This window comes from Streptosporangium sp. NPDC003464 (assembly GCF_053588315.1).
In genome coordinates, this window is the sequence record NZ_JBSFPS010000002.1 from 1 (window position 1) to 56,981 (window position 56,981).

Consider the following 56,981-nt stretch of genomic DNA (forward strand, 5'->3'; position numbering starts at 1 on the left):
CCGAAAGACCACCGGGCCGATGAGAGCGCTCCGTCCCAGAAGCGGCGCCCCCCCACCTGGCCAAGCTCGACGACTTCGGCCTGCTGCTCATCGAGCAGCCGCTGGCCAACGACGACATGGTCCAGCACGCCCGGCTCGCCGAGCGGCTGAAGACCCCGATCTGCCTCGACGAGTCCATCGAGTCGGCCGCCCACGCCGCCGCCGCCATCGCCCTGGGCGCCTGCTCGATCATCAACGTCAAGCCCGGCCGGATCGGCGGCTATCTGGAGGCCCGCCGGATCCACGACCTGGCCCGCGCCCACGGCGTCGCCCTGTGGTGCGGGGGCATGCTGGAGACCGGCGTCGGCCGCGCCGCCAACGTCGCCCTGGCCGCGCTGCCCGGCTTCACCCTGCCCGGCGACACCTCCGCCTCGCGCCGTTACTTCGCCACCGACATCACACCGCCGTTCGAGCTCCGCGACGGCCACCTGGACGTCCCGACCGGCCCCGGCATCGGCGTCGACCCCGTCCAGGACATCCTGGAGGAGGTCACCACCTCCACCGAGTGGATCACCACCTAGTGGCGGCGCCGGACGGCCCGGCCGCTAGCGGGACAGATACTCCTCCCGGACCCTGGTCCGGGAGAGCTTCCCGGTGGGGGTGCGGGGCAGCTCCTCACGGAACTCGATCACCCGGGGGTGCTTGAACCGGGCGATGCGCGGGCCGAGGTGCTCCAGCAGCTCCTGCGGGGAGGGCGGGGCGCCGGGCGCCGGCTGGACGAGCGCGACGACGGTGTGGCCCCATTCCTCGTCGGGCACGCCGATCACCGCGACGTCGGCGACCCCCGGGTGCTCCAGCAGCGCCGCCTCGATCTCGGCGGGGTAGATGTTCACCCCGCCCGAGACGATCAGGTCGGTACGGCGGTCGCACAGGAACAGGAAGCCGTCCTTGTCCATGAACCCGATGTCCCCGGGGGCGTACCACTCCCCCCGCATGCTGGCGGCGGTCTTGGCCGGGTCCTTGCGGTAGGCGAAGCCGCCGAGCCCCGACTTGACGTAGACCATGCCGGGCTCGCCGGCCGGGAGTTCCTCGCCCTCCGGGCCGAGGATCCGGGCCTCGAAGCCCGGCGCCGGGCGGCCGACCGTGCCGGGGCGCTCCAGCCAGTCGTGCGGCTTGACGGAGAAGGCGATGGTCGACTCGGTGGAGCCGTAGTACTCGTACAGGACCGGGCCCCACCAGTCCATGATCTGCTTCTTGACCGCCACCGGGCAGGCCGCGGCGGTGTGGACCACCTGCCGGAGCGACGACACGTCATAGGCGCGGCGGACCTCCGCCGGCAGCCGGAGCATCCGGTGGAACATCGTCGGGACCATCATCGCGTTGGTCACCCGGTACCGGTCGATCAGTTCGAGGATCCCGGCCGGCTCGAACCTGGGCGCGATCACCAGGGTGTGGCCCAGGTGCAGCGCGAACATCGTGTGGGCGCAGGGCGCGGAGTGGTACATCGGCGAGGTCACCAGGTGGATCCCGTCGCCCGGCCGCAGGTCGCAGACCTCGCCGAGGAACCAGGTGACGAGCGGGACCGTCGCCTCCGGCTCGGTGCCGGGCAGCGGCCGCTGCACGCCCTTGGGGAACCCGGTGGTGCCCGAGGTGTACCACATGACCGCGCCCGCCGATCTGCCCTCGGGGGCGGTCACCGGCTGCCCCTCGGCCAGGTCGGCGGTGCCGGTGAGCGCCCCTTCCACGGGGCGGGCCGGGCCGGCGACCACGATCTCGGCGTCGCAGTCGGCCAGGATGTAGGCGATCTCGGTGTCCGTCAGGTGCCAGTTGACCGGCACGTAGTACAGTCCGACCTGGCCGGTGGCCATCAGCATGACCACCGCGTCGAGGCCGTTGGGCAGCACGCCGGCGACCACGTCCCCCTCGGCGAGCCCCCGGGCCCGCAGCCCGTGCGAGACCTGGTTGACCCGGGCGAGCAGCTCGCCGTAGGTCGTCACCGCGCCGTCAGTGTCGATCACCGCCCGGCGGTCCGGGTCGGCCTGCGCGATCCGGTAGAAGCCGGGGAGCGTGCTGATGTCGGGCATGGGGTCCCTCCTCGGGCTCAGAGCTCCAGCAGATCGGCCAGACGTGCCCGGTGGATCCGCGGCGGGCCGAGGAGCACCTCGTCGGCCTTGGCCCGCTTGTAGTAGAGGTGCGCGTCGTGCTCCCAGGTGAAACCGATCCCGCCGTGCAGCAGCAGGCTGTCGCGGGCCACCTCGAAGCAGGCCCGGCCCACGTGGGCCTGGGCGAGCGCGGCGGCCAGAGGCAGCTCGCCGGGGGCCTCGTCGGCCGCCCAGGCGGCGTGCCGGACGATCGAGTCGGCCTGCTCCAGCTTGCAGTGCATGTCGGCGAGCCTGTGCTTGACCCCCTGGTAGGAGCCGATGAACCGGCCGAAGGCCACCCGGACCTTGGCGTAGGCCACGATCGCCTCCAGCGAGGCCCGCAGCACGCCGAGCTGCTCGGCGGCCACCGCCACCGCGAACAGGTCGCGGGCCCTGGCCAGCGCCGCCTCCGGGGCGGAGACGGCCTCGCCCTCCCGCAGGTCCACCCGCGCCTGCCTGCGCGTCGGGTCCAGGACGGTCAGCGGGGTGCGGGCGCCGCCCCGGACGGCCCGGACCCGCGTGCCGTCCACCGCGAGGACCACCTCGGCCTCCGCGCCGTTGAGCGCCCGGTCGCCGTCGAGTGCCACGGTCGCGACCGTGGTCCCGGCGGCGATGCCGGGCAGCGTCTCCTTGTCCTCCAGCTCGGTCAGCAGGATCGCAGCGAGGGTGGTGGCCAGGAACGGGCCGGGCAGCAGCGCCGCGCCGGTCTCCTCCAGGACGACGGCGAGCTCGGCGTATCCCGCGCCGGCCCCGCCGTGCTCCTGCGGGACGATGAGGCCGGCGAGCCCGAGCTCGCCGTTGAGACGCCGGTAGACGGCCGGGTCGTAACCGGTCTCCGAGTCGGCGGCCCGGCGGACCTCGGACAGGGGCGAGGCGGCGGCGAGGAAGGAGCGGACCGTGTCGCGCAGCTCCCGCTGCTCCTCGGTGAGGACGAGTTTCACTGCTGGGTTCCCGTCTTCAGGTCCTTGAACGGCACATTTTTGTCCACCCGCGGCTCGGGCGGCAGGTTCAGCACCCGGTCGCCGATGATGTTGCGCATGATCTCGTTGGTGCCGCCGCCGAGGGACAGCGCGGGGGCGAGCGCGATCGATCCGGCCAGCCGGCCGTCGTCCTCGTAGGCCACGGCCTCCGGGCCGGCCAGCGAGGTGGCCAGGTCGGCCTGGAACATGCTGAGCTCGGCCAGGAGCAGCTTGGCCGCGCTGCCCCGGGCGCCGGGGAAGACGCCCGCCTTGGTCTCCTGGGCGAGCCGCTGGTTGAACAGGGCGAGCGCGCGGGAGCGGATGTAGAGCTCGACGAGCTGGTCCCGCACGAGGGGGTCGCCGGTGTCGGCGGTCCGGCGCAGCGCCTCGAAGGCGGCCGGGTTGTCCTTCTGGCCGCTCATGCCGACACCGCCGGAGATCGACAGGCGCTCGTGCAGGAGGGTCGTGACCGCGCAGCTCCAGCCGTCGTTGACCTGGCCGACCAGGTTCTCGGCGGGAATGCGTACGTCGTCGAAGAAGATCTCGTTGAAGTGGGCGCGGCCGGTCATGTCCCGCAGCGGCCGGACGGTGACGCCGGGGGCCCGCATGTCCACGATGAACATCGTCAGGCCCCGGTGCTTGGGCACGTCCACGTCGGTGCGGGTGAGCAGCAGGCCGTGGGAGGCGTGCTGGGCCACCGAGGTCCAGACCTTCTGGCCGCTGACCACCCAGCCGTCCTCGGTCTCCGTCGCCCGGGTCTGCAGGGCGGCGACGTCGCTGCCCGCGCCGGGCTCGGAGAACAGCTGGCACCAGATCTCCTCCCCGCGCAGCAGCGGCCGGATGTGGCGGGCCTTCTGCTCGGGGGTGCCGAGGTCGAGCAGGGTCGGCCCGCACATGCCCAGTCCGATGGAGAACAGGTAGGTCGGCAGCGCGAAGTCTCTCGCCTCCTCGGCGAAGACCCGCTCCTCCGCCTGGCTCAGCCCCTGCCCGCCCCACTCCGCGGGCCAGGAGATCCCCGAATAGCCCGCGTCGTGGAGGCCGGCCATGAAGGTCTTCGCCGCGGCGACCCCGTCGGCGCCGGGAGCGCCCCCGGCCCCGGCCTCCGGGGCGTTGGCCGCCAGCCAGCTCCTGGCCCGCCGGCGGTAGTCCGCGAGGCCGGCGTCCTCGGGGCCGGCGTCCTCAAGATCGGTGTTCGCCGGGTCCGTGCCCGCAGCGTCCGCGTCCGCAAGGTTCATGTCCGCTCCAATCAGCGCTCACTTACTCTAACCAGCGCCGGATCAGCAGTACAGAGCAATGCTCTGCAGCGGAAGGCGGGGGGGATATTTGCCCTTTCTTGGCCATGAAGCACCAGGAATCGGTAATTAATTCATCCATGTGATCGTCTGATCTCCGGGGGGAGAGATTGGCGTGATCACACGGAACGGCTACTCCGTGCGGGCGCGGCTGACACTCATCGCCGTCACCGTCACCGTCCTGTGCGGCATCCTGGTCACCACCGTCCTGACGCTCGCCCTCTACGACATGGCGGAGTTCTCCCGGACCAACGAGGTGGCCGGATCCGCCCTGGAGGTCGTCAACCTCGCCCGGAGCGGGAGCGCGCGGCCCGCCGCCCTGCCGGTGGGGAACGCCGAGGGCGTCCAGGTCCTGAACCCGGAGGGTGAGGTCGTCGCCTCGTCCCCAGGCCTGGCCGGCGCCCCCCCGATAGCGGACTTCGCTCCCCCCGACGGGAAGGTGCGGGCCGACCGGCAGCTCTGCGACATCCCTCAGTTCCCCGACAGGTGCATGGTCGTCGTGGCCCTCCGCATCCACCGGCGGGAGGGCGACTGGCTCATCTACTCCGTCGACGACGTGACCCCCTGGTACGTCCACCCCGGCGTGTTCGCCGCGCTCGTCGGCTCCTCCCTGCTGCTCGTGGCGCTGGCCGGGCTCGGCGCTTACCACATGGTGACCAGGGCGCTGCACCCGGTGAACGACATCAGGAAGCGGCTGGCGGAGATCACCGCGACCGACCTCGGCCGGCGGGTCCCGGTGCCCGAGGCGCATGACGAGATCAGGCAGCTGGCCGAGACGATCAACCAGACTCTCGACCGCCTGGAGGCCGCGGTGGAACGGCAGCGCCGGTTCGTCTCCGACGCCTCCCACGACCTGCGCAGCCCGCTCACCGCCATGCGCGCCCAGGTGGAGGAGGCGCTGCTCTATCCCGACGACACCGACTGGACCGCGAAGGCCACCGCGATGCTCGCCAGTCTCGACCGGCTCCAGGCTCTCGCCTCCGACCTGCTGATGCTCGCCAGGATCGACGCCGGCACGCCCTCCGACAGGGAGCCGGTCGACCTGGGCGAGCTGTGCGGCGACGAGCTGGACCGCCGCAAGCGCGGCGTCACGGTGGTCCGGGAGCTGAAGCCCGGCCTCGTCGTGTCGGGCGACCGGCTCCGGCTGGCGCGGCTGCTGACGAACCTGCTGGACAACGCCGAGCGGCACGCCGCCTCGTGGGTCTCGGTGAGCGCGACGGAGCAGGACGGCACGGCCGTCGTCGAAGTGGTCGACGACGGCGCCGGCATCGCCCCCGAGCACCGGGAGGTGGTCTTCCACCGGTTCACCCGGCTGGACGCCTCGCGCAACAGGGACGCCGGGGGCACCGGGCTGGGGCTGGCCATCGCCAGGGAGATCGCCCAGGCGCACGGCGGACAGCTGACGCTCGAAGACAGCCCGCAAGGCGCACGTTTCGTCTTGCGTATCCCCCTGAACCGCTAGGGTTCCCCTGTGGCACGGGGATTTGGGCGACTACGCCGTGACGATCTACTCCGGACCGCCTGCGATGTCATAGCGGCCCAGGGGTTCGGGCACACCCGGACCGCCGACATCGCGCAGGCCGCCGGGGTCAGCCAGGCGCTGCTGTTCTACCACTTCGAGACCAAGGAGAAGCTGTTCGCCCAGGCCTTCGCCTATGCGGCGGAGCGCGACCTGGAGGCGCTCACCAAGCTGGAGGAGTCGGGCGGCTCCCCGCTGGAGCGGCTGCGCGGACTGCTCAGGCTCTACTCCCCCAGCGGCAGGTCCAAGTCGTGGACGCTGTGGATCGACGCCTGGGCCGAGTCGATACGCAATCCCGACCTGGAGGAGATGTCCCGCAGGATCGACCTGCGCTGGAAGCAGGCGCTGCGCGCGATCATCGACGAGGGCGCCGCGGCTGGGGCCTTCACCTGCGCCGACCCCGACGGTTCGACCTGGCGGATCATCTCGCTCGTCGACGGCCTGTCCACCCAGGTGACCGTGCACAAGCGTGTGCTGCCCCGGGCCCGCATGGCCCAGCTCGTCCGTACGGCTACCGCGGCGGAGCTGGGCCTGTCCGTCGACGCGCTGTCCTGAGCAGCCCGCCGGGCAGCACGACCAAGAGCATGGCCAGCGCGATCAGCCCTCCGCCGAGGAAGACGCTCCAGGTGAGCGGCTCGCCGTACAGCACGACGGCCAGGGCGGTCACCCAGAGCGGCTGGGCCGACAGGAGCACGGCGGCGGGCACCGGCGGGACGTGGAGCTGGCCGTAGGAGCGGGCCAGGAAGCCCAGCGCGCAGGCCACGACCGACAGGTGGCCGAGGATCAACCAGTCGCCCGGCGTCCGGGGCAGGGTGAGGCCGTCCGGCACCGCCAGGACGCCCGTCATGAGCGCGATGGTGCCGAGCTGGATCACCGCGACCGCGTAGGCGTCGCGCCGTGCCCTGGCGGAGCTTCCCAGCACCAGCGTGTGCGCCGAGTACAGGACCGCCGACAGCAGGGTGACGGCCAGGGCGGGCGGGGAGACGGCGGCGCCTCCGGCCTCCCGCAGCAGGGTGAAGACCGTCATCGCGGCCAGCGCGAGCGCCACCGCGACCCAGGTGCGCCCCTGGATCCTGGTGCCGAGCAGGACCAGCCCGAGGACCGGGGTGATCACCACGTAGGAGCCGACGGCGAAGCCCGACACCGATGACGGCAGGTCGTGCAGCGCGACGGCCTGGGCGGTCTGGCCCACGCCGAACAGCAGGCCGAGCAGGGCGCCGGTCAGCCAGGTGCCGTCCGGCAGTCCCCGCAGGCAGCCCGGACGGGCCGCGACCAGGACGAGCGCGGCGATGCCGTACCGCTCGGCGAGCAGGTCGGCCACCGGCATCCGGACGATGAGGTCTTTCATCAGCGGGAAGGCCGACCCCCAGGCCGCGCTGACGGACAACAGAAGTATGGCTCCCAGGAGGGGTCGAGAGGCGAACACCGCTGTCATACCGGAAGGATCGCATCACCGGGAGCTACCGGAAGGTCACGGCGAGGATCGGGAGTGGTCCGAATACAACGCTGAGTTGGTCCGAATACAACGCTGAGTTAAGGACGCCACACCGGCGTGAGGGAGCTCACACCCTATCGGGGACTTCCGCCGCTATTAGATGCTTCGTACAATTACGCGGCAGGACACCCGATGGGAGTGCAGCGATGACACCCGCTCCGAACACCACCGCGGACAGAGAGAACGACCAGACCGTCACGGAGAGGCGCGCCTACGAGGCCGTCATCGAGCGCCTGTCCAAGGCCTCGGTCGACAAGCACTGGGAGCCCTACGCCGACATCCCCTGGGACGACGAGGACTTCCTCGTCCGCCAGGACGACCCTCGCTGGGAGCTGCCCGGGGTCGACAGGCTCGGCGGGCACCCCTGGTACCGGGCGCAGCCGCCCGAGGTCCGCGCCAGGATCGGCCTGTGGCGGGTGGCGACCGCCATGAAGATCGGCCTGCAGTTCGAGAACCTGCTCAAGCGCGGCCTGCTGAACTACGCCTACCGGCTGCCGAACGGCTCCCCCGAGTTCCGCTACGTCTACCACGAGACCATCGAAGAGGGACATCACGGGATGATGTTCCAGGAGTTCGTCAACCGCACGGGGCTTCCGATCAGGGGCATGCCGGGCCCGCTGAGCCTGCTGGCCCAGATCACCCCCTGGATCCCGCTGATCTCCACCGAGCTGTTCTTCATCTTCGTGCTCGGCGGCGAGGACCCGATCGACCACGTGCAGCGCAAGACCCTCCGGGAGGGCCAGATCCGGCACCCCCTGGAGGAGACCATCATGCGGATCCACATCGCGGAGGAGGCCCGGCACATCTCCTTCGCCCGGCACTACCTGCGCCGCCGGGTCCCGCGGATGCCCCGCTACCGCCGCTTCACGCTGGGGATCGTCTCGCCCGTCGTCCTGGGCGTCATGGCCCGGATCATGCTGTCGCCCCCCGGGTCGATGATCAGGCGGTTCCGGATCCCCGAGCACGTCGTCAAGGAGGTCTACACCGACAGCCCCGAGACGGCCGGGCAGATCCGCGACTCGGTGGCCAAGACCCGGGAGCTCTGCGCCGAGCTGGGCATGACGAACCCCGTCCAGCGCGGGGTCTGGAAGGCGATGGGCATCTGGGCGGCGCCGGCCCGGGAGAGGGCCCGATGAGAACGGCGATCGTGACGGGCGGGGCCTCCGGCATCGGCCGGGCCCTCTGCCGCGAGCTCGGCCGGCGCGGCGCGCACGTCGTGGTCGCGGACCTGGACGGCGCCGGGGCCGAGCGGGTCGCCAAGGAGTGCGGCGGCGTGGGCGCGGCGCTGGACGTCACCGACCCGCAGGCCGTCCAGGACCTGGTGACGGCCGTCAGGGCCGAGCGGGGCCGGCTGGACTTCATGTTCAACAACGCCGGGATCGCGGTCGGCGGCACCACCGACGAGCTCACCCTCGACCACTGGGACCGCACCATCGACGTGAACCTGCGCGGCGTGGTCCACGGCGTCCACGCCGCCTATCCGGTCATGATCCGGCAGGGCCACGGCCACATCGTGAACACCGCGTCCCTGGCCGGCCTGGTCCCCGCCCCGCTGATGGCCCCCTACACGGCGACCAAGCACGCGGTGGTCGGGCTGTCGCTCGCGCTGCGGGCCGAGGCGGCGGCGCACGGCGTGCGGGTGAGCGTGGTCTGCCCGGGCTTCACCGACACCCCGCTGCTCGACCACGCCAACCCCGGCCTGCCGCAGACCGCGACCGGGGCGGGGGCCCGGCGGTCGGCGGTCAGGACCCAGGGCCGGCTCTACTCGGCCGACTCGCTGGCCGTCGACGTCATGAGGGGCCTGGCACGCGACCGGGCGCTCATCGTGGCCCCGGCGTCGGGGCGGATGGCCTGGCGCGGCACGCGGCTCTCGCCCGTGCTCGCCGTCCGCGCCGCCGCGCTCGCCGTCCGGCGTCTGGGCGGCGGCTGACGGGCCGCCCGGCGACGGGGCCGGGACCGGCCCGCAGGGCGGGGGCCGGTTGCGAGGCCGGTTGCGGGGCGGGACCGGGGCCGGGACCGGCGCGCTCGCCGCGCGGCCGGCGGGCCGGGGCCGGGACCGGGGTCACCCGGCGAGGTTGGCGGTGAGCAGCTCGATCAGCGGCTCGCGGCGGACGCACCGCGCCAGGGCGAAGGAGTCGGCCAGGGCCAGCACCTCCTCGTCGCCGAGGCCGCGGAACAGCCCGGCGTACTCGGGCAGCAGCGCCTGGGCGATGAGGACGTGCCGGATCAGGTCGTCGGTCTGGTAGCGGGCGCCCCACGGGTAGGGGTCCCAGCCGGGGAACTCGGTGGCCACGAGCGCGTGCAGCGGCGCCAGCAGATCGGCCGACTCCTCCATCGTGGAGCCCCACCGGTCGGCGCCGAGCCGCGCCTTCTTCTCGATGAACGGCCCGAACCGCTCCAGGTACGGCCCGGCCGCGCGCACCAGGCCCTGCAGCCCGACGTCCTTGTAGGTCCACAGCGACCAGCCCGCCCCGTGGGCGTCGTAGATGCCGAGCTGGTCGGAGAGGATCTGGTAGCGCTGCGCGTCGACGGCGGGGTCGCCGGTGTAGACCGGGCCGAACTCGCCCACCCACACCGGCGTGCCCGTCTCCCGCTGGAAGGTCGTGCGCCGCTCGAAGGCCCGCTCCAGCTCGGCGTGGTCCACCCACTCCCCCCGGGTGTATCCGGGATAGGGGCCGCCGTGCGCGAAACCGGCCAGGGCGTAGTCGTGGCAGACGAAGACGGTGTTCTCATAGACCTCTCGGAAGACCGAGAAGTCGGTGGAGTAGGTGTTGCCGTCCAGGAAGAGCACGTGGTCCGGATCGACCGCCCGCACCGCCTTGACCAGCCTGTCGTAGAACGGCCCGATCACCTTGCCCGTGGGATCGCCGGGCTCGTTGACCGGGTTGTAGCCCGCCACCCACGGCTGGTCCCGGTAGCGGTCGGCGATCGCCTCCCACAGGTGCACGGCCCGGTCCTGGAAGTGCCGGTGCCGCCAGAACGAGGCGACGTGGGTGGGGTTGTCGGAGTGCCAGTGCTGGTTCTGCGCCCCCGGCAGCGCGTGCAGGTCGAGCACGCTGTAGATGCCGTGCCCGGCGAGCAGGCCGACGACGCGGTCGAGGTGACGGAAGCCGGGTTCGATGATCTCGAACGGCCGCTCGTCGGACTCGAAGTGCCGGTAGTTCACCGGGATGCGCACGCAGTTGACGCCCACCGAGGCCAGCAGCGCCGCGTCCTCGGCGCCGAAGAAGGAGGTCAGCAGCCGGTCGAAGAACAGCTCGGCCCGCTCCTCGCCCAGCGCCTCGCGGACCGAGCGCCGCATCTCCGACTCGTTGGCCGGGTAGCCGGTGATGAAGTTCTCCATGTTCATCCAGCCCCCGAGGCCCACGCCGCGCAGCCGTACCGCGGCGCCCTCCGAGTCGACGAGACGGGATCCGGAGACGCGCAGGGTCATCAGTTCTCCTTTTTGCCGGAGCCACCGGATTCCGCCGGAGCCGTCCGATGCGCCGAGGCCACCGGTGGGCCCGGCGGGCTGTCTCCGGCGGCCGGGCAGGCGCCGGAGGCGGTTCGCTGAAACTTTCGAAGCTACACCGAATATTTCGCATCCGGAGGATAAATAAAATGCGCATAACACGTCAATAGAGCCTTGGCCGCACTTCTGGTCTGCAGCCAGGAGGGGTGGGAAATGTTCCGAAAGTTTTCGGCTATACTCCTCCGCATGCCAGCGAATAGGCGGGTGACCATCGCTCTGATAGCCGAAGAGGCCGGGGTCTCGGTCCCCACTGTGTCCAAGGTCATCAACGGCCGGCCCGAGGTCGCCCCGGGCACCCGCCAGCGGGTGGAGCGCCTGCTCCACAAGCACGGCTACCAGCGGCGCGTCAGCCAGAGCGACGGACCGGTGGGGCTGGTCGACCTGGTCTTCGCCGAGATCGAGAGCCCGTGGGCGATGGAGATCGTCCGGGGCGCCGAGACCGCCGCCCGCGAGGCCGACGCCAGCATCGTGATCTCCGTGCTCCACACGCACGCCGGGCCCGGCCGCGACTGGCTGGAGCGCATCGCGGCCCGCCGCACCGACGGAGTGGTGATCGTGGCGTCGCGGCTCTCGGCCGGGCTGCAGGGCCAGCTCAACGCCCGCTCCATGCCGTTCGTCGTCGTCGACCCGGAGGGGGAGCCCGCCGCCCACGTCGCCTCGGTCGGCGCCACCAACTGGAACGGCGGGCTGGCCGCCACCCGCCACCTCCTGGAGCTCGGGCACCGCAGGATCGGGATCATCGCCGGCCCGGCCGACATGCTGTGCAGCCGGGCCAGGATCGACGGCTACCGGGCGGCGCTGGAGACCGCGGGCGTCGCGGTGGCCCCCGAGCTGATCCGCAACGGCGACTTCCTCGTCGACTCCGGCCACGACCACGGCCACGGGCTGCTGTCCCTCGCCGACCCGCCCACCGCCATCTTCGCCGGCAGCGACCTGCAGGCGTTCGGCGTCTTCGAGGCCGCCCGCCAGCGTGGCCTGCGCGTCCCGGAGGACCTCAGCGTGGTCGGCTTCGACGACCTCCCGCTGGCCCGCTCCGCCTGGCCGCCCCTGACGACCGTCCGCCAGCCGCTGCAGGACATGGCCGCCCTGGCCACCCGCATGGTCCTGGCCCTCGGCCGGGGCGACCACTCCCAGGCCCGGCGCGTCGAACTCGCCACCGAGCTCGTCGTCCGCGAAAGCACGGCACCGCCCCACCCCTGACCGCCCGTCTCATCCCTTCGTCGCCCCCGCGGTGAGGCCCCCGACGAGCCGGCGCTCGGCCACGGCGTAGAACGCCAGCGCCGGCACCATCGCCAGGACGACGTAGGCCAGGATGCGCGCCCAGTCGGCGGAGTACTGGCCCTGGAACTGCTGGACCCCGAGCGGGACGGTCCACCAGCCGGGGTCGTTGAAGACGACCAGCGGCAGCATGAAGTTGTTCCAGCTGCCCACGATCGCGAGCACCGACACCGTGGCCAGCGCCGGCCGGGCCATCGGCAGCAGGATCCGCCAGAAGAAGCCGAGGGCGGTGCACCCGTCCAGCGTCGCGGCCTCCTCGATCTCGCCCGGGACGGTCCTGAAGAAGCCGCGCAGGACGATGATCGTCACCGGTAGCCCGGAGGCGGCCTGGGGCAGGACGACGCCCAGCGGGTTGTCCAGCAGCCCGAAGGTCCGCAGCAGGACGAACAGCGGCAGGATCGCCACCGCGAACGGGAACATCAGCCCGACCGTGAAGAGCGTGAACAGCGCCTCCCGCCCCCGGAAGGCGAAGCGGGCGAGGACGAAGGCCGCCGGCGCGGACACCCCGACGACCACCAGCGCCGTCGCGAGCGCGATGAACACGCTGTTGCCGAGCTGCCGCCAGAACGAGGAGGAGGCCAGGACGTCGGTGTAGTTGGAGACCACCCACGGCGAGGGCAGGCCGAAGGGGTTGGTGGACAGCTGGCCGGTGTCCTTGAACCCGCCCAGCAGGCCGAAGCCGAGCGGCACGACGACGAACGCCCCGACCACCCAGGCGATCGCGTGCAACGTGAGGGAGCGCACCCGGGCCCCGGCCCGGGTGGGGGAGCCGGACCGGCTCATCGGTGGCCCCGCATTACGGCGGCCTTCATCGGTGGTCCCGCATGACGGCGGCCTTCATCGGTGGTCCCGCATGACGGTGATCGCCCCTTCGGTGTCGCGGCGCATGACGTATCGCTGGTAGCCGAGCGCGAAGACCAGGCTGATGACGAACATCACGACGCTGATCGCGCTGGCGTAGCCGACCTGGTACCTCCTGAAGCCGAACTGGAACATCGTGACGGCCATGGTCTCGGAGGAGTGGGCGGGCCCGCCGCCGGTGAGAATCCAGACCAGGTCGAACAGCTGGATCGCGCCGATGACGGACAGGAAGACGCTGATCCGGATCGTCGGCCCGAGCAGCGGCAGGGTGACGTGGCGGAAGACCTCCCAGCCGGTGGCGCCGTCGATCTGGGCGGCCTCGGTGAGCTCGTGCGGGATGCCCTGCCGCCCGGCCAAGTACAGGATCATGTGGAAGCCGAAGTACTTCCACGTCATGACCAGGAACAGCGAGACCATGACGGTCGAGGGGTCCGACAGCCACGCCGACTCCATGCCGGCCACGGCCAGGATCCGGTTGGCCACGCCCTGGTCGGGCGAGAGGATCATCGTGAACAGCACACCGGTGATCACCTCGGACAGGACGTACGGAGCGAAGAACAGCAACCGGTAGACCGCCCGGCCGCGCAGCCGCTGGTTGAGCAGCATGGCGATGCCGAGCGCGAGCGGCAGCTGGACCGTCGTCGACAGGACGATCAGGACCAGGCCGCGCCGGAGGTCGCCGAGGAAGACCTCGTCGGAGAGCATCCGACTGAAGTTGGCGAGCCCGACGAAGTCGGTCGGCGCGCCGCCGAGGCCGTTCCACCTGAACACGCTGGTGTACATCGCGACCAGGATCGGGGCCAGGACCAGCAGGCCGAACAGCACCAGCGCCGGGAGCAGGAACAGCGCGATCGTCGTCCAGCCCCGGAGCCGGGCGCCCCTGGAGGGCCGCACCTACTCGGACTTCGCCGTCGCCGTGATGGCCTGCGCGACCTGCTCGGGGGTCTTCCTGCCCGCGATCAGCTCGGCCACGCTGTCGTTGACCTCCTGGCCGACGGCCGGGGGATACGCCTGGTCGAGATAGAGCTGGAACCCCGTCGTGGCCCCGAGGGCCCGAGCCACCGCCGCGAGGTTCGGATCCTTGACCGCGTCCTCGGCGCCCTTGACCACCGGCAGGACCGCCCCCGACTCCACCGCCTCGCGATGGTTGTCGACCTGGGAGAGGAACTTCAGGAAGTCGACCGCCTCGGCCGGCGCGTCCTGCCCGACGGCGTACCCGCCGCCGCCGCCGAGGGCGTCGGTGGCCCTGCCCCTGCCGCCCTCGACCATGGGGAAGGGGAAGAACCCGAGGTCCTCGCCGAGGTCCCCGCCCGCCTCCTTCTGCACGGTCGGCGCCCACTGGCCCATCAGCTCCATCGCCGCCTGCCCGTTGCCCACCGTCGCGGCCTGCCCGTCCGGGGTGTTGTAGCTCGCGCCGAGGAAGCCCTTCTGGAACGGGTCGAGGTCGACGAGCTCCTTGAGGTGCCGGCCCGCCGCCACGAAGTCGGGGCCGCCGAACTCGTGGTCGGTCGCGGCCCGGGCCAGGGCGTCCAGGCCCGCCACGCGCATGGCGAGGTAGGCCCAGTAGTAGTGGCCGGGCCACTTCTCCTTGCCGGCCAGGGCGATCGGGGTGACGCCGGCCGCCTTGAGCCTCCTGACGTCGTCGAGGAACTCCGTCCAGGTGGCCGGCGGCGCCGTGATGCCGGCCCTGGCGAACAGCGCCTTGTTGTACCAGAAGCCCACCATGCCGATGTCCATCGGGACCGCGTACGTCTTGCCGTCGAACTGGTAGGCCTGCAGGGAGGCCGGGGTCAGCGTGCCGATCCACGGGGCGACGTCGGCGGAGATGTCCTTGGCCAGCCCGGCGTCGACCTGCTGCCGCAGGACGCCGCCGCCCCAGGTGGTGAAGATGTCGGGCGTCCTGCCCGACTGGGTGAGCGTCGTCAGCCGGGCCTTGTACGCCTCGTTCTCGATGGGGACGTTCTTGATGACGACGTCGGGGTGGAGCGTCTGGTACTCCTTGACCCGCTCGGCCCAGAGGGACTTCAGCGGCTCGGTGGTCGAGATGTTCCACCACTCGACGGTGACCTTCGCGCCGGCTCCCGCGCTCGCCTCCGGCCCCTGGCCGCCTCCGCCGGCGCAGCCTCCGAGGAGGAGCACCGCCGCCAATGTCACCGCACTCCGCCGACCCAACGACATCACAGGGTTCCCTTCCTCATCTCCGAGGTCTTCCGGGGCTGCTCCGCACCGCCGGCGGCCGGTCGGACCCGGCGATCGGTCGGCCGGCGACCGGCCGGACCCGGCGCGCCCGTGCGCGGAGGCCCGGACGCGTATCACGCCGCACGCGGACTTCCTTAGAAACTTTCGGCATATAGCCGATAATTTCTATCGATGGCGCCGAGGTTACATCGGCTTTTCAGCCGGATCAACAGCCGCTGTCGAGACGTTACGGGGACCGACCGGACCGGATCCCCTCGACCATCCGAGAGAACCACTGACGGACCTGCTGAGAACATCTACGTCACGGGCGCGAAAGCTCTCGGGGGGCGTTATGAAACTTTCAGAAGGCGGCGGCCGTATGCCTCGACCTCGCACGGCACCGCTCGCCCCGGCACCGCCCCTCCTCCCACGGCGGCCCCGCCGCCGGGCCGCCGACCGGTCACCCGGAGACCATGTCGAACACGGTCTGGACGGTGTGACGGCGCCGGGCCGCGAGAGCGGACATGAACGGGGGCGCGTCGTCGAAGGGCACCATGTCGGTGATCAGGTGGCGGCGGATCCCGTCGCCGTGCGCGCGCAGGAGGTCGAGCGTCTCGGCCGAGAGCCGGTCCCGGCTCCAGACGTGGTCCAGCCCGCGCGGCACGCGGCCGATCTGCGAGCACCTGATCGACAGCGCGTTGTGGTGGAACTCCTCGCCGAGCCGCAGTCGCGCCGCGCCCTCCTGGTAGAAGGCCAGATCGACGACCGTGCCCTGGGGCCGCAGCAGCCGCAGCCCGAGGTGCAGGCTCTCCGGCCGGCCGCGGCACTGGAAGACCACGTCGGCGCCCCGGTCGTTGCGGGAGTGCCGCCAGCGGGCCTTCACCGCGAGCGCCGGGTCCTGGCCGTCCATCGCGACCGTGTCGAAGCCGAGCCGTCCGGCGCGCTCCAGCCGGTCCCGGGTCCGGTCCACCACCGTCACCGCCGCGGCGCCGTGATGCCGGGCGAACAGGGCGGTCATCAGCCCGACGACCCCCGCCCCGGTCACCGCGACGCACCGGCCCCGCACGCCGTCGCCGAGGGTGCGCACGTCCGCCCCGCAGATGTCGGCGGCCGCGTGCAGCAGGCCGTTCGCGCAGATGGGCCCCATGTGGGCGGCGTAGATGCCCAGCAGGGGATCCAGCCCGGCGGGCAGCGGGACGTAGCGGTCCTCGACGGAGTCGGCCGTGTAGCCGGTCCGGTGGCCGTACGCCATCGCCACGACCTGGCCGGGCGACAGCGCCGGGGTGCGGCTCTCGGCGACCTGGGCGACCTCCATGTAGCCCAGCCGCGTCACCGGGTACGCGGCGGCCGGCCGGTCGGCGCGGAACAGCCCGAACGCCGGATCCCAGCCCGCCGACAGGTAGGGGTTGGTCCCCTTGACGTAGGACAGCTCCGTGCCCGCCGACAGCCCGCTGTAGAGCGTCTCGACGCGGAAGCCGCCGTCCCCGACCGGCGCCTCCGGCTCCTCGGCGATGACGACCCGGCCCGCGCCGGCGACCTGCAGCACCCGCACGACCCGCTCACCCATCGGTGTCCTCCAACCTCACCGGGGCGCCGGAGGTGGCCGCGCGGGCGACCGCGCACGCCAGCCGGTGCGTGCGGAGCGCGTCGTCGTAGGGGGCCCGCACGTCCGTGCCGCGGCGCAGCACCGCGTCCACGAACGCCCGGTCCACGCGGCGCCTGGCGTCTCCGGCTTCGATGATGACCCGGCGTCCCGCCCCGGTGTCGACGACCAGCCGGTCCTCCGATATCCGCAGCGCGATGCCCTCGGCGTAGATCTCCAGCCCGGCCCGGTGCTTCCAGCCCAGCAGGCAGGTGGCGCCGAGGATCCCGGTGGCGCCGTCGCGGAAGCGCAGCAGGGCGCCGGTGGCCGCCCCGACCGCCCCTTCGGCCTGGTCGGGCGGGTGTCCCGATTCGTGGGCGCTCACCTCGGTGACCTCTCCGACGAGCAGCCGGGCCAGGTCGAGCACGTGCACCGCCTGCTCGATGACCTGCCCGCCCGAGCCGTCGCGGCGCGGCCACCAGGGCACCGGGGGCACCTTGTCCAGCCACACGCCCACCGCCAGCCGTACCGGCCGGTCGCCGAGCAGCCGCCGCGCCTGCTCGACGACGTCCAGATAGCGCCAGTGGTGCCCGACCGCGGTCACCGCCCCCCGCCGCCGCGCCGCGGCGGCCACCCGCCGGGCGGTCGCCTCGTCCAGTGCGAGCGGCTTCTCCACGAACAGCGACAGGCCGGCGTCCAGGACGGCGAGCTCGATCTGGCCGTGCGCGAAGGGCGGCACGCAGACGTAGACGGCGTCGAGCCGCTCGCTCCGCAGCAGGGCGGCGTGGTCACCGTAGGCGGCTGTCCCGTGCTCGCGGGCCAGCCCGGCGGCCCGGGCGGCGTCGGTGTCGGCTATCCCGGCGATACGGACGTCCGGGAAGCCCGACAGCACACGCGCGTGGCGCGCGGCGACGTTCCCCGCGCCCACGAAACCGATTCGACAGGTCACAGGACGAGCAATCCCACCATTACTCGACGCCAAACCCTCTGACACCGGATTTGAACTGCTCTGACCAGGGCAAACAGTAATAACACGGGTATACAGCCGGGGGGACACAGTCGATGACGACGCTTGGGTATCCGCCCTTGAGGGGCGATGTTCACTGAGGTCGGTCGCTGGCTGGACGCGCGCACCAGCCGGGCCGGCGACTGGCTCCCAGAGGCCGTGCTCGCCGCCAAGGGCGACCACAGGGTCAGCGTGGTCCTGCCGGCGCGCGACGAGGAACGCACCGTCGGGGAGATCGTCGGGCGGATCCGGCGGGACCTGCGGGAGCGTCTCCCCCTGATCGACGAGCTCGTGGTGATCGACTCCTGCTCGACCGACGCGACCGCCCGGGTGGCCGCCGACGCGGGCGCGCAGGTCGTCCACCAGAACGCCGTGCTGCGCGAGTACGGCCTCCTGCCCGGCAAAGGGGACGCGCTGTGGAAGGCGCTGGCCGTCACGACCGGTGACCTCGTCGTCTTCATCGACGCGGACCTGCGTAACTTCGGCACGCATTTCGTCACCGGACTGCTCGGGCCGCTGCTGTCCGACCCCTCCGTGGCCTACGTCAAGGGCTGCTACGACCGGCCGCTGGCCGACGGCACGGCCGCGCAGCCGCACGGCGGCGGAAGGGTGACCGAGCTGGTCGCCCGCCCGTTGATCAACCTGCACTGGCCCGCGCTGGCCGGCTTCATCCAGCCGCTGGCCGGCGAGTACGCCGGCCGCCGCGCCGTGCTGGAGGAGATCTCGTTCGTCACCGGGTACGGCGTCGAGCTGGGCCTGCTCGTCGACCTGCTCGGCCGGGTGGGCCTGGACTCCCTCGCGCAGGTCGATCTCGGCGTGCGGGTCCACTCCCACCAGCCGATCGAGGCGCTCGGCCGGATGGCCGGCCACATCATGCTCACCGCCTGGTCGCGGCTGGAGCGGGAGGGCCGGCTCGTCACCGCCGACCCGCCCAACGGGTGGATCGCGCAGGTCCGCCAGCTCGGGAACGGCCGGCGGCTGCACGTCAGCGACGTGGGCGTGCACGAGCGGCCGCCGCTGATCACCATTCCGGAGTACGCCTCGGGCGCTCGGCTGATGCCGGAACGGCGGCAGCCGTGAACATCACGGTGCTGATGAACGCCGGCCCCTGGCTGCCGGTCCCGCCCCACGGGTACGGGGGGATCGAGACGGTCGTGGCCACGCTCGTGCCCGAGCTGAGGGCACGCGGCACCCGCGTGGTCCTGGCCACGGTCGCCGCGAGCACCCTGGCGGCCGACGATCAGGTGTGCGTGTTCGACGAGGGACAGTTCGCGCAGCTGCAGCGCCCCTACAACCAGGTGATGGGGCTGGCCCACGCGCACATGCAGCGGGTCGTCGCGGAGCTGCGCCGGCGCGAGGACATCGACCTGGTCCACGACCACGTGGAGGCGGTCGGCCTCGGCGTCCTGAGCACCATGGGCCGCTCCGCCCCGCCCGTGCTGCACACCCTGCACTGGGACCTGCACAAGCATCCCGAGCTCTACGGCGGCTTCAGCGGCGACGGCAGGGTCTGGGTCAACGGCGTGTCCCGCTCCCAGGTCGCGCGGGCGCCGCGCAACCTGCGCGAGCACAGCCTCGGCTGGGCGTATCTGGCGACCCCGTTGGCCGGCGCGGACCGTACGGCCCCGCCCGAGGAGGGCCGGGCCCCGGACGGAGCGCGGCCGGCGGCCCCGTCCGACGGCGCGGGACGGGGCCACCGCGGCCCGGTGGTGATGCTGGGCCGCATCAGCCCGCTCAAGGGTCAGCACCTGGGCGCACGGCTGTGCCGGGAGCTGGGGCTGCCGCTCGTCCTGGCCGGCCCGGTCGGCGGGCTGCGCGGGCCCCGGGAGCTGGCCGCCGCGCTCGCCGATCCCGACCACGGCGCCCACGCCAACCCCGACGTGCGCTACCACCTCGACCGGCTGGCGCCGTACGTCGACGGCGAGCTCGTCCGCTGGGCCGGCTCGGTGAACGGCCCGGAGCGCGAGCGGCTGCTCCTCGACGCCCGCGCGGCGCTGTTCCCGGTGCAGTGGGAGGAGCCCGGCGGCACGGCCGTGATCGAGGCGCTGGCCTGCGGCGCCCCCGTCGTCGGCCTGCGGCGCGGCTGCCTGCCCGAGCTCGTCGAGCACGGGCGTACGGGCCTGCTCGCCGACACCGAAGACGAGCTGCGCGAGCACCTGAGGCGTGTCGAGGACATCGACCCCGAGGAGTGCCGCCGCAGCGCCGCGCTCCGGTTCTCCCCGCCGGTGATGGCCGAGCGGTATCTGGACTTCTACGGCCGGGTGCTGGACCTCGCCGCCCGGGCCCGCCGGAGGTAGCACGGCACCGCGCCCGGCCGTCACACCCGGAACCCCCGGCCCCGTCCGGGGTCCCGAGGTCGCGGGCCGGTCCGGAGCGGACGTCCCAAGATCACGTATGCGCCCGCCGCCCGGAGTACAGTGCGCTGATGCCCGACGACTACTGGAACCACAATGTCCACTACCACCCGCTGGTGCTCGACGCCGTGCCGGAGGGGTGTGGCGAGGCGCTGGACATCGGCTGCGGCGACGGCCTGCTCGCCCGCAAGCTGGCCGGCCGGGCCCGCCACGTGACAGGGGTGGACCGCTCGCCGGAGATGATCCGTCTCGCCCGCGAGCGCGACGTGCCCGGCGGCGAGGTGACCTTCGTGGCGGCGGACTTCCTCGACGACCCCCGGGGCCGTTTCCCCGCGGGGAGGTACGACTTCGTCAGCGCCGTCGCCGTCGTGCACCACATGGACTTCGGAGCCGCCGTCACCGGCATGGCCCGACTGCTCGCGCCGGGGGGCCGCCTGGTGATCGTCGGGCTGGCCCGCAACCGCACCGCGTCGGACTGGCTCATCAGCGGCGCCGGCGTCCCCGCCTCTCTCCTCCGGGCGCGGCGGCACGGCGGCAAGGGCCACCCGGCCGGCATGCCGATGGAGGACCCCGACATGTCCTGGGGCCAGGTCCGCGACGCGGCGCGCCGCCTGCTGCCCGGCTGCCGCTTCCGCCGCCATCTGCTGTGGCGCTACTCCATCGTGTGGCAGCGCCCCTGAAGCCGGGTGGCAGCGCCCCTGAAGCGCCGCGGGCCGTCGCCGCCCACCTCGCGCACCTTAACTATCAATAAAGTTTCTTAAAAGAGAGCATTGACGGACCTGGTGGGACCGCATAGTTTCCGGTTCAGACGACCCGTGGGGGGCGGGATCACGGCCATGTTCCCTCGGAGGTAGCTCTCCCATGTCCTCACGCCTACGCGCCGGCCTCGCGGCGGCCGGCGCGTCACTCGCCCTGATCGCAGGCGCGCTCGCCGGCACGGCCGGCGCCGCCGCCGGCGACGAGTCCTGCCGCCCGGACGGCCTCTACACCACACCCGGTCTCGACGTGCCCTTCTGCCAGGTCTACGACGAGGCCGGCCGCGAGAAGATGGGGGCCGACCACCCCCGCCGCATCATCGGCTACTTCACCGGATGGCGGACCGGCAAGAACGGCCAGCCCTCCTACCTGGCCAAGGACATCCCGTGGGGCAAGATCACCCACATCAACTACGCGTTCGCGCACGTCGGCCCGGACAACAGGATCTCGGTCGGCGCCGACGGCCCGGACAACGCGGCCACCGGCATGGAGTGGCCGGGGACCGACACCCTCGACCCCGCCCTGCCGTACAAGGGCCACTTCAACCTGCTGAACAAGTACAAGAAGGCCAACCCGGACGTCAAGACGCTGATCAGCGTCGGCGGCTGGGCCGAGACCGGCGGCTACCTCGACGGCTCCGGCAACCGCCAGCCCTCCGGCGGCTTCTACACGATGACGACGAACGCCGACGGCTCGGCCAACACCGCCGGGATCAACGCCTTCGCCGACTCCTCGGTGGCCTTCGTCAGGAAGTACGGCTTCAACGGCGTCGACCTCGACTACGAGTATCCGACCTCGATGAAGGACGCGGGCCACCCGCTGGACTGGCAGGTCGCCAACGCCCGCCGCGCGTCGCTGATGAAGAACTACGCGGTCCTGATGAAGGCCATGCGCGACAGGCTCAACGCCGCCTCGGCCGCCGACGGCAAGTACTACATGCTGACGGTCGCCGCCCCGTCGTCCGGCTATCTGCTGCGCGGCATGGAGACCTTCCAGGTCACCCAGTACCTGGACTACGTCAACATCATGTCCTACGACCTGCACGGCGCGTGGAACGAGTTCGTCGGCCCCAACGCCGCGCTCTACGACGACGGCAAGGACGCCGAACTGGCCAAGTGGAACGTCTACAACACCGAGGCGTACGGCGGGATCGGCTACCTCAACACCGACTGGGCCTACCACTACTTCCGCGGCGCGGTGCAGGCCGGCCGGATCAACATCGGCGTGCCGTACTACACCCGCGGCTGGCGCAACGTCACCGGCGGCGTCAACGGCCTGTGGGGCACGGCCAAGAGCACCAGCGGCTGTCCGACCGGCCTGACCACCTGCGGCGACGGCGCGCGCGGCATCGACAACCTCTGGCACGACGAGGAGAACAACACCGAGGTCAGCGGCGGCGGCAACCCGCTGTGGCACGCCAGGAACCTCCAGGACGGCCGCACCGGCTCCTACGGGCCCGCCTACGGCCTGGACCCCGCCGACCCCGAGGACAGGCTCACCGGCACCTACACCCGCAACTACGACTCCACCCTGGTGGCGCCGTGGCTGTGGAACTCCGCCAAGAAGGTCTTCCTGTCCACCGAGGACGAGCAGTCCATCGGCGTCAAGACCGGCTACGTCAAGGACCGGGGCATCGGCGGCCTGATGATCTGGGAGCTCGCCGGCGACTACGACTGGGACGCGGCCAAGGGCGAGTGGTTCATGGGCGACACCCTCACCAGCCAGGTGTACGAGGCGTTCAGGAGCGCCACGCCGTACGGCGCGACCCGCGCCAAGGTGAACGTGCCCGCCGAGAAGCTCGACGTGAGCGTGGAGATCGGCGGCTTCCCGGTCGGCGACAGCAACTACCCGATCACCGGCAAGCTGAAGATCACCAACAGGTCGGCGACGGCGATCCCCGGCGGCGCGGAGTTCCAGTGGGACTACGCCAGCTCGGCCCCGAGGAACGCCAAGGACCAGTCCGGCTACGGCGTCACCGTGATCAGCAGCGAGCACGGCGCGGGCAACAACGTCGGCGGCCTGAAGGGCGACTTCAACCGGATCTCCTTCAAGCTGCGCGCCAACGAGCCGCTGGCCCCCGGCGCCTCGCTGAACATGGACTACGTCTACTACCTGCCCGCCCCGGCGCCGGCGAACTTCACCGTGAGCTTCGGCGGCAGGACCTACGGCCTGACCGCCGACAACGCCCGCGGCGGCGTGATCGTCAACCCGACCCCGACGACCGGTCCGGGGGGCGACTGCACCGCCCCCGCGTGGTCGGCCACCCAGGTCTACGGCGGCGGCAACAAGGTCTCCCACAAGGGCAGGCAGTGGGAGGCCAGGTGGTGGACCCAGAACAACGAGCCGGGCACCAACGACGTCTGGAAGGACCTCGGGGCCTGCGCCGGCGCCACCCCCTCCCCCACGGTGACGCCGACGGTCACCCCCACCCCGACGGTCACCCCGACGCCGACGCCGACCGTCACCCCCACCGTGACGCCCACCCCGACGCCGACCGTCACCCCCACCGGGGCCTACCCCGCCTGGAAGGCGGGCACGGCCTACACCACCGGCAACCGGGTCTCCTATTCCGGCGCCGACTACGAGTGCCGCCAGCCCCACACGGCCTACGCCGGCTGGGAGCCCTCGAACGTCCCTGCCCTCTGGCTGCGCCTGAGCTGAGTCCCCCTGACCCCGCCGGACGTGCCGGCGCACGGCCGCGCCCCCAGTCCCGCGGCCGGGCGCCGGCGCCGGCTCCGAGCACGGCGAGGTCGAACACGCGCTGCACAGGGCCGACCGGGAGCGCCGGGAGACCGCCGAGCGGGCCCGCCGCCAGGACCGCGCCCGCCGCGCGGACGCGGGCCCGTCCGCTCCCCCGGGCCGCCCGACCGTCCCGGGCGGCTCGATTGTCCGGGCGGAAGGTAGTGATGGGACCATGTCCGGGTCATGAAGAACCCAACGGAAGGCCCTCATCGGTGAGGCGGCTACTCACGGTCCTGCTGTTCGCGGGCGCCGCGCTGCTCGGCGTGGTCACCCCGGCCCAGGCCCACAACGTGCTGATCGGCAGCGACCCCAAGGACGGCGCCCAGTTCGCCACCGGCCCGGAGAAGGTCACACTCACCTTCGACCAGCCGGTGCGGCAGGGCTTCGCGCAGATCAGCGTGACCGGCCCCGACGGGAGCCGCTGGGAGGACGGCAAGTCCGCCGTCGACAGCCAGAAGGTCAGCGTCGCGGTCAGACCCCTGGGCCCGGCCGGCCAGTACGTCGTGGGTTACCGCATCCTCTCCTCCGACGGCCACCCGGTGGCCGGCAAGGTGACCTTCACCCTGACCGCCGCGGGACCGGGCACCGCCGCCCAGCCCGCCCCCGTCCCCTCGGCCGCCGCGCCGCAGGCGACCGCCTCCCAGGCCCCCGATCTGAGCGCCCAGGCCGCCGAGGCCGCGCAGAACGGCGGGGCCGGGATGGCCGTGCTGTGGATCGCCGCCGCCCTCGTCCTGCTGGGCGGGGCCACCGTCGTGGCGCTGCGCCGTACGAGGGAGCAGGGGGCCGGGCGATGACCGCGACCGTCGAGAGCGCCCCGGAGGCGGGCACGGTCAGGAGGCTGGTGGTCGGGGGGCTCGTCTCGGGGGCCGTGCTGGCCGTGCTGGCCGCGACGGCCCTCAGCGCCCAGGAGGCGGTGCCGGGGATCGCGATGCCCGGCCCGCTGGTGGAGTACGGCCTGCCGGTGCTGCGGGTGCTGCTGGACCTGGCCGCGGTGGCCGTGGTCGGGCTGAGCCTGCTGCCCAGGCTGCTCGGCTTCGACGATCCGGAGCGGACCGAGCCGGTGATGCGCCGGGCCCGGCCGCTGGCGGTGACGTTCGCGTGGGCCTGGGCGGTGCTGGCACTGGTCATCATCGTCTTCCAGACCGCCCAGCTCAACCCCGGCCTGGTGCCGACCCCGGGGATGATCGCCGAATACGTCGACAGCGTCGGCGCGGGCCAGGGGATGCTCTTCAGCGCCGCCTGCGCGCTCGCCTACGCCGGGATCGGGCTGCTGGCGGTCCGCTTCGGCGAGAAGGTCCCGGCCGAGCTGCGGATCGTGATCGCCTTCTTCGGGCTGCTGCCGATCCCGGTCACCGGCCACGCGGTCGACTCGGTCTGGCACGACCCCATCATGATCTCGATGGAGCTGCACGTGATGGGCTCGGCCGCCTGGACCGGCGGGCTGCTCATGATCGTCACGCTGGCCGCCGGGGACCGCGAGCTGCTGGCACAGGTCCTGCCGAAGTTCTCCAGGCTGGCGACCCTGGCACTGCTCCTGGTCAGCGTCTCCGGCCTGGTGAACGGCCTGGCCACGATGGCCCTCACGCAGGGGGTGGAGCTGCCCGGCGCGGTGTTCACCAGCGACTACGGGCTGCTCGTGGTGGCCAAGACCGTGTGCGTGGCGCTGCTGATCCCCTTCGCCGCTCACATCCGCTTCCGCCTGCTGCCGCGCATCGCGCAGCGGCAGGGGACGGCGGTCGTCGCGTGGGCGGCGGCGGAGATCACCGTGATGGGCCTGGCCTACGGCATCGCGGTGGCGCTGACCACGGCCTCCATGTCCTGAGACCGGAGCCGGTGACGGGTGGAGGCCCATTCGAGGCCCAGCCACAGCGCGGCGAGCAGGAGACCGCCGATCAGCATGGTCATGGGAGACACCAGGGGCGGGGTGTAGTAGGCCCCGCTCTGGAGGCGGAGCGCCTGGTCGACGAGGACGGTGACGCCGAGCGAGCCGACCAGCGCCCGCACCGCCGGGATCCGGATCAGGAACGCCAGGTCGACGGCGAGCGCCCCGGCGATCAGGAAGACCGGCACCGACGAGCGCGGGAAGTCCGCGATCGCCAGGAGCGGCCAGATCAGGGCCCGGTAGGTGAGATAGACGCCGATCACGGCGGTGGCCGAGAACATCCGGCCGATCATCGCGCGGGCGGCGACCAGGACGACCATGGCGGCGACCGCGGCGTAGAGCGGATACACCTGGTCGGGCACCGGCAGCGAGAAGTTGACCACCATCTGCCGGTCCACCGCGCGGCCCATCTGGTCGGCGGCGAACTGCAGCAGGATGGGCTCGGCCTCCGGCTGCCCCCGGTCCCAGGCGGCGATGCCGAACACGCCGTACTCCTGGTGCTGCGCCGGGAACCAGACGTTCTCGAACAGGAACACGAAGAGCCCGCCGAGCACCATCGTCCGCATCCGCCCGGGGGCCGCGCCCATGAACCAGCCGCGGATCACCCCGCAGATCATCAGGAACGTGCCGATGTAGAGCATCATGTGGGACGGGCTCCACGAGGTGATGTCGAGCCCGTTGATCCGGTGGTTGATCAGGTCCAGCGGCACCGCCACCAGGAAGATCCCGGTGCCCCAGCCGACGAGGCGCTGCGCCGTCCTGTCCACGCCGTAGCCGGTGTAGAGGTGAATGATCGTGAGCACCAGCGCGATGGCCGTGCCGACGCTGTTGAGCAGGTGCGGCGGCGCCAGGTCGTCACGGAGCCACTTGAAGTGCCAGGAGACGTCCCACGAGGCGCCCAGCACCTTGAAGGAGAAGGCCACCAGCCATCCGAGATACAGCAGCCGGAACAGCTCCTCCGGCGTCTGGCGACCGGCCTTCCCCCTGGTCCACAGGGGCAGGGCCCACTCGACGGCCGGGGTGACTCTTCGTTTGAGGCTCTCGACTGACTTCACGCGTCGAAATGATGCCTGGCCTTTACCTTGGTCCGCAATCGGGGACATCCCTGAGGCATCGTCCGAGCATCGACGTGAGCGGACCTTCATGTCTGGATAATTGTCTGATATGGGAGCTTTTGTGCGGGACGGCGGGCCGGACGACGCCCTGGATGTCATGCGCATCAGGACCGAGACCTGGAAGACCGCCTACAAGGGACTGCTTCCGCAGGACTTCCTCGACGCGCTGCGGATCGAGCCCCGCGCGGTCGAGCTGCTGCGGGGCAGGCTCGCCGTCGGCGCCGAGCACCTCGTGATCGGCGAGGCGGGCGGCGAGACCGCCGGTTTCAGCCTGTTCGGGCCCGCGCGCGGCGAGGGGCTCACCGGCGGGGAGGTCTACGCGCTCTACGCGCTCAGCGGGCACTGGTCGACCGGACTGGGCCTGGCCATGATGGAACGGTCCGTGGCGCGGCTGCGGGGCATGGGCCACGCGGAGGCGGGGCTCTGGGTGCTGGAGGGCAACGTCCGCGCCCGCGGGTTCTACGAGCGCTTCGGGTTCACCCTCTCCGGGCGGGCCCAGGACGCGGCGGGCCTGCCGTTCTCCGCCCCCGAGGTGCACTACCGGCTCTCCCTCGCCCCCGCGGGAGCCTGATGCCGCGCCGACGGCCGCCGGGCCGTCTCAGGTCTCTCTCAGCTCCCCTCAGTAAGCTCGCGGCATGAAACTTGCGGGGAGAACGACCACCTGGGTCGCGGTGGTCGCCGTGCTGGCCGTCGGCGTCGCGGCCTGGCTGCTGTGGCCGTCCGCGCCGCCGGTGCGGGCCCAGGACCACAGGATCGAGGTGCTCGACGGCCCGCGGGACGACCAGCGGGTCACCCTCGACGCGAGTTTCTTCCCGCCCGCCGGCGGCGGCAAGGCTCCGGCGGTGCTGCTCGCGCACGGCTTCGGCGGCAGCAAGCGGAGCGTCCGTGACGCGGCGGTGCGGCTGGCCCAGGAGGGCTACGCCGTGCTGACCTGGTCGGCGCGGGGCTTCGGCCGCTCCACCGGGCAGATCGCGCTCAACTCCCCCGACTACGAGGTCAAGGACGTCCGCCAGCTCGTCGACTGGGTGGCCAGGCGGCCCGAGGTCCGGCTCGACGCGGCCGGCGATCCGCGGGTGGGGATCGCCGGCGGCTCGTACGGCGGGGCCATCGCGCTGATGGCCGCCGCGCACGACGGCAGGATCGACGCGATCGTCCCGCAGGTCACCTGGTACGACCTCGCCGACGCGCTGTTCCCGGACGCCACCGGACAGGGGCCGGCCAACGGCGTGTTCAAGCGGATGTGGGCGGGGCTGTTCTTCAGCCGGGGCGGTCCGGCGCCGGAGGCCGGGCAGGCGGTGCCGGGCGGCGCCGCCCGGCCCGCCCCGGCCCTGCCGGCCGGCCCGCCGCCGACCGCGCAGGAGGTCCGGTGCGGCCGGTTCCTGCCGGAGATCTGCGACATGTACCAGCAGGTGGCCGAGAGCGGCCGGGCGACCCGGACCGCGATCGACACCCTGCGCAGGTCCAGTCCGATCTCCGTGCCCGGCAAGATCAAGATCCCGACGCTGCTGCTGCAGGGGCAGCGCGACTCGCTGTTCCCCCTGGGTCAGGCGGACGCCAACGCCAGAGCCGTCGCCGCGACGGGCGCCCCGGTCGCCGTCGCCTGGTTCGACGGCGGTCACGACGGCGGCGACGGCGAGATCGACTGGCTCCACGAGCAGACCCTCGGCTGGTTCGACCGCTATCTGAGCGAGAGCGCCGGCGCGCAGGCGGCCGGCAGCCCGTTCACCGTCACCCGCGACGGCGGCCGGGACCCGGGCACCCGCCGCCCGGTCCAGCTGCACGCCACCGCGGACGCCTATCCCGGCCTGTCCGGCAGCGGCCGGACCTCGGTGCCGCTCAGCGGTCCCGAGCAGCGGGTGGCCAACCCGCCGGGCGGGTCCCCCGCCTCGATCTCCGCCGTCCCCGGCTTCGGCGGCCTCACCGGTGGTGTCGGCAACCTGAGCGTGTCCGTCGACATGGCCGGCCAGAGCGCCGGCTTCGACTCCGCCCCGCTCACCGCCCCGCTCCAGGTGACCGGCAGCTCCACGGTGCGGGTGAAGGTGGCCTCGGAGGCCGGGGAGAGCCCCGGCGGGGGCGCCGACCAGGAGGGGCGGCAGGCCGGCCGGGGTGAGGTGACGCTGTTCGCCAAGCTCTACGACGTGGCGGGGGACGCCCAGGCGCCGCTCCTGCCCGAGGGGCTCGCCGCCCCGATCAGGATCCCGCTGTCCGAGGGCGGCACCGGGGAGGCCACGGTCACCCTGCCCGCCATCGACCACCGCTTCGACGTCGGGCACCGGCTGCGCGTCGCCTTCACCACCACCGACCTCGGCTACAGCACGCCGGCCGCCCCGGCCGTCTACAGGGTCGGCCTGGCCGAGCCGTCGGTGACCGTCCCGACGGACACCGCGCTGCGGACCCCCTCCGCCGCTCCCGCCTGGTGGACCTGGGCGCTGCCGCTGGCCTCCCTCGTCGTCGCCGCGGCCCTGCTGCTGACCGGGCGCCGGCGCGGCCGGGACGAGCACGACCCGGCCCTGGCCGCCGTCCCGCTGCGGATCAGCGGCCTGACCAAGGCGTACAGCAACGGCGAGCTGGCCGTGAACGACCTGTCCTTCACGGTCGAGCACGGTCAGGTGCTCGGCCTGCTCGGGCCCAACGGCGCGGGCAAGACCACCACCATGCGGATGTTGATGGGCCTGATCCACCCCGACGCGGGCGAGATCCGGATCTTCGGCCACCGGGTCGTCCCCGGCGCCCCGGTCCTGTCCCGGCTGGGCTCCTTCGTCGAGGGCCCCGGCTTCCTGCCGCACCTGACCGGCCGGGCCAACCTGGAGCTCTACTGGAAGGCGACGGGCCGGCCCGCCGAGGACGCCCACTTCGCCGAGGCCCTGGAGATCGCCGGGCTCGGCGGCGCGCTGGAGCGCGCCGTACGGACCTACTCCCAGGGCATGCGCCAGCGCCTGGCCATCGCCCAGGCCATGCTGGGCCTGCCCGACCTGCTGGTCCTCGACGAGCCCACCAACGGTCTCGACCCGCCCCAGATCCGGGAGATGCGCGAGGTCCTGATCGCCTACGCCGCGCGGGGCCGCACCGTCATCGTCTCCAGCCACCTGCTCGCCGAGGTGGAGCAGACCTGCAGCCACGTGGTGGTCATGCACCGCGGGCGCCTCATCACGGCCGGCCCGGTGGGTGACCTGCTGCGCAGCCGTACCACGTCCAACGGCTCGGGCACCCGCCTGGAGGACGTGTTCCTGGACCTGATCGGAGAAAACGCATGAGCGGCGCCAACGGCTCCGGTACGGCTCTCGCCGGCGGTCCGGCGGCCACCGGCTCCCCGGGGAACGGCTCGGCCGGCGGATACCTGCCCCGGCACACCCTGCCGCTCGCGGTGGAGGTGGTCCGCCAGTTCAAACGGCGCCGCACGCTGGTCATGTTCGGCCTGCTGCTCGCGCTGCCGTGGGTCCTGGTGGTCGCGTTCAAGGTCGGCGCCGACTCCGGCCAGCCGGGCAACACCTTGCGCATCTCCGACCTGGCGACCGAGGGCGGCCTGAACTTCGCCGCGTTCGCGCTGTCGGTGTCGGCGAGCTTCCTGCTGGTCGTCGCGGTGGCGCTGTTCTGCGGCGACACGGTGGCCAGCGAGGCGAGCTGGTCCTCGCTGCGCTACCTGCTGGCCGCCCCGATCCCCCGCGACCGGCTGCTGCGGCAGAAGCTGGTCGTCGCGATGGGCTACTCGGCGGCGGCGGTGGTCTGCCTGCCGCTGATGGCGTTGCTGGCCGGGACCCTCGCCTTCGGCTGGAACGACGTCCGGGTGCCGGGCACCGGCGAGACCATCGCCGCGCTGGAGGTGCTGCCCCGCTTCGGCATCGTGATCGTCTACGCCCTGATCAGCCAGTTCGTGGTGGCGGCGGTGGCCTTCCTGCTGTCGGTCGGCACCGACTCCCCGCTCGGCGCGGTGGGCGGGGCGGTCGGCCTGGTGATCGTGAGCAACATCCTGCAGGCGGTGGAGGCGCTCGGCTGGCTGCGGGAGTTCCTGCCGACGTTCTGGAACACGGCCTGGACGGCCGCCCTCACGCCGCAGCCCGACTACAGCGGAATGATCAAGGGTGTGGCGATCTCGGTCACCTACTCGGCGATCCTGGTGGCGTTCGCCTTCCGCAGGTTCCGGCGGAAGGACGTCGTTTCTTAGCGCTCGCAACCTGCACGGTGCCCTCGTCTCCCTCGCCTGCGGCCTCATCTGCTGGAGACGCCTTGCGAAAGCCCAACCGTGATCGTGCGTGAGCTGTGACTGGTGAAGGCCGAGGACGGTTGGCCGTCCGCTGTGATCCGGTAGGTTGCCGCGGGAAACGCGATTCCCGCTGGAGGGAACAGGATTTGAGCATGTCGGAAGCGGTCGAGGTCCCGCAGTCCCTGGCGGTGTCGTACGCCAGAGGTTTCGGTGAGGAAGGGAGGGCCTGGATCGCCGGACTGCCGGCCCTCGCTGCGGAATTCCTGGACCGCTGGGAGCTGGAACGGGACGGCGCAGCCGGAGCCGGGGAAGCCTCGCTGGTGCTGCCGGTGCTGCGTAGGCACGGCACGCGCGCGGTGCTCAAACTGCAGATGCCCAGAGAGGAGACCACCGCCGCACTCATCGGGCTGCGCACCTGGAACGGCGCGGGGATGGTGCGGCTGCTCGACCACGACCCCGGAAGCAGCACCATGCTCCTGGAGCGGCTGGACGCCGCCCGCACGCTGACCTCGATCGAGGACGACGACGTCGCGATGGGCATCCTCGCTGAGCTTCAGGCCCGGCTGGTCCGCGTCCCTGCGCCGCCGGGACTGCGCAGCCTCGGCGACATCGCCACCGAGATGTTGGAGCAGGTTCCCGAGGCGGTCGCGGCTCTGGCCGACCCGGCGGACCGGCAGCTCCTGCGCGGCTGGGCGTCGGCGGTGGCCGAGCTGGTCGGCGAGCCCGGAGACCGGATGCTGCACTGGGATCTGCACTACGACAATGTTCTCGCCGCCCATCGTGAGCCGTGGCTCGCCATCGATCCCGAGCCGCTCGCCGGGGACCCCGGCTTCGACCTCTGGCCCGCCCTGGACAGCAGGTGGGACGACCTCGTCACGAAGGGCGATGCTCCGCGCGTAGTGCGGCGCCGCTTCGACCTGCTCACCGAGGTCCTCGGACTGGACCGCGCACGCGCGACCGGCTGGACGCTCGGTCGGCTGCTGCAGAACTCGCTGTGGGCCATCGACGACGGCGAGACCGCTCTCGACCCGGCCTCCGTCGCGATCGCGGAGTCGCTGCTCAACCGGTGACCCTGCCCCCTTTGCGGGATGAAGATCCGCCGCCCGGTATTCATCCCGCCAAAGGCCGAATCGTCACACCTGTCAGACACGGCCGGCAGGCCTCGACAAGATCGTGTTACGAACTCTTAGCGCTTCGGCGCCATTTCACGATTCCCGCGCATTCGCACCGAGCATTTGGTCACGGACCGGCTGCCGACATAGCGACCTGAGCATCTTTCCACAGGGTTAATTATGTCCGCTTTTTACCTATATGTGTTTCTTTATCACGTTCTAGGGTAGGAAACAGCCGATCCGGAAGCGAGACGCTTCCGCCACGTTCAAAGCGGCAGACGTCAGCGCTTCCGACGTCTTCCCTTCCGTCCGGCCGACCGGTCGAGCCCGTAGACGGACGGATCCCAAGGCGGAGTGATCGATTGGGGAGTGGTGATCGTGAAATGCGGACTGCAGATGGCTCTGGCCGTCGGCGCAGGCTATCTTCTCGGCCGGAGTCACAAGCTGCGGCTGGCGCTCGCACTGGCGGCGGCCGGCGCGACCGGGCGGATGGGCGTGAGCGGAGGCGACCTGCTGCAGCAGGGGCTGAAGACGCTCGGATCCTCTCCCGAGCTGAGCAAGCTCACCGACAGCGTCCGGGGTGAACTGCTGGAAGTCGGCAAGGCCGCCGTCCGGACCGCGGCGAGCAAGCAGATCGACTCGCTGACGTCCAGGCTCCACGAGCGCGCGGAGTTCCTGCGGGGGCAGGGCGAGGCCGCCGAGGAGGAGCCCGAGGAAGAGCGGGAACCCGCCCGCGGGCGCCGGGCCGCCGGCCGCCGTCCGGCCGGCAGATCCCGCGCCGCCCGCGAGGAGCCCGAGGACGAAGAGGAAGAGTACGAAGAGGAGCCCGAGGAGGAGGAAGAAGAGGAAGAGGAGGAACCGGCCCCCGCCCGCGGACGCCGGAGCGCCGGCAGGTCTCGCAGCGAGCGCGAGGAGCCCGAGGAGGAGGAAGAAGAAGAGGAAGAGGAGCCCGAGGAGGAGCCTCCGGCCAGGCGCCGAGCCGGCGCGCGACGCACCCAGACGGCCACCCGCGAGCGGCCGGTCCGCCGGGCCCGAGGGTGAGGCCCGATGACCGAGCAACCGAAGATCGCCCGGCCTGACCAGGACACCGGGCAGGTGCTGCCCATCGAGGAGCTCACCCAGGAGCTGCGCAACCTCGCCGAGGCGCTCGGGGAGCGGATCCTGTCGTCCGCGACCGAGAAGATCGGCGGGCTGACCGAGCGGCTGACCGACTACGCGCAGGGCGGAGGCGGGGGCGGCGGAGGCGGCGCGTTGAGCCTGCTGGGCTCGGTGGTCGGATCGAAGCACCCCGTGGCCGCCGGGCTCAAGGGCGCGGTGAAGATGGCGGCCGGCGGCCTGATGAGCAAGATCACCGGGGGCGGCAAGGGGGGCAAGGGCAAGAAGCTCAAGCTCACCAACATCGTCGAGACGCTCGACGTGGGCGCCTCGCGGCGACTCGTCTACGACCAGTGGACCCAGTTCCAGGACTTCCCCAGCTTCACGAAGAAAGTCGAGGGAGTGGATCAGCAGGACGACCAGAAGACGAACTGGAAGGCGCAGGTCTTCTGGTCTCACCGGACCTGGGAGTCGACGATCGTCGAGCAGGTGCCGGACCAGCGGATCGTCTGGCGTTCCAAGGGGGCCAAGGGCTACGTCGACGGCGCCGTGAGCTTCCACGCGCTCAGTCCCGACATGACCCGGATCCTGGTCGTGTTGGAGTATCACCCGCAGGGCCTGTTCGAGCGCACCGGCAACCTCTGGCGCGCGCAGGGCCGGCGGGCCCGCCTGGAGCTCAAGCACTTCCGGCGGCACGTCATGACGCAGACCGTGCTCCACCCCGACGACGTCGAGGGCTGGCGTGGCGAGATCCGCGACAGCAAGGTCGTCAAGGACCACGAGACCGCCCTCAGGGAGGAGCGGGAGCGGGAGGAAGCGGAGGAGCGGGAGGAAGAACCCGGAGCGGGCCAGGAGGCCGGCGAGGAACAGCCTCCGGAGGAAGAGGAACAGGCACCGGAGGAGGAAGGGCCGGAAGAAGAGGGGCCCGCGGAGGAAGGCGCAGCGGAGGAAGGCGCGGAAGAAGCAGCAGAGGAAGGCGCGGAAGAAGAGGGAGAAGGCGGAGAGGGAGAGGAGGAGCCGGAGGAGGAACCGGCCCCCAGGAGACGCCCCGCCCGCCGACGCGCCGCCGCCGCTGAAGAAGCGGAGAGCGGAGAGCAAGGAGAGCAAGAGGAGCCGGAGGAAGAACCGGCCCCCAGAAGGCGCCCCGCCCGCCGACGCGCCGCCGCCGCCGAAGAAGCGGAGAGCGGAGAGCAAGGAGAGCAAGAGGAGCCGGAGGAAGAGCCGGCCCCCAGGAGACGCCCCGCCCGCCGACGCGCCGCCGCCGAGACGGAGGAGAGACCTCCTCCGCGTCCCGCCCGCCGACGGACAGGCGCCCGGAGCACATGACCCGGGAGCCGGAAGCGAGCAGCGGACCGAGGAGATAACGGATGACCATCGTGCAGCCTTCAGGAGGCGGAGGAGCCGGCCGCGGGTCCTCGTCGGGACTCGCCGACGTCATCGACACGATCCTGGACAAGGGCCTCGTGATCGACGCGTTCGTCAGGGTCTCCCTCGTCGGCATCGAGATCCTGACGATCGACGCGCGCATCGTCGTGGCCAGCGTCGACACCTACCTACGTTTCGCCGAGGCCACGAACCGGCTGGATCTCACACAGACCGGAGGGAAGGGACTACCGGAAGTCGTGCAGGACATGACGCAGGGCGTGAGCAGCTCCAAGAGCAAGGGGGTCGCCCAGGGGATGCTGGAGGCGGCCTCGGAGAAACTCCAGGACTTCCTCGGCGAGCCCGAAGAGGAACCGGCGCCTCGCCGGCGGCGACGGCGAGAGGAGGGGTGAGATGGCCGGGCCTACCGAGAAGACAGGGACCGCCGGGTCCGAGGAGGCCGCCCGGCAGGGACGGGTCGGCAATTCCTACGTCTACGGCGTCGTGCCGGCGGACGTCGAGCTGGCCCCCGAGGCCCGCGGCGTGGGCGATCCACCCCAGCCGATCAAGCTGATACGGCACGGCGAGGTCGCCGCCCTGGTGAGCGACATCGTCCTGGACCGTCCGCTGGGCAGGCCCGACGACCTGGTGGCCCATCAGCGGCTGCTGGACGACACGGCGGCCGAGGTGCCCGTGCTCCCGTTCCGGTTCGGGGCGGTGGTGACCGGCCCGGAGGCGGTCGTCGAGGAGCTGCTGGGCCCCAACCACGACGCGTTCGTCACCGCGTTGAAGGAGCTTGAGGGGCGGGCGGAGTACGTCGTCAAGGGCCGCTACGTCGAACGGGTGGTGATCGGGGAGGTCCTCGCGGAGAACCCGGAGGCCGAGCGGCTGCGTGAGGAGATCCGCGGCCGTCCGGAGGAGGCGACCTGGGACGCGCGGATCCAGCTCGGGCAGATGATCGGTGAGGCGGTCGCGGCCAAGCGCGACGCCGACACGGCCGTGCTGGTCGAGGCCGTCGCCCCGCGGTGCGTCGCCGTCGCCGTGCGCGAGCCGACCCACGAGCAGGACGCCGCGCACGTGGCCGTCCTGGTGGAGACCGGCCGGCAGGCCGAGTTCGAGGAGGTCCTGGACGGGCTGGGCGAGCGGTGGGCGGGCCGGGTCGACCTGCGCCTGCTCGGCCCGATGGCACCGTACGACTTCGTCACGACGCGGGGACAGGGGGAATGACGGATGGACCTGTTCAGCCTGACATTCGGCCTGCCCTTCGCCCCGATCCGCGCGCTCATCAAGATCGGGGAGATGCTGCAGGAACAGGCCGAACTCGAAATGCGGCACCCGGCCGCGGTCCGGCGCAGGCTGGAGGAGGTCGAGGAGGCCAGGCTCTCCGGCCAGATCTCCGAGGAGGAGGCGGCCCAGGCGACGACGGAGATCCTCGAACGGATGGTGACCCAGCCGGACCTGCCCGGCATGACCATGCCGGGCCGAGGCGGAGAGGGGGAATGATCCCGTGCCTGTCAGGCGCAGTTCCCACGACAGGCGTGCGGACGCCTCCGACGACCTCTACGACGAGGAGGACGAGCGTCTCGACGAGGACGAGGATGACGACGCCTTCGACGACGAGGACTTCGACGAGGACGAGCCGGTGGAGGAGATTCCGGACACCCGCCGGCGGCCGCGCGGTCTCACCGCGGCGACCGCCGGCCGGGCCGGGCTGCGCCACATCGCCGACCTGACCGGGAAGGCTCCCGAAGGCGTCACCTTCGTGCAGCCGCAGGAGAACGGCTGGCGGGTCGGGGTCGAGGTCGTCGAGGACCGCCGCATCCCCTCCTCCGGCGACATCCTGGCGCTCTACGAGGCCGAGATGGACCAGGAAGGCGACCTGCTCTCCTACCGCAGGACGCGCCGCTACAAGCGCGGCAGAGGCGACGACGGTTAGGCGTGACTGAGATGACCGATCCGGCACGGTCCGGCTCCGTTTTCCCCCAGTCCTACGGTGGCAGGGCGCCCGCCCGGCACGAGTCCACCAACCTGGGCGACATCCTGGAGCGGGTGCTCGACAGAGGCGTGGTGATCGTGGGAGACATCCGCGTGAACCTGCTGGACATCGAACTGCTCACGATCAAACTGCGGCTGCTGATCGCCTCGGTGGACACGGCGCGGGAGCTGGGCATCGACTGGTGGGAGGACGATCCGTGGCTCAGCTCGGACAGCCGCCGGCTGGCCGAGGAGAACCGCCGGCTCCGCAGGCGGCTCGCCGCCGCGGAGGACGGCCTCGGGGCTATCGAGGACCTGGAGGACCAGGAGGAGCTGGAAGAGCGGGAGGACCGGCGGGAGGAACTGCGGGGCGACCGGCGGGAGCGCCGCTCCGTCGGGGCCCGGCGGAGAACCTCCGAGGGGCGTCCGCGCGGGACGGAGGAGCGCGGTGGCTGACACCGGCACGTACGTCTACGCGATCGCGCCTGAGGCGGGCTCTCCCCGGCCGGGGGTCCTGACGGGTGTGGCCGGAGCGCCCGTGCGGACGGTCGGGCGCGCCTCACTCGTCGCGTACGTGAGCACCGTGCCGCTGGACCGGTTCGGGGAGGAGGCGCTGCGGCACTCCCTGGAGGACCTGGAGTGGGTCGAGGAGACGGCCCGCGCCCACCACCGCGTCGTGGAGGCGGTCGCGGCGGCCGTCCCGACGGCCCCCGTCCGGCTCGTGACCGTCTACAGCGACGAGGAGCAGGTGGGCGACCTGCTCCAGCGGCGGCACGACGACTTCGTGGCGCTGCTCTCCCAGGTGGCCGGGCGGCGGGAATGGGGGGTGAAGGGCTACGCCGAGCGGGTCGGGCCGCCGGCCCCGGCCGGCGGCGACGTCTCCGGGACGGGCAGCCCCGGCACCGCCTACCTGAGACGCCGCCAGGCGGACCTGCGTGGCAGGGAGGACACGTGGCGGCACGCGGTGGCCGAGGCCGAGCGCGTCCATGCCCGCCTCTCGGCTGTCGCCGTCGCCGACCGGCTCCACCGGCCGCAGGATCCGAGCCTGTCCGGCCGCGAGGAGTGGATGGTGCTCAACGGGGCCTATCTCGTCGACGACGACCGCGGCGACGAGTTCGCCGCCGCCCTTGAGTCCCTCCGCGGCCACGGGATCGACCTGGAGCTCACCGGCCCCTGGGCGCCCTACTCCTTCACCGTCCTCGACACCGGCACGACGGGTCCGGAAGGCACGGCCGGCCCGGGAGACACGCCATGACGCCCCGCGCCTCGCGAGGCGCCGAGCTGGCCGCCGAGGGGCGCCTGCCGTCCCAGCGCGTGGCGCTCGTCGACCTGCTCGACCGGCTGCTGGCGGGCGGCGTCGTGGTGACCGGTGACCTCGTCCTGTCCATCGCCGACATCGACCTCGTGCGCGTCTCCCTGCGCGTGCTGATCACGTCCATCCTGGAGTCCGACCCGTCCGAACGGGAGAACCGGAATGACCTCGCCCGGAAGTGAACCCGCCTCGACAGGCACCGGCCGGCCGTGGGACACGGCGCCCCCCGGCCCCGCGACGCCGTACGCGACCCGGCCCCATGGAGCGCGGCCGTACGCGGCCCGGCCGGACGCGGCCCGACCTCACGGGGCGCGGCCGGACGCGACCATGCAGGACGGGGTGCGGTCGGGACGCCGGCGCATCGAGGCCGATCCCGAGACGGTCCAGCGCGACCTGACCTGCCTGGTGCTCACCATCGTCGAGCTCGTACGCCAGCTGGTGGAGCGGCAGTGCATCCGGCGGATGGACCGGGGCGACCTGTCCGAGGAGCAGATCGAGACGGTGGGCCTGACGCTGATGCGCCTGGAAGAGGCCATGGCCGAGCTGTGCGACCACTTCGGCCTGTCCCCGTCCGACCTCAACCTCGACCTGGGCCCGCTCGGGACCCTGCTCCCCACGGACTGAGCCCGCACGGACCGGACCCCACGGACCGGGCCCCACGGGCCGCGACCTCCTGTCCGGCGGCGGCGCCTAGCCCCAGTGGGGCGGGCGGTCCTCCAGCAGCCGGGCGTCGTCGTCCGCCTCGCGCCAGTCTCCCCACCCCAGGTCGGTGTCGTCACCGGTCTGGTCGGGCAGGATGGGCGGACCGTCGTCGGAGAGGTCGACGGGGCGCAGGTCGTCAGGCTCATTCGATGTCACCCGTCCATGCTAGCCACCGTTACGGCGAGTCATTTTCTCCCTCGGAACAAGGCGCGTCGCGCCCGGTGGAAAGCTCCGCACCGTGGCCCGCAGCGCAAAGGACAGCCGAGGCTCCCGGCGGGTACGATGCGGGTTCAGTGTCAGCTACCCCCCGTGAGGCGGCCATGGCAACGCCATCTGGATGGCGGCGAGACGGCAATCTCCCCAACGAGCTAACCAGCTTCGTGGGACGCACCAGGTTACTGACCACCCTCCGGCAGCGGCTCCGCGAGCACCGCCTGGTCACCGTGACCGGCATCGGCGGGGTCGGCAAGTCCCGCACGGCGCTGCGCATCGCCCACCTGATGCGCGACCAGTTCAGAGACGGCGTGTGGTTCGCCGACCTGGCCCGGCTGCAGGACTCGGGGATGGTCCGGCACACGATCACCTCGGCGCTCGGGATCGCCGACCAGTCGTCCCGCTCGGCGGACGAGACGCTGGTCGAGTGGCTGGGCGACCGCGAGATCCTCCTGATCATCGACACGTGCGAGCACCTGGTCGACGCCTGCGCCACGCTCTTCGAGGACCTGCTGAGCAACGCCAAGGGCCTGACGATCCTGGCGACCAGCCGCCAGTCGCTGAACGCCAGGGGCGAGCACACCGTCACCATCCCGCCGCTGGCCGTCCCCGGCGACTCCCCCGGAGAAGACGTCTTCACCAACGAGGCGGTGCAGCTGTTCACCGCGCGGGCGGGCGCGGTGGTGCCCAACTTCATGCTGGACGAGCACAACATCGGGCCGGTGGCCGAGCTCTGCCGCCGCCTCGACGGCATCCCGCTCGCCATCGAGCTGGCCGCGGTCCGGATGCGGGCGCTGTCGGTGGAGCAGATCCTCGGCCTGCTGGCCGACCGCTTCAGCCTGCTCGCGGGCGCCAGCCGTACGGCGCTGCCCCGGCACCAGACGCTGCGCGCCGCGATCGGCTGGAGCCATGAGCTGTGCGAGCCCGCCGAGCGGCTCCTGTGGGCCCGGCTGTCGGTCTTCGCCGGCGACTTCGAGCTGGACGCCGCCCGCTACGTCTGCTCCGGGGAGAGCCTGCCCGCCGAGGACGTCATGGACCTCGTCGCCAGCCTGGTGGAGAAGTCCATCCTGCTGAGCGACGGCACGCCCTCGGGGCACCGCTACCGGCTGATCGACACCCTGCGCCAGTACGGCGAGGAGTGGCTGGAGAAGCTCGGCGAGACCGCCGCCGTCCGGGAGCGGCACCGCGACTACTACCTGCAGCTCGCCACGAGGAGCGAGGACGCCTGGTCCGGCCCCCGCCAGGTCTACTGGTACGTCCGGATGCGCCACGAGCACGACAACATCCGGGTGGCCCTGGACCACTGCCTGCGCAGCCCCTCCGAGGTGCAGGCGGGGCTGAAGCTGCTGTCCTCCCTGTGGTTCATGTGGGTGGCCTGCGGGCTGGCCCGCGAGGGCAGGGTCTACCTGGAGAGGACCCTGGAGCTGTCCTCCCACCCGAGCCCGGAGCGGTGCAAGGCGCTGTGGGTGCTCTCCTACATCCACAGCGCGCAGGGCAACATCGCCGGGGCCGTGGAGGCCGCCGAGAAGTGCAGCTCCGACGCCGTCCGGGTGGGCGACTCCGGGGCGGTCATCCTGGCCACGAAGATGCTCGGCACGGCCGCGTTCCTCCAGGGCGACCTGCAGAAGGCCAGCGCGCTGCTCGGGGTCGCGATCGAGTTCCACAAGAGCGGCCGGGAGCTCAACCCGGGGCTGCTCCCCTCGATCGTCGAGCTGTCGATGGTGCTGCTCATGCAGAACGACCCGGCCGAGGCCGAGGTGCTGCTGCGCGACTGCATCGCGGTCTGCACCCAGCGCGGCGAGCTGTGGCTGCGCTCCTACGCCATCTACGCCCTGGCCAGCGTCTACCAGGCGATGGGCCGGGCCCCGGAGGCCATGGCCAACGCGCGCGAAGCGCTCCGGATCAAGCGTTACTTCCACGACGTGCTCGGCATCGGCCTGGCGATCGAGGTGGTGGCCAAGCAGGCCCTGGACGACGGGCAGCCGCTGCTCGCGGCGCGGCTGATGGGCGCCGGCCAGGCGAACTGGCGCACCTTCGGGATGCCCCAACTGAACTCGCCCTTCTTCAACACCGAGCACGACCGGTGCGTCAAGGAGTGCCGGCGCGTCCTGGGCGAGCAGGCGCACGAGGCGGCGTTCGCCCAGGGCAGGAAGCTGAATCTGGAGGAGCTGATCGAGCTCGCGCTCGACGACCAGGAGCCGGGCGACCCGCTCCTCCAGACCTGATCACTGGGGGGAGATCCGCTGGGCCGCCCGCTGCCAGGCGACCGTGTAGCGGGAACTGGTCAGCGAGTAGTCGACGCTCCCGCTGATCCAGAACTCCAGGCCGCGCACGTAGGCGAGCACCGCCTCCGAGCCGAGCGCCTCCAGCGAGGGACGGACCGCCACCATGTCGGCGATGGCCCGGTTGCGCATCTCGCCGATCTCCTCCATCGCCTGCTGCCGGGAGTAGTGCCGGTGCTCGGCCAGCACGTTCACCAGGTTGTTGCGGGAGTTGCCGCCGTCACTCTCCTTGGCGTAGGAGATGAGGTCGTTGTCCCAGACGACGACGTCGTTGGCGCTCTCGGTGATCGCGCGCATCCCGGGGTGGCGCCACTCGTCGGCGGTCAGGCGGCGGCCGGTGGCGACGTCGATGAGGGCGAAGACGGTGAGCATGGCCCCGGTCCGCCGTCGCATGAAGATGTAGTCCCCCAGGGAGGGCACCACCTCGTCCTCCCGGTTGGCCGCCTCCCACACCTGGGCGAACAGGTAGTCCTTGGTGACGTTGCGCCAGCGGTCGAGCTGGTCGGCGTTGCCGTAGGCGGCGATCCTGCCCTTGATCTCCAGCAGGGATCTGGCGAACACGTCGTCCACCTGCGAGCCGACGTCCAGGTCCTCCAGGACCGCGTAGAACTGGGGCAGCGCGCGGGCGATCTGCGCGGCGCGCCTGTCCGACTCGCAGAAGGCGTCGTCGAAGGCGAACAGCCACACACACCAGTCAGTCACCAGGCGGAGCGTGCGATGGTCGGCGTAGGGGTATGTCCGAGCGGACAGCCACCCGTATTCGGCCCGCCTGTAGCGCTCCACCGTCTCGGCGTCGTCGAGCATTTCCGAGCCGATGAGCCATTCCAACGTCTCTTTGTTGACCTGCTCGACGTAGGGGTTCACTTCACTCGGGAAGGGACAGGGGAGTGGAGGGAGGCGGAGGGGCCGGTCGAACCTGTGCGTAGTAGTAGTTCCCACCCGACAAGAATGGCCGAACACTCAGTGATTTCATATATGTCTTAAAGTAACGACACGTCATGAACAACGTTTAATGCCCGAACCATTTTAGATACTCTCCGTGACCGAACATCCGGGCCGTGTCCGTCGCCGAGGGGGTCCCCTGGTCAGGGTCGGCGCCGGCCTCCAGGAGCGCGCGGATCACCTCCGACTCCTTCTTGAAGACCGCCCCGGACAGCGGCGTCTGCCCGCGGTCGTTGGCCCGTCCCGGGTCGGCGCCCAGGGCGGTCAGCGCGCGGACCGTCTCCGGGTGACCGTGGTAGGCGGCGAGCATCAGCAGCGTGTCGCCTCGGTCGTTGGACAGGTCGGCCGGGACCCCGGCCTCGACATAGGCGCGGAGCCGGTCGGTCTGCCCGGTCCTGGCCAGGTCGAACAGGCGGGTGGCGAACTCCTCGAGCTCCGGGTCAGGCTGCATGGGATCCATTGTGCCCCGGTAGGGTGCCCATTGATCGCCGCGGGTAGGCGGAATTCACCGGACGCCCCACGGGTTCATGTGAAGAGACGACCGACGAAAGGCTGGAACACGGTGTTCGACCCGACGGATCTCTACCGGCTCAGCGGAGACGTCCCTGAGCTGACCGATCCGGTGCTGCTCTACCACTTCGACGGGTTCGTGGACGCGGGGGGCGCCGGACGGCTCGCCTTCGGCCATCTGCTCGGCGAGCTGGAGCACCGGGTCGTGGCGACCTTTGACGTGGACCGCCTGCTCGACTACCGCTCCCGGCGGCCGGTCATGACCTTCGACACCGACCGGTGGGTCGGCGTGGAGAGCCCCGAGATCGCCCTCCACCTGGTCAACGACACCACGGGCACGCCGTTCCTGCTGCTCACCGGCCCCGAGCCGGACCGGGAGTGGGAGCTGTTCACCGCCGCCGTCGACACGCTGGCCACCCGGCTGAAGGTGAGCAAGCTGGTGACCACCCACGGCATCCCGATGGCCGTGCCGCACACCCGCCCGCTGGGCGTCACCGGTCACGCCAGCCGGGCCGAGCTCGTCACCGGCCAGAGCAGCGCCTTCGGCCGGGTCCAGGTGCCCGGCAGCGTGGCCGCGCTGATCGAGTTCCGGCTCGGCGCCAAGGGCCACGACGCCCTCGGCTACGCCGTGCACGTCCCGCACTACCTGGCCCAGGCGGAATACCCCGCGGCGGCGGTGACCGCCCTGGAGGCGGTGACCGGGGGCACCGGCCTGGTGTTCCCCCTGGAGAGTCTGCGCGAGGCCGCCGGCAGGACCGACAGCGAGATCGCCGAGCAGATCGAGGCCTCCGACGAGCTGTCCACCGCGATCACCGGCCTGGAGCAGCAGTACGACGCGTTCGCCGCCGGGGCCGAGCGCGAGAACCTGATGGCCGAGTCCTCCGAGATGCCCACCGGCGACGAGCTCGCCGCCCAGTTCGAGGCCTTCCTCGCCGAGCGTGACGAGCAGCGCGGTGACTGACCTCCGCGTCGGCCTCATCGGCTACGGCGTGGCCGGGGCGTTCTTCCACGCCCCGCTGATCGCCGCGACCCCGGGGCTGCGCCTGTCGGCCGTGGTGACCGGCAACCCCGAGCGGGCCGCCGAGGTGGACCGGAGATACGGCGCGCGGGCGGTGGGCGACGCCGCCGAGCTGTGGGACTCCAGTGACCTGATCGTGGTCGCCTCCCCCAACCGCACCCACGTCCCGCTGGCCGAGGCCGCGCTGAAGGCCGGCCTGCCGGTCGTGGTGGACAAGCCGCTGGCGGCGACCGCGGCGCAGGCCGAGTCCCTGGTACGGCTGGCCGGCGACCTCGGCCTGATGCTGACCGTCTTCCAGAACCGGCGCTGGGACGGCGACTTCCTGACGGTCAGGCGGCTGATCTCCTCGGGAGAGCTCGGCACGGTGAGCCGGCTGGAGTCCCGGTTCGAGCGCTGGCGTCCCACCCCCAAGGGGGGCTGGCGGGAGGTCGGCGGGGCCGAGGAGGTCGGTGGTCTCCTCTACGACCTCGGCAGCCATCTGGTGGACCAGGCCCTGCGCCTGCTCGGCCCGGTCACCGACGTCTACGCCGAGTCCGACGTCCGCCGCTCCGCGGTCACCTCCGACGACGACACCTTCATCGCCCTCACCCACGCCGGCGGCGCCCGCTCCCACCTGTGGGTCAGCGCGGTCGCGCCCCGGCTCGGCCCCCGCTTCCGGGTCCTGGGCTCGGCGGCCGGCTACCTGAAACACGGCCTGGACGTCCAGGAGGAGCGCCTGCGCGCCGGTCTCACCCCTGACTCCCCGGGTTTCGGCGAGGAGCCGCAGGAGCGGTGGGGCACCCTGGGCACCGACGACACCCACCGCCCCGTCCGCACCGAGCCGGGCGCCTATCTCGACTTCTACAAGGGGGTGGCGGCGAGCCTGCGCGAGGGCGCCCCGCCGCCGGTCGACCCGGGCGAGGTGGTCGAGGCCCTCACCGTCCTGGAGGCCGCCCGCCGGTCGGCCGCCGAGCGCCGGGTGATCGCCGTCTGACGGCAGCGGGTCACGGACGGCCGCCCCGGCGGGCGGGCGGGAGACCGGGATCCCCCGCCGGCGGCGTCAGTCGCGCAGGCGGGAGCGGAGCGCCTGGGAGTCCGCCTCGGTCCAGCCGTGGGAGGCGAGCCACGGCAGGGGTCCGCCGAAGCGGTCGTCGATGACCTGGAGGAACTGCTCGATGTATTCCGGCCGCGGCCGGTGGTCGTCGGCCGGACGGGAGTCGAGGTCGTCGCGGTAGGTGGCGCTGGAGCGCAGGCGGGCCAGGATGCTCTCCAGACGCTCGCCGGTGGCGGTGTAGTCGGCGACGATCGCCTCCCGGGTGGCGCCGGCGACCTCCAGGGCCAGGGCGCAGACGACGCCGGTGCGGTCCTTGCCCGCCGCGCAGTGCACGACGGCGGCGCCGTCGCCGCCGGCCATGGCGCGCAGGGCGGCCAGCACCGAGTCCGGACGGTCACGCAGGTAGGCGTAGTAGAAGCCGGTCACCCTGAGCTCGGCGAGATCCTCCTCGACCCGCTCCTGCCAGGGCAGCACCCTGTCGGCGTCGATCGTGTCGGCCTCGACGTCGGTGTGCCTGCCGCCCTCGGCGAACAGCGTGTGGTGGTGGATGCTCACCTCCGGCACGGCCGTGAGCGGCCCGGGGCCCTCCAGGGACACCTCGGCGCCGGAGCGCAGGTCGATGACGTGGCGGAGCTTGAGCTCACCGACGAGCAGCTGGATGTCGCGTCCGGTCAGCCCCTGCAGGTTGTCCGACCGGAACACGCGGCCGAAGCGCGTGGTCCCGCCGTCCACCGTCGCGAGCCCGCCGAGGTCGCGCACGTTGACGGCACCTTCAAGATCAATCCATCGCGTGAAGTCATTCATCAACGATGAGCCTATACGCCAGGGTATGTCCGCACAGTTAACGCCCGGTGCTCATTGCCGCAACGGCGCCGCCCCGCCGAGGGCGGCCCGGCTCACTCTCCGGCGCGGCGCAGGAGTTCGAGGGTGCGGCCCATCCCGGCCTGGTTGCCCAGGCTCCGGTAGATGTCCTGGGCGTGCCTGAGCGGGGAGAGCGCCGCATCGCGATCGCCCGCCTCCAGACGCGCCTCGCCGAGGTAACGCAGGCTCCTGGCCATCCACCAGCGGTCGCCCAGCTCCTCGAACGCGTGCACGGCCCGCTCCAGGGACGCCTGCGCCTCGGGGGCGCGGCCCAGCCGGCCGTGGGCGCGTCCGGCCGACAGCTCGGCCCTGGCCACGCCCCAGGAGTCGCCGAGGGCGCTCAGCATCTCCGTGGCCCGCCGTACGTAGGTCAGCTCGCGGAGCCCGTCGGCCGGGTTGCCGACCTCGCCGGCCGCGCGCAGGCACCTGGCCTCCTCCCAGAGCTCGCCTCTGAGCCGGAAGGTCTCCGCCGCCCGGTCGAGGCTGAACCCGGCCCGGATGAAGTCCTCCTCGGCGGCCCTCGTCTCCCCCTTGGCGTGCAACGCCCGCGCGGTCGCGCCGAGCACCTCGCCGTAGGCGCGCAGCGTCTGCGCCTCGGAGTAGCGGTTGCGGTCGTGCTTGAACACCTGCAGGGCCTCCTCCAGCAGCTCCTTGGCCTGCTCGGGCCGGCGCTGGGCGAGCCGGAGCTCGGCCAGGTTGCGCTGGGTCCGGGCCGTCCACCAGCGGTCGTCCTCTCCCTTGAAGGCGGTGATCGCCTCGATGAGGTAGTCCTGGCCCAGGTCGAGGTTGCCGTCGCTGAACAGCGACATGCCGACCGAGCGCATCGCCCGCGCGGCCCACCAGGACTCCCCCAGCCCGGTGAAGAGCTCCAGCGCCCGCTCGGCGTCCGCCCTGGCGACCTGGTGGCTGCCCTGCCCGCCGGTCACCGCCGCCCGGTCCAGCAGCGCGATGCCCAGGGCCCGCCGGTCGTCCATGTGGACCGCCGCCTCGCAGACGATCTCGGCGACCGCCCGCCAGTCGGACCAGTAGGCCCGCAGGGAGTGGCACAGCGAGCAGAAGGCCCGGCCCAGCCCCCAGGCCAGCTCCCACATCTCCAGGCCGCGGGCCTGGTTGATCATGGCGACCAGGGTCAGCCGCTCGGCGTTGAGCCAGTCGGCCGCCGACGCCTGGGCGAGCGTCGTGGACGCCGGGTCGGCGTTCCTGCCGCTGCGGCCCCAGTCCTGCGGCCAGCGGGCCATGGCGGCGGTCTCGGCACGGCGGCGGTAGCCGGACAGGACCCGCTCGATGGCCGCCCGGCGGTGGCCGTCGTCGTCGCCGGAGCCGGAGTAGGCCAGCTCGCGGGCGAAGATCCGGACCAGGTCGTGCAGCCGGTAGCGCATCACACCGGAGAAGTCGATGCCGGAGCACTCGGCGAGCTGGGTGTCGACCAGGGCCTCCAGCTGGTCGGCGCCCTCCAGCTCGGAGGCGGCCAGCAGCTCCCCCGCCACCCAGCCGGGCACGTCGGGGGCGGTGAGCAGGCTGAGCAGGCGCAGCAGGCGGCGCTGGAGGCCGGTGCAGTCGTCGTAGCTGAGCTGGAGCGAGGCGCGCACGCTCTTGTCCAGCCTGCGGGCGAGTTCGAGCTGGTCCAGGCGGCGGCGTTCGTCCCTCAGCCGGTCGGCGAGGCCGCGCAGGGTCCAGTTCTCCCGGGTCGCCAGGCGCCCGCCGCAGATGCCGATGGCCAGCGGCAGGTGGTCGCACATGCGGACGATCTCCTGGGCCGACTCCAGGTCGGCGGCGACCCGGTCGTCCCCGGCCAGCCGGGCCAGCAGCTCCACGCCCTGCGCCTCGCTGAACACCGACAGCTGCTTGTCGTAGGTGTTGAGCAGGAACAGCGGCTGCCGCGAGGTGATCATCACGGCGCACCCCGGCTCGGCCGGGATCAGGTCCTTGACCTGGTCCCCGTCCTGGGCGTTGTCCAGGCCGATCAGGATGCGCCTGCCCTTGGTCCAGGTCAGCCAGAGCTTGCGCAGCTCGGTCAGGCCGCCGGGGTCGGTGGTGAGCCGCACCCCCAGCGCCCGCAGGAAGCCGATCAGCACCTCCTCGGGCTGGACCGGCGCCTCCACCGCGCCGCGCAGGTCGGCGTAGAGGCGCCCGTCGGGGAACCGGTCGGCGACCTCGTGCCCGAACCTGGCGGTGAGCGCGGACTTGCCCACCCCGCCCCTGCCGTACACCGAGACGACCAGCGGCGAGGTGTTCTCGCCGGGGCCGCGGGAGCGGCGGCGCTCGGCGAACACCTGGCGCAGCTCGGCCAGCGATTCGGTGCGCCCGGTGAAGTGCGTGGAGACCGGTGGCCACTGGTCGGGCGGGCGCCAGGAGGGGCCGTGCCCCGGGGCGGGCTCCTGCTGCTCCCGCTCCCGCGCCCCGGTGGTCGCCCAGGTGAGCAGGCCGACCAGGAGGGCGGTACACACGGTGATGCCGACCTTGACCTGGGTGGGCAGGTCCCAGATGTCGAGCGACGTGGCCAGGATGCTGGCGACCGCGGCGGCGATTCCGGCGGCGGCGGGGGCCGCCAGCGGGATCGATCGCCTCCGCGGTCTCGGATCACGATGATCAGGCACGTTCGACGGCCTGGGCATCCACACCCCCCGGAGAGAACCGCGACACGTCCGCGGCCCCCGCCCCGGCCGACGTGTCGTCCAAGATTGATTGAACCAGATTCCCGGCGGCCGGCGGCGTCCCGAAGTGACACGGATCAGTCGAGAACGTGACATTACCGCGAATTTCCGGAGCGGAGCGCGCCGGTCCCGGCCATGCGGAGGGCCGGCGGGCGTGCCCCCGACCCCGCCCCGGCGCGCCGCCGGAGGTCCGGCCGGAGCCTCCGGTGACGGGGTACGGCACGCACCTCCGCGACCGCGGTACGGCGCGCGCCCCCGGAGCCGCCGGTGACGGGGCGCGGCGGGCCCGCCGTACCCCGTCACCGTCCGTCCGCGGGTCTCCTCCGGCCTCCGCCGGGACCCGCTACAGGCCGATCACGTGACAGGTGGCCTTGGCGGTCCTGGACGGGTCGCTCTCGGAGGTGGCGGTCAGCGTGACCTTGGCCAGACGGCTGCCGCCGGAGGCCCGCTGGGCGTTGACGGCCACCAGCGTCCGCCCGCCGAAGTCCGCGGTCGCCAGCTGGTTGGGCAGCGAGGCCGTCCAGCCCCTGCCCTCGACGGTGGCCGAGAGCCGGTAGACGTCGCCGTTGAGGTAGGCGCTCACGTCCTCGGGGTGCTGCCCCTGGGCGGGGGCGGCCTTGCCGGTGTTGAACAGCGGGAAGCGGCAGGAGGACAGGCCCTTGCCGTCGGGGACCCCGGCGGCGGGCAGCAGCTTCAGGCCGCGCCGCTGCGGCCCGGCGCCGTCCAGGGAGCGGACGGCCACCGTGTAGGACAGGACGCCCCCGCGGTCGCGCTGCACGTCGAGGACGTAGAAGTGGAGCCTGTTGGCCTCGTCGACGTACTCGAACTCGGAGCCGGAGTCGGTGCCGGCGTGGAACAGGGCGTCCGAGAGCTGGCGGTAGTCGCCGATCGTGATGGGCACGGCGGTGCCGTCGGGCAGGACGTAGTCGGTCATCCCGATGTCCTGCGGGTTGGCGTCGACGACCCACTCGAACGGCGCGCGGTCCTCGTTCTTGGTCTTGGCCAGCAGCACGCCGGAGTCGGGCGTGAAGGAGTCGGCGCCCATCCGGTCGACGACCTCGACGGTGTAGTTGTTGTAGCCGCCGCCGTCGCAGAACGGGTCCTTGGCGGTGTCGCAGGCCGGGCTGCGGTCACCGTCGCCGAAGGCGATGTTGACCCCGGACAGGCCGGTCGGTCCCGGCTGGACCACCCGGGCGGTGACCTTGGCCACGACGAGACCGGACTCGGCCAGCGCCTCGCGGGACAGGCGCAGCACGTTCCGCTCGTCCACCATCTCAAGCTTGATCTTGTTGCGGAGCATGTGCTGGGCGCCCATGGAGCCGCCTCCGGTGGGCGGGATCATCCAGCGGCTGTGCGGGCCGCCGGGCCCGTTGAAGCTGCCCCGGCTGAGCATCTCCCAGATGCCGGTGTAGGCCCGCCTGGGCGGCACCCCGAACGGGTTGTTGTAGTTGTCGCCGATGCCGAGGATGTGGCTGAGCTCGTGGGCGTAGACGCCCTGCCCGGAGCTCTCGGCCTGGGTGGAGGATCCGCCTCCGGCGTTGGGCCAGATGGCCGAGGCCGAGGCCCAGGAGGTCCACTCCACGTACCGGGTCCTGGCCCAGTTGGGCAGGGCGGGGTCGGGCGGGCCGAAGTCGTCGGTCACCGCCTCCTTGGCCGGGAACTTGATCGGCCCGAACTCCTGCCAGGTGGCCGACTCGTCCTGACCGGCGCTCAGGAAGAAGACGAAGTCGAACCCGGCGGGGACCTCCGTCCCCTCGGCGGCCACCCAGGCGGCCCGCCCGTCGGTCCTGATGTTCTTGTTGCAGCTGTCGCCCGCCGGGCAGCCGGTGCCCGCCTGGAACTCCATGGCGTACTCGTGGGACTTGCCCGGCATCTGGTAGGGGCCGAAGGCGGTCAGGTCGACGCCGTAGCGGCCGCCGGAGTCCTCCATCCAGTACTCGTGGATGGTGTGGCCGCGGTTGAGCTGGTTGGGGGTGTTGAGGAAGTCCTTGTAGAACTGGGCGACCTTCTCACGCGGCACGTCGTGGGCCTCGGCGCTGGGGTTCTTGAAGACCGTCGACCCCTGGGGCTGGGTGACCACGAACGGCTGGTTGGGATAGTCGAGCAGGACCAGCGCGCCGCGGAAGGTGCGCTTGGAGCCCTTGACCGCGGGGTCGGCCCAGTCGGTGCCCGGCGATTTCCGGTAGTCGGCCCACGTCATGTGGTCCGGGTTCTTCCAGTTCTGCGGGTCGATCGGGGCCGGGCCGCCGGGCTTGCCGCGGAGCGTGGCCGTGGGTTCGTCCCGCTGCCAGGGCTGGGTCTGGGGCCAGTGGTCCAGACGCCAGGGGTGCTCGGGCGCGGGAGAGGGGTCGGCGGAGGCGGGGGCGGAGGCGAGCCCGACGGGGATCAGCACCACCGCCGCGATGAGAGCTTTCAGCAACCTGGGGGGTCGAGTCACGCCAAATGACGCTATAGATCGCTTTATCAACGATCAATCGTCTTATGTAGGAATGTCGTCTGTCAGGTGTAGGAAAACGGCCCGCGACGCACCCCTCCGGTGCGACATTTGAGATCAGCAGGCCGATGCCCTTACCCTCCCTAAAGGGACAAACGGACAGGAGTGTCTATGCCCACGCGCGCGGGCCACGCCATCGGCGCCCGTGCGCTCACGCCGGTCGCCGTGCACAGCGCGCCCCTCGTCCTCCCCGTCTGCGAGCCGCCCGTCGAGGACGGCGCCGTCGCCGTCCGGGGCCACCGGGTGGTCCGGGTCGGCCCGCGCCGGGAGATCGAGGCCGCCTATCCCGAGCTCGTCCCGGCCCGCTGGCCGGGGATGATCATACCGGGGCTGGTCGACGCCCATCTCCGGCTGGACCGGGCCCTGTCCCGGGTCACCGCCCACGGCGTCACCGCGGTCGCGGGCGTGGCGGGTGACCTGGACACCGCGTCCGCGGCCGGTGAGGCCGGCCTCGGCGGCGTGACCTACCTGGAGACGCGCTGCGAGGACGAGAGGCGCTGGGAGCACGACGGGCGTGACCGGCTGATCACCGCCATCCGCGAGGTGGACCATCCGGGGATCGTCGGCATCGCCCCGCACTCCCCCGACCCCGCGGTCATGGAGGACCTGGCCATCCTGTCCCGGACGTTCGGGCTCCGGCTCCACGTCGAGCTCGGGCGGCATCCGGCCGCCTTCCTGGACGAGGTGGGCGCCCTCGGGCCCGGCTGCCACGTGGCGATCTCCGGCCCGCTCGACGAGACCGGACGCAAGCTTCTCCGGGCCCGGAACACGGCGGTGGCGATCTCGTCGCCGTTCGCCGCCGAGGGGCTGCTGGACGGCGTGCTCACCGCGCGTGAGGGGATGCGCCCCGCGTCCGCCCCGACACACCAGGTGAAAGGCCTGTGAACTCGGAATCCGAGCATCTCAGGAGAAGAGTGCCGAAGGGCCGATACCTAAACTTGCGAGCAGGAGGCGGTGGCATCCGGGGCCAGGCAGATCGGTCACCTCCGTTCTCGTTGGACGTGTCCGTCGCGAGATGAACGACGACGGCTTCCAGCCAGTGCGCAACCCTCCTACATCGGCACTCATGATTGGAAGAATCGTGACAATTACCCCGATTCGGACGCAGTCAGCGTCGTCGACCGAGCTGGAAGACCTGGACCGACGCCACCTCATCCACCCACTGCAGGCAGCCGCCATCTCCGACCGTCTCGTGATCGTCCGCGGCAAGGGCTGCGCCGTCTGGGACGCCGACGGCAACGAACTGCTCGACGCCACCGGCGGCGGGCTGTGGCACTCCCACGTCGGGCACGGGCGGCGCGAGCTCGCCGAGGCCGCGGCCAAGCAGATCGAGCAGCTGGAGTACTTCACCAGCTACCAGGAGTTCACCAACGACAAGGCCATCGAGCTGGCCGTCCGCCTGTCCGGGCTCGCCCCCGCCGACCTGAACAAGGTGTTCTTCACCAGCGGCGGCTCGGAGAGCGTCGAGACCGCGATCAAGGCGGCCCGGCTGTACCACGCCCGGCGGGGCCAGCCCGACCGCACCTGGATCATCTCCCGGCTGTACGGCTACCACGGCGCCAACTACGGCTCCGGCACCCTCACCGGCTTCGAGCCGATGCATCTCAGCGTCGGGCCCAACCTGCCGCACGTGGAGAAGGTCTCGCCGCCCTACCTGTACCGCGCCGCCGAGCTGTACGGTGACCAGGACCCGACCGACTTCCTGATCAACGAGCTCGAGCAGACCATCGAGCGGCTCGGCCCGGGCAACGTCGCCGCCATGATCGGCGAACCCGTCATGGGCGGTGGCGGCGTGCTGACGCCCCCGGCGGACTACTGGCCCCGGGTGCGCGAGGTGCTCAACAAGCACGGCATCCTGCTCATCGCCGACGAGGTCATCACCGCCTTCGGCCGCACCGGCGCCTGGTTCGACTCCGCGCAGCGGGACATGGACCCCGACATCATCACCACCGCCAAGGGCATCACCAGCGGCTACTTCTCCTTCGGCGCGGTGCTGCTGCGCGACGGCATCGGCGACGCGATCACCGAGGACTACGGCTTCTTCCACGGCTACACCTTCAGCGGCCACCCGGTCGGCGCCGCGGTGGCCCTGGCCAACCTCGACATCATGGAGCGGGAGGACCTGCCGGCCAACGCCCTGTCGATCGGCGACTGGTTCCGGGCCGGGCTGGCCCCGCTGGCCGACGTGCCGACCGTCGGCGACGTCCGGGTCGAGGGCGCCGCGGCGGCGATCGAGATGGTCGCCGACCGTCAGACGCGCGAGCCGATGGCCTTCCCCGACGTGTTCGGGCTGACCGCCCAGATCCGTGCCAAGCACGGCGTCATCACCCGGCCCTACGCCCACAACATCATCCTCTCGCCGCCGCTGACCATGAACGAGGACGAGGTCCGGCGGGCGAGCGCCGCGATCGTCGACGTGCTGACCCAGACGGCTGCGAACGGCTGACGGGCCACGGCCCTCGGTCACAACCGGATCCACTCGGCGTCCGGCAGGGAGATCACCTTCCCTGCCGGACGCTTCCGTAAGCGGCCCGCGACACCCGGGGCCGGAGGAGCGCGCATGACCACGACCCTGACCCCAACCGAGCGGCAGCTGCGCGGCACGCTGACCACCACGAAGATCGTCTATCTCGTCATCGCGGCGGCGGCGCCGCTGTCCGCCCTGGTCGGGACCCTGCCGCTGGCCTTCGCCATCGGCAACGGCCCGGGCGTGCCCGCCATGTTCGCCTTCGCCGGCGTCACACTGCTGTGCTTCTCGGTCGGGTACGCGGCGATGAGCCGGCACATCGTCAACGCCGGGGGCTTCTACACCTACATCTCCTGCGGGCTGGGCCGGCCGGCCGCCGTCGGCAGCGGCCTGATCGCGGTCATGGCCTACAACACCATCACGATCGGCCTCGTCGGCGCGTTCGCCTACTTCGCCCAGCTGGTGGCGGCCTCCCACGGGGTCGATCTGCCGTGGGAGCTGTGGGCCGCGGCGGCCGTCGCCGTGATGGCGGTGCTCGGCTACCGGCAGATCGACCTCAGCGCCCGGGTCCTGTCGGTGCTCATCATCGGCGAGATCGCGATCCTGGTGCTGCTGGTGGCCGCCATCCTGCTGCGCGAGGGCACGGCCGCGCTGCCGGCCGCCTCGTTCGCGCCCGGCACGGTGGTCGGCGCCGGGATCGGCGTGTCGATGATGTTCGCCTTCTGCTCCTTCGTCGGCTTCGAGTCCACGGCGCTCTACGGCGAGGAGACCAGCGACCCCAGGCGCAGCGTGCCGCTGGCGACCTACGCGGCGGTGACCGTGATCGCGGTGTTCTACGCGCTCACCAGCTGGGTGGTGGTCGGCGCCGTCGGACCGTCCCGGGTCCAGGAGGTGGCGGCCGCCCAGCTGGGCAACCTGTTCTTCGGGCTGAGCGACGACTACCTCAGCAAGGCGGCGACCGTGACGATGCAGGTCCTGCTCTGCACCAGCCTCTTCGCCGCGATGCTGGCCATGCACAACGCCTCCAACCGGTACCTGTTCGTCCTGGGCCGCGAGCGGCTGCTGCCCCACTGGCTGCAGGCGGTGCACCCGCGGCACAGATCGCCGCACCGGGCCAGCCTCGTGCAGACCACGGTCACCGTCGTGCTGGTGGCGGCCTTCGCCCTCGTCGGGCTCGACCCGTACGTGAACCTGTCCACCAGCATGATCGGGATCGGTACGCTCGGCGTCGTCGTGCTGCAGGCACTGGCCACGCTGTCGGTCATCGGATTCTTCCGGGGCCGCCCCGACCGCCACTGGTGGCGCACCGGGCTGGCGCCGCTGCTCGGATTCGCCGGGCTGGCGGTCGCCGGTGTGCTGCTGCTGGACAACTTCGCCCTGATGACCGGCACCACCGCGGTCGTGGTGACCTCGCTGCCCTGGCTGATCCTGGCCGCCGGTGTGACCGGTATCGGCTACGCGCTCTGGATGCGGGCCGCCCGGCCCGAGCGCTACGCCGCCCTGGCCGGCGTCCAGCGCCGCGACCAGGCCGGCCCGGTGGCCGCCTCCCGGTCCTGACCGGCGGGTACGCCGCGCCGTACCTGCTCGCCCGCCCTACACCGCGATCTTCCTGTCCACGACCGACCAGCTCGCGTCACGAACGATCTTCATCGCCTCGTCGACGTGCGCACGGTGGGTGCGGTGGTTGAGCACGCACAACCGCAGCGTGAACCGGTCCTGGATCTGCGTGCTGGTCAGGGCCACCCGGCGGCTGGCGTGAATGGTCTCCAGCAACCGGCGGTTCACCGCGTCGCCGCCGGGGGCGCGGAAGGTGAGGACCGTCAGGTCTGGAGCCGGCGTCTCCAGCAGCGGCATGTCCAGCAGCTCGCGGTGGACCACCTGCGCCAGGTCCAGCTTCTCGTCGAGCGTGGCACGGAAGGCGTCGACCCCGTACAGATGCAGCGGCAGCCACAGCCTCAGGCCGCGGAAGGGACGGCTCAGCTCCGTGCCGAGGTCAGCGTAGTTGGGCAGCCGCGAATCCAGCTGCAGATCCTGCAGGTAGGCGGCGTCGGCGCCCTGCGCGGCCGCCAGCGTGCGCACGTCGCGCGTTAGCAGGACACCCGTGCCGTAGGGCAGGAACAACGACTTGTGCGGATCGAGGGTGATCGAGTCGGCCCGCTCGATGCCCGACAGCTTCGCCCGGCCCCGGCTGGTCAGCTGGAAGGCCCCGCCGTAGGCGGCGTCGACGTGGAACCACAGGCCCTGCCGCCCGGCGACGTCGGCGAGGTCGGCGAGCGGGTCGATCGTGCCGGTGTTCGTCGTGCCGGCGGTGCCGACCAGCAGGAACGGCCTCCTGCCGGCCGCACGGTCGGCGGCGACCAGTTCCTCGACCGCACCGGGGTCCATGCGGTGGTCGGCGGTGACCGGCACGGTGCGCAGCTGATCCGGAGCGAACCCGGCGATCCGCGCGGCCTTGGCGACGCTGTGGTGGGTGTGCTCGGTGACATAGACGGTCCCGGTGCCCGGTGGCCCGCCGAGCAGCTCCTGGCGCGCGGCCAGCAGCGCCGACAGGGTGCCGCCGGACGCGCCGCTCGTGAGCAGCCCGCCCGCCGTCTGCGGGAGCCCGAACACCCCGCAGAGCCACCGGATCACACCGTGCTCCATGGCCACCAGCGCGGGCGCCATGGCACCCGAGCCCGTGTACCGGTTCACGGTGGAGGCGAGGAGCTCGGCCACCGCCGACGCGAAAAGGCCACCGCCGGGAAAGTAGGCGAAACAGCCGGGGCCCGCGGTCTCCACCGCCTTCGAGGCGGCCTGCCGGAAGGTCTCCAGCAGCCCGTCGAAGTCACCGGCGTGATCGCCGGGCGGTGCGAGCAGATCGGCCCGCATGCGGTCGGAGACATCGAGGTCGACGGCGGGAGCCTCGTTCAGCGAACCGACGAAATCGGACACGAACGAGGTCGCCGAAGTCATCATCGCCGCCAGCTCGTCCCCGCTCGGCTCCAGGGGGAACAGTGACATGAGCGCTTACTCCTAACTGTGAAGGCGCGCGGGCGACGCCGGATGCGTCGGCTGCAGCGGCGGCAGGGTGAAGGCGTGCATGCGGCCGGCGTGGATCACCGGCCGTCTCCAGTCGGAGTGGTCCAGCGGGGCCAGGCCGTGGCGCTGCCTGCGGGTGGCCTCGATGCTGGCGGCACGTGCCGTGACGTCCCTGCCGCCGGCCTGGACGATCTGCTGGATCCGCTCGGCGCCGAAGTTGACCGGAAGGGCCTGGCTGAACTCCGTGGCGCTGACCTGCAGCCACCCGTGGGTGTCCTCCTTGATGCCGTCGGCGAGCCGTCTTATCGCGACGTCCTGGCCGACCTGGGCCTCCCTGTCCTTCCAGTAGGCCAGCAGCCGGTGGGCGTGCCCCACCATGCCGGTGATGGCGCCGCCGCTGGTCATGAAGTTCCCGTTGCCGAACGAGTCGCCGGCGATCACGCCGTTGGCGGCCACCAGCGGGTCCTCCCCGACCCGTTCGACCAGGCTGAACATCTTCGGCCCGTAGGACGTCGCGACCTTCTGCAGATGCTCCTTCGGCATCTCCAGGATGTGCGCGGCCTGCTCCAGGTAGTAGTCACGGAGCATGTGGCGGTAGGCGGCGTAGTACTCCAGCGACTCCCGGTCGGTGCCGGCCGGCACCAGGCCGGCCACGATGGGGTCGAAGACCTTGAAGTCCGGGACCTGGACCAGCACCCAGCCGATCGCGGGATCCCCCTCGTGACCGACGGCGATCTGCCGGACCCAGAACTCGCGACCCTCCTCGTCGAACTCGGAGGCGATGCGCCGCCGGAGACGGCCGTCCACCAGCACCCCCAGCAGGCCGGCCAGATAGTCCGCCTGGGCCACCACCGGCCCCTGGCCGTCGTCGTGGTCGACCTTCACATCCTCCTGCTTGAACCCCAGCCGATCGGCGTCGTCGCTGTCGAAACCCTGGGCGACCATGAACAGCTCGGGCACACCCAGATCGATCAGGTCGCTGCCGGGTATCCGCACCCGGTGGAACCTTCCCCGGTAGTCCAGCTCCCGGAGCGCCTCGATGCGCACCCTCTTGCGGCCGTCGGGGAGCTCGGTGAAGCCG

51 protein-coding genes (1 of these 51 running past the window's edge) are annotated in these 56,981 nt (G+C 72.0%); 32 read left to right on the forward strand and 19 right to left on the reverse strand.

The features are described 5' to 3' along the window. Window positions 1–56 precede the first annotated feature (56 nt). Window positions 57–560, forward strand: a complete 504-nt coding sequence (locus tag ACWDS7_RS00540; RefSeq protein WP_451927522.1) for an enolase C-terminal domain-like protein — start codon at window positions 57–59, stop codon at window positions 558–560. 24 nt (window positions 561–584) lie between these two features. Here the strand turns inward: ACWDS7_RS00540 and ACWDS7_RS00545 are convergent, their stop codons facing one another. Genes ACWDS7_RS00545 through ACWDS7_RS00555 form a run of 3 tightly spaced genes read right to left on the reverse strand, consistent with a single transcriptional unit; the run spans window position 585 to window position 4,314 of the window. After that, the gene (locus ACWDS7_RS00545) at window positions 585–2,063 is read right to left on the reverse strand and encodes an AMP-binding protein (protein WP_451927461.1); all 1,479 of its coding nucleotides are present in this window, start codon (window positions 2,061–2,063) and stop codon (window positions 585–587) included. Window positions 2,064–2,080: 17 nt separating this feature from the next. Beyond that, window positions 2,081–3,061: an acyl-CoA dehydrogenase family protein gene (locus tag ACWDS7_RS00550; protein ID WP_451927462.1), complete on the reverse strand. Its 981-nt coding sequence runs from the start codon at window positions 3,059–3,061 to the stop codon at window positions 2,081–2,083. Beyond that, the gene (locus ACWDS7_RS00555; protein WP_451927463.1) at window positions 3,058–4,314 is read right to left on the reverse strand and encodes an acyl-CoA dehydrogenase family protein; all 1,257 of its coding nucleotides are present in this window, start codon (window positions 4,312–4,314) and stop codon (window positions 3,058–3,060) included. The genes ACWDS7_RS00550 and ACWDS7_RS00555 overlap by 4 nt, the downstream gene beginning before the upstream one ends. A 172-nt stretch (window positions 4,315–4,486) precedes the next feature. Here ACWDS7_RS00555 and ACWDS7_RS00560 point away from each other — a divergent pair, with 172 nt between their 5' ends. Both ACWDS7_RS00560 and ACWDS7_RS00565 read left to right on the forward strand, forming a co-directional pair. Next, complete coding sequence (locus ACWDS7_RS00560; protein WP_451927464.1) at window positions 4,487–5,833, forward strand: sensor histidine kinase; 1,347 nt, start codon at window positions 4,487–4,489, stop codon at window positions 5,831–5,833. Between the two features lie 9 nt (window positions 5,834–5,842). Next, window positions 5,843–6,445: a TetR/AcrR family transcriptional regulator gene (locus ACWDS7_RS00565; protein ID WP_306867391.1), complete on the forward strand. Its 603-nt coding sequence runs from the start codon at window positions 5,843–5,845 to the stop codon at window positions 6,443–6,445. On the opposite strand, the gene ACWDS7_RS00570 is transcribed toward ACWDS7_RS00565, so the two are convergent. After that, window positions 6,402–7,325 carry a DMT family transporter gene (locus tag ACWDS7_RS00570; protein WP_451927465.1) on the reverse strand — a complete coding sequence of 308 codons (924 nt, stop codon included), beginning with the start codon at window positions 7,323–7,325 and terminating at the stop codon, window positions 6,402–6,404. The genes ACWDS7_RS00565 and ACWDS7_RS00570 overlap by 44 nt on opposite strands. A 206-nt stretch (window positions 7,326–7,531) precedes the next feature. On the opposite strand from ACWDS7_RS00570, the gene ACWDS7_RS00575 reads away from it, so the two are divergent. Next, on the forward strand, window positions 7,532–8,521 hold the full coding sequence (locus tag ACWDS7_RS00575; protein WP_306867385.1) for an AurF N-oxygenase family protein: 990 nt from the start codon (window positions 7,532–7,534) through the stop codon (window positions 8,519–8,521). Next, a complete protein-coding gene (locus ACWDS7_RS00580) occupies window positions 8,518–9,315 on the forward strand; it encodes an SDR family NAD(P)-dependent oxidoreductase (RefSeq protein ID WP_306867382.1) in 798 nt (265 codons plus the stop codon). Before ACWDS7_RS00575 ends, ACWDS7_RS00580 begins: the two co-directional genes overlap by 4 nt. Before the next feature lie 132 nt (window positions 9,316–9,447). Here the strand turns inward: ACWDS7_RS00580 and ACWDS7_RS00585 are convergent, their stop codons facing one another. Continuing rightward, window positions 9,448–10,818 (reverse strand): glycoside hydrolase family 5 protein, encoded by a 1,371-nt coding sequence (locus tag ACWDS7_RS00585; protein WP_451927466.1) that lies wholly within the window; start codon window positions 10,816–10,818, stop codon window positions 9,448–9,450. Window positions 10,819–11,082: 264 nt separating this feature from the next. Here ACWDS7_RS00585 and ACWDS7_RS00590 point away from each other — a divergent pair, with 264 nt between their 5' ends. Beyond that, the gene (locus ACWDS7_RS00590; RefSeq protein ID WP_451927467.1) at window positions 11,083–12,096 is read left to right on the forward strand and encodes a LacI family DNA-binding transcriptional regulator; all 1,014 of its coding nucleotides are present in this window, start codon (window positions 11,083–11,085) and stop codon (window positions 12,094–12,096) included. 9 nt (window positions 12,097–12,105) lie between these two features. Here the strand turns inward: ACWDS7_RS00590 and ACWDS7_RS00595 are convergent, their stop codons facing one another. The 5 genes from ACWDS7_RS00595 to ACWDS7_RS00615 all read right to left on the reverse strand — a co-directional run bounded on the left by ACWDS7_RS00595 (window position 12,106) and on the right by ACWDS7_RS00615 (window position 17,723). After that, window positions 12,106–12,957, reverse strand: a complete 852-nt coding sequence (locus tag ACWDS7_RS00595) for a carbohydrate ABC transporter permease (protein ID WP_451927468.1) — start codon at window positions 12,955–12,957, stop codon at window positions 12,106–12,108. A 54-nt stretch (window positions 12,958–13,011) separates the two neighbouring features. After that, window positions 13,012–13,929 (reverse strand): carbohydrate ABC transporter permease, encoded by a 918-nt coding sequence (locus ACWDS7_RS00600; RefSeq protein ID WP_451927469.1) that lies wholly within the window; start codon window positions 13,927–13,929, stop codon window positions 13,012–13,014. Continuing rightward, window positions 13,930–15,174 (reverse strand): extracellular solute-binding protein, encoded by a 1,245-nt coding sequence (locus tag ACWDS7_RS00605; protein WP_451927470.1) that lies wholly within the window; start codon window positions 15,172–15,174, stop codon window positions 13,930–13,932. Window positions 15,175–15,673: 499 nt separating this feature from the next. Next, window positions 15,674–16,780, reverse strand: a complete 1,107-nt coding sequence (locus ACWDS7_RS00610; protein ID WP_306867379.1) for a zinc-dependent alcohol dehydrogenase — start codon at window positions 16,778–16,780, stop codon at window positions 15,674–15,676. Then, on the reverse strand, window positions 16,773–17,723 hold the full coding sequence (locus ACWDS7_RS00615) for a Gfo/Idh/MocA family protein (RefSeq protein WP_451927471.1): 951 nt from the start codon (window positions 17,721–17,723) through the stop codon (window positions 16,773–16,775). The genes ACWDS7_RS00610 and ACWDS7_RS00615 overlap by 8 nt, the downstream gene beginning before the upstream one ends. A gap of 168 nt (window positions 17,724–17,891) precedes the next feature. Between ACWDS7_RS00615 and ACWDS7_RS00620 the strand changes: the two genes are divergently transcribed. From ACWDS7_RS00620 to ACWDS7_RS00645, 6 genes are all read left to right on the forward strand, one after another. Beyond that, on the forward strand, window positions 17,892–18,881 hold the full coding sequence (locus tag ACWDS7_RS00620) for a glucosyl-3-phosphoglycerate synthase (protein WP_451927472.1): 990 nt from the start codon (window positions 17,892–17,894) through the stop codon (window positions 18,879–18,881). Then, window positions 18,878–20,098 carry a glycosyltransferase gene (locus tag ACWDS7_RS00625; protein ID WP_451927473.1) on the forward strand — a complete coding sequence of 407 codons (1,221 nt, stop codon included), beginning with the start codon at window positions 18,878–18,880 and terminating at the stop codon, window positions 20,096–20,098. The genes ACWDS7_RS00620 and ACWDS7_RS00625 overlap by 4 nt, the downstream gene beginning before the upstream one ends. 128 nt (window positions 20,099–20,226) lie before the next feature. Then, the gene (locus ACWDS7_RS00630; protein ID WP_451927474.1) at window positions 20,227–20,835 is read left to right on the forward strand and encodes a class I SAM-dependent methyltransferase; all 609 of its coding nucleotides are present in this window, start codon (window positions 20,227–20,229) and stop codon (window positions 20,833–20,835) included. 181 nt (window positions 20,836–21,016) lie between these two features. Further along, entirely contained in the window at window positions 21,017–23,572 is a 2,556-nt protein-coding gene (locus ACWDS7_RS00635; protein ID WP_451927475.1) for a chitinase C-terminal domain-containing protein, read from the forward strand. Window positions 23,573–23,865: 293 nt separating this feature from the next. Continuing rightward, complete coding sequence (locus tag ACWDS7_RS00640; RefSeq protein ID WP_306867362.1) at window positions 23,866–24,447, forward strand: copper resistance CopC family protein; 582 nt, start codon at window positions 23,866–23,868, stop codon at window positions 24,445–24,447. Beyond that, entirely contained in the window at window positions 24,444–25,475 is a 1,032-nt protein-coding gene (locus tag ACWDS7_RS00645) for a copper resistance D family protein (protein ID WP_451927476.1), read from the forward strand. The genes ACWDS7_RS00640 and ACWDS7_RS00645 overlap by 4 nt, the downstream gene beginning before the upstream one ends. Here ACWDS7_RS00645 and ACWDS7_RS00650 read toward each other — a convergent pair. Beyond that, entirely contained in the window at window positions 25,433–26,590 is a 1,158-nt protein-coding gene (locus tag ACWDS7_RS00650) for a hypothetical protein (protein WP_306867357.1), read from the reverse strand. The two genes, ACWDS7_RS00645 and ACWDS7_RS00650, sit on opposite strands and share 43 nt — an antisense overlap. Window positions 26,591–26,699: 109 nt before the next feature. Between ACWDS7_RS00650 and ACWDS7_RS00655 the strand changes: the two genes are divergently transcribed. The 14 genes from ACWDS7_RS00655 to ACWDS7_RS00720 all read left to right on the forward strand — a co-directional run bounded on the left by ACWDS7_RS00655 (window position 26,700) and on the right by ACWDS7_RS00720 (window position 38,330). Then, complete coding sequence (locus tag ACWDS7_RS00655; RefSeq protein WP_451927477.1) at window positions 26,700–27,221, forward strand: N-acetyltransferase family protein; 522 nt, start codon at window positions 26,700–26,702, stop codon at window positions 27,219–27,221. A gap of 64 nt (window positions 27,222–27,285) precedes the next feature. Next, on the forward strand, window positions 27,286–29,904 hold the full coding sequence (locus tag ACWDS7_RS00660) for a CocE/NonD family hydrolase (RefSeq protein ID WP_451927478.1): 2,619 nt from the start codon (window positions 27,286–27,288) through the stop codon (window positions 29,902–29,904). After that, complete coding sequence (locus ACWDS7_RS00665; protein WP_451927479.1) at window positions 29,901–30,812, forward strand: ABC transporter permease; 912 nt, start codon at window positions 29,901–29,903, stop codon at window positions 30,810–30,812. The genes ACWDS7_RS00660 and ACWDS7_RS00665 overlap by 4 nt, the downstream gene beginning before the upstream one ends. A gap of 185 nt (window positions 30,813–30,997) precedes the next feature. Further along, a complete protein-coding gene (locus ACWDS7_RS00670) occupies window positions 30,998–31,921 on the forward strand; it encodes an aminoglycoside phosphotransferase family protein (protein WP_451927480.1) in 924 nt (307 codons plus the stop codon). 420 nt (window positions 31,922–32,341) lie between these two features. Further along, a complete protein-coding gene (locus ACWDS7_RS00675) occupies window positions 32,342–33,004 on the forward strand; it encodes a hypothetical protein (protein WP_451927481.1) in 663 nt (220 codons plus the stop codon). Between the two features lie 6 nt (window positions 33,005–33,010). Further along, entirely contained in the window at window positions 33,011–34,384 is a 1,374-nt protein-coding gene (locus tag ACWDS7_RS00680) for an SRPBCC family protein (protein WP_451927482.1), read from the forward strand. A gap of 41 nt (window positions 34,385–34,425) precedes the next feature. Beyond that, window positions 34,426–34,833, forward strand: coding sequence for a gas vesicle protein GvpJ (gene gvpJ, locus ACWDS7_RS00685; protein WP_306867340.1), 408 nt, complete (start codon window positions 34,426–34,428; stop codon window positions 34,831–34,833). A 1-nt stretch (window position 34,834) separates the two neighbouring features. Beyond that, window positions 34,835–35,647, forward strand: coding sequence for a GvpL/GvpF family gas vesicle protein (locus ACWDS7_RS00690; protein WP_451927483.1), 813 nt, complete (start codon window positions 34,835–34,837; stop codon window positions 35,645–35,647). Window positions 35,648–35,650: 3 nt separating this feature from the next. After that, window positions 35,651–35,923, forward strand: a complete 273-nt coding sequence (locus ACWDS7_RS00695) for a gas vesicle protein GvpG (RefSeq protein ID WP_451927484.1) — start codon at window positions 35,651–35,653, stop codon at window positions 35,921–35,923. Window positions 35,924–35,927: 4 nt separating this feature from the next. Further along, a complete protein-coding gene (gene gvpO, locus ACWDS7_RS00700) occupies window positions 35,928–36,356 on the forward strand; it encodes a gas vesicle protein GvpO (RefSeq protein WP_451927485.1) in 429 nt (142 codons plus the stop codon). Window positions 36,357–36,367: 11 nt separating this feature from the next. Further along, window positions 36,368–36,850 carry a gas vesicle protein gene (locus ACWDS7_RS00705; protein ID WP_451927486.1) on the forward strand — a complete coding sequence of 161 codons (483 nt, stop codon included), beginning with the start codon at window positions 36,368–36,370 and terminating at the stop codon, window positions 36,848–36,850. Next, window positions 36,843–37,649: a GvpL/GvpF family gas vesicle protein gene (locus ACWDS7_RS00710; RefSeq protein ID WP_451927487.1), complete on the forward strand. Its 807-nt coding sequence runs from the start codon at window positions 36,843–36,845 to the stop codon at window positions 37,647–37,649. The genes ACWDS7_RS00705 and ACWDS7_RS00710 overlap by 8 nt, the downstream gene beginning before the upstream one ends. Next, entirely contained in the window at window positions 37,646–37,888 is a 243-nt protein-coding gene (locus ACWDS7_RS00715) for a gas vesicle protein (protein WP_306867325.1), read from the forward strand. Before ACWDS7_RS00710 ends, ACWDS7_RS00715 begins: the two co-directional genes overlap by 4 nt. A gap of 145 nt (window positions 37,889–38,033) precedes the next feature. Then, the gene (locus ACWDS7_RS00720) at window positions 38,034–38,330 is read left to right on the forward strand and encodes a gas vesicle protein K (protein WP_451927488.1); all 297 of its coding nucleotides are present in this window, start codon (window positions 38,034–38,036) and stop codon (window positions 38,328–38,330) included. Between the two features lie 66 nt (window positions 38,331–38,396). On the opposite strand, the gene ACWDS7_RS00725 is transcribed toward ACWDS7_RS00720, so the two are convergent. Then, window positions 38,397–38,564 (reverse strand): hypothetical protein, encoded by a 168-nt coding sequence (locus ACWDS7_RS00725; protein WP_306867319.1) that lies wholly within the window; start codon window positions 38,562–38,564, stop codon window positions 38,397–38,399. Window positions 38,565–38,788: 224 nt separating this feature from the next. Here ACWDS7_RS00725 and ACWDS7_RS00730 point away from each other — a divergent pair, with 224 nt between their 5' ends. Next, window positions 38,789–40,846, forward strand: a complete 2,058-nt coding sequence (locus ACWDS7_RS00730) for an ATP-binding protein (RefSeq protein ID WP_451927489.1) — start codon at window positions 38,789–38,791, stop codon at window positions 40,844–40,846. Here the strand turns inward: ACWDS7_RS00730 and ACWDS7_RS00735 are convergent, their stop codons facing one another. Continuing rightward, complete coding sequence (locus ACWDS7_RS00735; protein ID WP_451927490.1) at window positions 40,847–41,767, reverse strand: 4-epi-cubebol synthase; 921 nt, start codon at window positions 41,765–41,767, stop codon at window positions 40,847–40,849. Between the two features lie 145 nt (window positions 41,768–41,912). Next, on the reverse strand, window positions 41,913–42,305 hold the full coding sequence (locus ACWDS7_RS00740) for an ankyrin repeat domain-containing protein (protein WP_306867309.1): 393 nt from the start codon (window positions 42,303–42,305) through the stop codon (window positions 41,913–41,915). 102 nt (window positions 42,306–42,407) lie between these two features. Between ACWDS7_RS00740 and ACWDS7_RS00745 the strand changes: the two genes are divergently transcribed. After that, window positions 42,408–43,316, forward strand: a complete 909-nt coding sequence (locus tag ACWDS7_RS00745) for a proteasome assembly chaperone family protein (protein WP_306867306.1) — start codon at window positions 42,408–42,410, stop codon at window positions 43,314–43,316. Continuing rightward, window positions 43,309–44,346, forward strand: coding sequence for a Gfo/Idh/MocA family protein (locus ACWDS7_RS00750; protein ID WP_451927491.1), 1,038 nt, complete (start codon window positions 43,309–43,311; stop codon window positions 44,344–44,346). Before ACWDS7_RS00745 ends, ACWDS7_RS00750 begins: the two co-directional genes overlap by 8 nt. 66 nt (window positions 44,347–44,412) lie before the next feature. On the opposite strand, the gene ACWDS7_RS00755 is transcribed toward ACWDS7_RS00750, so the two are convergent. From ACWDS7_RS00755 to ACWDS7_RS00765, 3 genes are all read right to left on the reverse strand, one after another. Further along, window positions 44,413–45,210 (reverse strand): tyrosine-protein phosphatase, encoded by a 798-nt coding sequence (locus ACWDS7_RS00755; protein WP_306867299.1) that lies wholly within the window; start codon window positions 45,208–45,210, stop codon window positions 44,413–44,415. Window positions 45,211–45,302: 92 nt separating this feature from the next. Further along, on the reverse strand, window positions 45,303–47,864 hold the full coding sequence (locus ACWDS7_RS00760; protein ID WP_451927492.1) for a tetratricopeptide repeat protein: 2,562 nt from the start codon (window positions 47,862–47,864) through the stop codon (window positions 45,303–45,305). A gap of 400 nt (window positions 47,865–48,264) precedes the next feature. Next, on the reverse strand, window positions 48,265–50,358 hold the full coding sequence (locus ACWDS7_RS00765; RefSeq protein WP_451927493.1) for a M6 family metalloprotease domain-containing protein: 2,094 nt from the start codon (window positions 50,356–50,358) through the stop codon (window positions 48,265–48,267). A 168-nt stretch (window positions 50,359–50,526) separates the two neighbouring features. Between ACWDS7_RS00765 and ACWDS7_RS00770 the strand changes: the two genes are divergently transcribed. The 3 genes from ACWDS7_RS00770 (at window position 50,527) to ACWDS7_RS00780 (ending at window position 54,439) form a co-directional block, all read left to right on the forward strand. Further along, window positions 50,527–51,300 (forward strand): amidohydrolase family protein, encoded by a 774-nt coding sequence (locus ACWDS7_RS00770; protein WP_451927494.1) that lies wholly within the window; start codon window positions 50,527–50,529, stop codon window positions 51,298–51,300. Window positions 51,301–51,496: 196 nt separating this feature from the next. Further along, the gene (locus ACWDS7_RS00775; RefSeq protein ID WP_306876114.1) at window positions 51,497–52,861 is read left to right on the forward strand and encodes an aminotransferase family protein; all 1,365 of its coding nucleotides are present in this window, start codon (window positions 51,497–51,499) and stop codon (window positions 52,859–52,861) included. Window positions 52,862–52,975: 114 nt separating this feature from the next. After that, a complete protein-coding gene (locus ACWDS7_RS00780; protein ID WP_451927495.1) occupies window positions 52,976–54,439 on the forward strand; it encodes an APC family permease in 1,464 nt (487 codons plus the stop codon). A 36-nt stretch (window positions 54,440–54,475) separates the two neighbouring features. Here the strand turns inward: ACWDS7_RS00780 and ACWDS7_RS00785 are convergent, their stop codons facing one another. Together ACWDS7_RS00785 and ACWDS7_RS00790 are read right to left on the reverse strand one after the other, a co-directional pair. Beyond that, a complete protein-coding gene (locus tag ACWDS7_RS00785) occupies window positions 54,476–55,882 on the reverse strand; it encodes a pyridoxal phosphate-dependent decarboxylase family protein (protein WP_451927496.1) in 1,407 nt (468 codons plus the stop codon). A gap of 12 nt (window positions 55,883–55,894) precedes the next feature. Then, a protein-coding gene (locus ACWDS7_RS00790; RefSeq protein ID WP_451927497.1) for a hypothetical protein crosses the window boundary here: on the reverse strand, window positions 55,895–56,981 show its 3' portion. It continues 689 nt past the right edge of the window; 1,087 of the gene's 1,776 nt are visible here — the last part of the coding sequence; its start codon lies off the right edge, out of view; its stop codon occupies window positions 55,895–55,897.

Excerpts from the sequence above, each read along its gene's own strand:
- ACWDS7_RS00595 (WP_451927468.1), bottom strand. The coding sequence starts at position 12,957 with ATGAGCCGGTCCGGCTCCCCCACCCGGGCCGGGGCCCGGGTGCGCTCC.
- ACWDS7_RS00755 (WP_306867299.1), bottom strand. The coding sequence starts at position 45,210 with ATGAATGACTTCACGCGATGGATTGATCTTGAAGGTGCCGTCAACGTG.
- ACWDS7_RS00780 (WP_451927495.1), top strand. The coding sequence starts at position 52,976 with ATGACCACGACCCTGACCCCAACCGAGCGGCAGCTGCGCGGCACGCTG.
- ACWDS7_RS00620 (WP_451927472.1), top strand. The coding sequence starts at position 17,892 with ATGTTCACTGAGGTCGGTCGCTGGCTGGACGCGCGCACCAGCCGGGCC.
- ACWDS7_RS00545 (WP_451927461.1), bottom strand. The coding sequence starts at position 2,063 with ATGCCCGACATCAGCACGCTCCCCGGCTTCTACCGGATCGCGCAGGCC.
- ACWDS7_RS00575 (WP_306867385.1), top strand. The coding sequence starts at position 7,532 with ATGACACCCGCTCCGAACACCACCGCGGACAGAGAGAACGACCAGACC.
- ACWDS7_RS00720 (WP_451927488.1), top strand. The coding sequence starts at position 38,034 with ATGCAGGACGGGGTGCGGTCGGGACGCCGGCGCATCGAGGCCGATCCC.
- gvpJ (WP_306867340.1), top strand. The coding sequence starts at position 34,426 with ATGACCATCGTGCAGCCTTCAGGAGGCGGAGGAGCCGGCCGCGGGTCC.
- ACWDS7_RS00580 (WP_306867382.1), top strand. The coding sequence starts at position 8,518 with ATGAGAACGGCGATCGTGACGGGCGGGGCCTCCGGCATCGGCCGGGCC.
- ACWDS7_RS00610 (WP_306867379.1), bottom strand. The coding sequence starts at position 16,780 with ATGGGTGAGCGGGTCGTGCGGGTGCTGCAGGTCGCCGGCGCGGGCCGG.
- ACWDS7_RS00680 (WP_451927482.1), top strand. The coding sequence starts at position 33,011 with ATGACCGAGCAACCGAAGATCGCCCGGCCTGACCAGGACACCGGGCAG.
- ACWDS7_RS00690 (WP_451927483.1), top strand. The coding sequence starts at position 34,835 with ATGGCCGGGCCTACCGAGAAGACAGGGACCGCCGGGTCCGAGGAGGCC.
- ACWDS7_RS00635 (WP_451927475.1), top strand. The coding sequence starts at position 21,017 with ATGTCCTCACGCCTACGCGCCGGCCTCGCGGCGGCCGGCGCGTCACTC.
- ACWDS7_RS00740 (WP_306867309.1), bottom strand. The coding sequence starts at position 42,305 with ATGGATCCCATGCAGCCTGACCCGGAGCTCGAGGAGTTCGCCACCCGC.
- ACWDS7_RS00785 (WP_451927496.1), bottom strand. The coding sequence starts at position 55,882 with ATGTCACTGTTCCCCCTGGAGCCGAGCGGGGACGAGCTGGCGGCGATG.
- ACWDS7_RS00630 (WP_451927474.1), top strand. The coding sequence starts at position 20,227 with ATGCCCGACGACTACTGGAACCACAATGTCCACTACCACCCGCTGGTG.
- ACWDS7_RS00705 (WP_451927486.1), top strand. The coding sequence starts at position 36,368 with ATGACCGATCCGGCACGGTCCGGCTCCGTTTTCCCCCAGTCCTACGGT.
- ACWDS7_RS00715 (WP_306867325.1), top strand. The coding sequence starts at position 37,646 with ATGACGCCCCGCGCCTCGCGAGGCGCCGAGCTGGCCGCCGAGGGGCGC.
- ACWDS7_RS00570 (WP_451927465.1), bottom strand. The coding sequence starts at position 7,325 with ATGACAGCGGTGTTCGCCTCTCGACCCCTCCTGGGAGCCATACTTCTG.
- ACWDS7_RS00645 (WP_451927476.1), top strand. The coding sequence starts at position 24,444 with ATGACCGCGACCGTCGAGAGCGCCCCGGAGGCGGGCACGGTCAGGAGG.
- ACWDS7_RS00660 (WP_451927478.1), top strand. The coding sequence starts at position 27,286 with ATGAAACTTGCGGGGAGAACGACCACCTGGGTCGCGGTGGTCGCCGTG.
- ACWDS7_RS00665 (WP_451927479.1), top strand. The coding sequence starts at position 29,901 with ATGAGCGGCGCCAACGGCTCCGGTACGGCTCTCGCCGGCGGTCCGGCG.
- ACWDS7_RS00695 (WP_451927484.1), top strand. The coding sequence starts at position 35,651 with ATGGACCTGTTCAGCCTGACATTCGGCCTGCCCTTCGCCCCGATCCGC.
- ACWDS7_RS00585 (WP_451927466.1), bottom strand. The coding sequence starts at position 10,818 with ATGACCCTGCGCGTCTCCGGATCCCGTCTCGTCGACTCGGAGGGCGCC.
- ACWDS7_RS00590 (WP_451927467.1), top strand. The coding sequence starts at position 11,083 with ATGCCAGCGAATAGGCGGGTGACCATCGCTCTGATAGCCGAAGAGGCC.
- ACWDS7_RS00770 (WP_451927494.1), top strand. The coding sequence starts at position 50,527 with ATGCCCACGCGCGCGGGCCACGCCATCGGCGCCCGTGCGCTCACGCCG.
- ACWDS7_RS00655 (WP_451927477.1), top strand. The coding sequence starts at position 26,700 with ATGGGAGCTTTTGTGCGGGACGGCGGGCCGGACGACGCCCTGGATGTC.
- ACWDS7_RS00555 (WP_451927463.1), bottom strand. The coding sequence starts at position 4,314 with ATGAACCTTGCGGACGCGGACGCTGCGGGCACGGACCCGGCGAACACC.